A 57671-nucleotide genomic window follows, 5' to 3' on the forward strand; every position below is an offset into this window, starting at 1 on the left:
AGGCCTCGGCCACCTCGAAATAACCGGCAGGCGTGGTGATGAACACGCCTTCGATATGCGCTGGCACGCCTGCCACATCGAGCAGGCTCATGGTAATGGATGCGGTAATGGTCTGGAGTGTTGGGATCAGTTCATCGCCTGCGGGAACGAGGAACAACATATAGGCCAGCGGAAAGCCCAATGCTGCCGATGCACGCGGGCCAAGCAACGTCAGCACGCTGGATTGGGCCATCAGGACAACGCCAAGCTGTGTGGCAAGCGACAACCCTGCGAAATGGCCAAGCAGCCAGAAAAAGCCGGCACCGCCAAACAAGACGAGGCCGGGCCACCAGCCTTGCGGGCTGATGCGCAGGACTTCACGCCCCCGCTGCGAGATCAACCACCCGAGAATAAACGGGATCAGCAAGATGTGATTGTAGGTCGAGCTATCCCACCATTGCAGCGCCATGGCGCGCCAATCATCAAAGAACAGCGCGATGTTTCCGGCCCAGACAATGCCCAGCAGCGCAAGCGGGCGTTGCCATTCGCTCGGCAAAGATGCCCATGCCCGTGCGAGCGGTGCTTGAAGCGCGAGGTTATGCGGCTGCACTGGAAGTCTCCGTGCCTTGGAGTCCCAACAGTCCGCCCAGAGGAGCAAGCACATGGTTCCAGCCACATTCGCTGACGACGAACGCCCGAGCAGACTGGCCAATCGCAGCCGCGCGAACCGGATCGTGTAGCAGCGCCAGCGCTTGCCGGGCCAAAGCTTCAGCACCTTGGGCGACGATGAACTCAAAGCCATCACGCGCGGGGATACCGGTTGCGGCTTCGGGCGTGGCGAGGACCGGACGGGCCATTGCCATCGCTTCGAGTACCTTGTTCTGCACGCCGCGCGCGATGGTCAGCGGTGCCACGACAAGATCGGCTCCGGCAATCCACGGGCGCACGTCATCGACTGCGCCGGTCACGCACGTACCGTTAACGCCGTCCAAGGCGCGGACCGATGGCACCGGCGCACGGCCCACGATGTTGAAGCGGGCATCGGAGAGGACGCTGCGGATCGCAGGCATCACATCGCGCGCGAACATTTCCACCGCAGCGATGTTCGGCGGATAGTCCATCTGCCCGGTGAACGTGATTTGCGCCCCCTCACCCGCCATTTCGGGCGACGGCAACACATTGGCAGGATCGAAAAACGCAGTATCGATGCCGTTGCAAAGCGGTTGTAGCGATGGCACCGCCCCCGCAGAGAGCCTTTCGCGGAACAACGCGGTTTCCTCGGGCGTGACCAGCAAGCTGGTGGAAGCGCGGCGCGCAGTGAAGCTCTCGAACCGGCTCAGCAAACGGGCTTCGCGGGCATAAAGCATGCTGACAGGAAAGCGCGCGCCAGCGGCATAGGCTTCGAACTTGGCTGAATCCACATCGACAAAGTCCATCACGACGCGGCCTGCAAATGATGGCGGGACATATTGCGCCATCTGGCCTGAAAACACATAGATCGCACTGATCGGACGCTGGCTGAGCAACCGTGCGATGTAGGCATGCAAAGCTTTGTCAGCAAAGGCGATGAGGCTGACCGGCTTGCCTGTCAGCAGCGCCGCAAACCCCGCCACAGGCAACGAACGCGCGCGACGGACAAGACAATGACTTTGCGCAACGGCGGCCAATTCAGGCTCATGCGCCAGATCGGCGTCATCATCGGCAAAGCACGCGACGTGAACCGGCGCGAGGGATGCGATGTGACGTAGCACATGGCAGGACCGGATCTTGTCACCACGGTCCGGCGGAAAGGGAATGCGATGGGCAAGGAACAGAACCTCGCTCACGCAAGGCCCCGCGCAATGAACGGACCGATGCGGTTGGCAACCGCCAGCGGCAACTTCTGCCACGCCGCGATTTTCGCCTTGTAGCGCGGGCTGAGCGGGTTGACGTCACGCGGAGGCGCACCGTCTGCGGTCCAATTGGCGTAAGACAGCGGCTGCGGTTCAAAACCCCAGTTGCGCTTGAAGTGATAAGCGCCGGTGTTGCTTTTGGAGCGCCCGAAATCAAACCGGTCACAGCCGCGCGCGCGCGCGTGGTTCATCAGCGCATAGTACATCACATCGTTGGCGCGCATGGTGCGGGCCGCAAACACGCCGCCGCCCCAATAAGGCATCACCGCGCCGCGATGATAGAGGCTGAGCACCGAGGCAAGCGGCTGTTCTTCGTGCAGAACGGTGAGGATATCGGCATCGTCGCCAAATCCATCCATCACGGCATCGAACAGCGCCTTGGGAAATACCGGCGTGCCAAGATTGCGCACGGATTCGGCATAGACCGCATAGTGCATCGCGCGCGCTGCGGCATCACGGCCAATGCGCACATCCATGTTGTGCGCCAGCCCGCGCCGCACTTCGGCACGCTGTTTGCGCGGGATGGCGAGCAATTGCTTATCGTCATCGGCGGCAAGAGGATTGACGAAACCGGCGTGGCTATCCTGCTTGATATGCCAATCTGCACCATCCGGCAGTGGTCCGCCGCGCAATTCAAGGCTTGGGCACTGAAGGCGCACCGCCAGTTCCTCGGCAGCGGCAAACAAGGCCGGATCACCCTCACCCACCACGCCACCACCAACGGCAAAGCCGCTGGAGACGAGCGCGCGCCCGAACAACGGGCTGTGTGCTTCATGCAAAGGCAGAACGCTGCGGATTGTGGTGTCCTGTTCGGACAGCAGGATATGCGTGCGATGGCCAGTCGAACGCTCTACCGCATCAAGCCATTCGAGCCGGTGGAACGCAGTCGTATCGGGGTGATCGGCCAGAAAGCGCGCGAGGGCCGGGCGATCGCCCGGATCGGCGAGGCGCACGGCGACGCGCGAGGGCACGAAGGGCGCGTTCATGCCGCCAGCCTTGCAGGCGTGCGCGCCGCTTCAATCGCCGCCACTTCGTCCATCCGCCCCCAACGGAATTCGTGGACCAGCCGCGATAGCTTTGCCGCCATAACATCAAGGTTGGTATAGTGGCGCAGCCGCGATTTCAGCGGGGCGCTGGCAGGGCGCGGCTGATCGGGATCGATTTCCCACGGGTGGAAATAGAACACGGCGGGGCGCTGGTCCCGCAAATTTACCTGCCGGATCGCCCAGCGTGAAACAGAATAGGGCAACAGCCGGAAGAACCCGCCACCGCCCGCTGCCATCCGGCGTCCGGCGACCTCGGCTGTTGTCACCGGAATTTCGATAAAATCGGAACCCTCCACCGGACGGAAGGCAAATCGCGGCGCTTCACGCCAGCCGTAGTGATCGTGCACAATCGGCGCGACCGAGGAGGAGTAAGCATAGCCCTGTTCGGCCAGTACCTCATGCGCCCAAGGCGTGCGCGAATCGATAGAAAAACTGGGCGCGCGATAGCCTGTCACGCGCTGGCCGGTGGTATCTTCCAGAACCTTGCGTGCGCGTTCGATATCGGCAGCAAAGGCATCGCGGCCCAGCGTGAACACGCGGGCGTGATCCCACCCGTGGCTGGCAATTTCGTGCCCTGCATCGGCAATCTGGCGCATCATGGCGGGGTAACGCTGTGCCACCCAACCCAGCGTAAAGAACGTACCTTTCACGTTCGCTGCACCAAACAGCGCAAGGATTTCGGCGCAATTGCGCTCGACCCGGCAATCGAGCCCGTCCCAGTCTTTGCGGTCGATCACCGTTTCAAACGCGCCGACCTGAAACCAGTCCTCGACATCGACCGACAAGCCGTTGAGCACAGGCCCGGACAGCGCGTTCATCCCAAATTCCCCCTATGCGCGGCGTCAAGCAGCAGCGCGCTGGTAATCTTCGTTTTCGATCCACTCGATCAGCATGGTCAGCGTGTGGCGGATCGCCTGCTCCTGCTCAGCCGTGCGCGCTTCGAGAGCAACTATCCGATTGTTGGCTTCGACCAATGCTGCGATAACCTCTTCATCGCCATCGCGCGCTTCCAGCGCGGCAATCCGGCGATGGGCCTCTTCAATCTGCGCCAACAATTCCGGATCAGCCACAGCTTCGGCAACCGGCGCGGGCCGCATATCGGCCAGTTCGATGATCGCTTGTTGCAGCTCGGCAATTTGCTCATCGCGTTCAGCCAAAGCCGCGCGCCATGCAGCATCGTCAAAAACAGGCGCGACTGGTGCGGCAAAAGTCTGCTTGGCAGGCATCTCCACGACCGGTGCTTCACTGGCAGGTACCGGCGTGATGGCAGGCTTGGAGTTGAAACCGCCGTCGCCTGCAAGGTCGGACATCACCGCTTGCAGCAAGGTGGCATCAATGGTCTGGCGCTGCTCAATCGCCGCCATCAACAGCAGACGGTTGACAACCTGGTTGATCCGGCGCGGCACGCCGCCCGTTGCCTTGGCAAGATCCGCGTAAACGCGGGCTTCAAATGCAGGGTTGCCCTTCCAGCCGACACAAGCGAGGCGATGCTCGATGTAAGCGCCGATTTCCGATGGCTCCATCGCATCAAGGTGATGCGAGGCAATGACGCGCTGGCGCAACTGCTCAAGTTCGCTTGAGGTTTGCAAAAGCGTGCGGAATTCAGGCTGGCCAAGCAGCAGTATCTGGAGCAGCGGATGCGCGCCTAGCTGGAAGTTCGACAGCATCCGCAGCTCTTCCAGCGCTTCCACCGAAAGGTTCTGCGATTCATCGACAACCAGCAAACAACGGCGGCCTTCGCGCGCTTCGTGATGCAGGAAAGCCTCGATCTGCGCCAGCGCGGTGGCCTTGTCATGGCCTGCCACTTCAAGCCCGAAAGCGCGCGCCGAAACGTGGATTAGCTCCTCGCCATCCAGCGCCGATGTGACGATCTGCGCTGCTGTCAGGCGTTGCCGGTCAATCGTGGCCATCAAATGCGCGGCCAGCGTGGATTTGCCCGCGCCCACTTCGCCGGTGATGACGATGAAGCCCTCACCCTGCGCCAGACCATAGCCAAGATAGGACAGCGCCTTGCGGTGCGTCCCGCTTTCAAAATAGAAGCGCGGATCAGGGGTTAGCTGGAACGGGCGGCCTGTGAGGCCATAGAATTCATCATACATCGAGGCCGTCTCCGGACATCAGAAAGAATAGCGCAGGCCGACCTGGCCTTGTGCGATTGCTTCGTCTTCAACCACTTTGCGGTTAACAGACACTAAACCGACCGCCGCCGTTGCCACCAAACGGTCGGTCAGGTTGCGGAAGTAGGAGGCATTTGCGCCGATTGTGTTGATGTCCTGATCATCAGACACGCCATTCTGGAACCAAGCGGCATAGGTCGAGAGGGCAAAGCTCGACCGGCGATCGATCGGGCCATTAATGCCTGCGTTAACAAAGTAGCTTTCATCCAGCGTCCCGTTGGCTGCGCCGAGCACCGAATCCTGCCGGGCGATGAAGCTGCGGCGAATGTAACCGCCGCCGACCCCTGCCTGCATCCGGCCAATTTGGTGCGAATAGGTGGCGTTAACGCCGCGCGCACGGAAGACGGATGCTGACACCGATGAGAGCGCATTGTTAATGCAGCCGCCGCTTTGTGAGCCATTGGCGCAGCCGCCGATCTGGCCATTGAACGGATCACGGTTCACTTCAAAATCGGTTGGCAAATCACGCAAGGCGCGGCCCACCTGTCCGCCAAAGCCTGAGATGTTGTCAAATGCGGCAATGCTTAAAGCGCTGCGATCATTGGGCGTATAAGAGAAGCTGCCGTAATAGGTCGTGCTGTCATAACGTCGCCCGATGAAGGCCGAGAGCGCGGTGCGACGGCTGGGCCGCCACATGACACCTGCATCCCATGTCAGGCCTTCGGTTTCATAAGCAATCTGGCGGTCGCGGCTTTTGTCAGTGACGAAGCGGCCATCCGATCCGATCACGCCATTGCCATTGATATCGCGCACAGCATCGCGCGAAGAAACCGTGACGTCCTCATACCCAACCGCGCCGATTACCGCGACAGTTGAAGTGACGGGATAATTCGCCTGAACGCTGGCGCGCATATCACGCACGCGCTGGTCAAGGTTCGAAATATCTTCTTGGAAGAACGAGCCTGTTGCGGTGAGGCCAATCGGCAGCACGGTGCCTGCGGCAATCCCGGCAGAGACTTGTGCCGATTGGGCAAAGGAATCGTCGAAGACTTGGGTGAACGCGTTTGCGGGCGGCGTTTGCGGCGTGGCGCTCTGTTCAATGCGGGTGTACCCCAGCATGTACGAACCGGCCAAAGCCACATCGCCCACGTTGGTTGATACTGCTGGTCCTGCGTAAAGCGAATAGACCTGATTGGAGGCATCGCCATTGGCCACAGGGTTCAGCGACGAGGCACCGTTGCCTTCAAAGCGCGTCCGCACGGCAAGTGCGCCTGCCTCAATGGCCAGTTGGCGCGGAACAAGATCGTGCTTCACACGCGCCAGGCCCGATACCGTATCGCCATTAATGCCGCGATTGTTATTGCCTTGGGCAATCCGGCGCTCATACCTGAACGAAACCGCGCCCTGCGTGCGACGACCATTGAGCGCCATGTCTACCCCTGCCGCAATCGCGGTGTAGGTCAGCACGTCATCGCCGGGGGAGAGTTCATAAAGGACGTTCTGGTTCAGCTCGATATAAGGCTGGATCGTGGTGCGCGCACCGCCCCCTGCACTGCGCGAGGACAAGCCGCCACGCGTTTGCGCACGCCCGGATGAAGCCCCGCTCCCCTCCATCGGTTCATAGGGCATGGACTGCGCGTGCAACGGTTGCGCGCACAAAGCAGCAAGGGCAGCACTGGCAACAAGCGCGTGACGCGCCAGAATCAACGGACGGTTCATTCCTTGTATCCGTAATAAGTGCCGAAGCGGCGGCCCGTGGTGGAAAACCGGGTGCCGTTGAGCAGGAGCTTGATGTCATCACAGGCAGAAAGCAGGTGGACCGCATCGCGCAGCGCAGCCTCACCGGTCATATCGGCGCGCACGATCATCACGGTCTGGCCGACATGATTGGCGAGCACTGATGCGGGCGATGCGGCAAGCGCGGGAGGCGAATCGAAAATGACGATGCGATTGGGCGCATGTGCCGTCAGCCGCGCCAGCACTTCGCCGGTGCGCGATGAGGCGAGATATTCGGTGTCAGAGCCCGTCGCGTTACCAGCGGGCAGCACATAAAGCCCTGCAATATCTGTGCCGATGATGCAGTCTTCGACCGCCATCGACGGATCAGCCAGCGCATCCATCAGACCCGGACCACCGGGCAGCCCGAGCGTTGACAGGACCGATGGCTTGGCAAAATCAGCGTCTACCAACAGAACTTCGTTGTCTTTTTCAGCGGCTATCGAAAGCGCAAGATTCGCTGCACAAAACGTCTTGCCCTCGCCCGGATGGGCGGAACACACGAGGATGCGTTCCCCATGGACAGCCCCCCTGCCCCCACGCGATTCCGCCGCCGTGCGCAGCAATTGCCGCTTCACAATGCGAAATTCTTCAAGCAGGCCAGTGACCGCGCTTTCGGGTTCGATCAGGCACTGTTCGCGCAAATGGGCGCGGTCAATCTTGTGGTAAACGCCATGAAACGGCTTGGCTTCAGGCTGGGTGACAACCGGTTGAACGAGCGTTGGCTGTGTTGCCGGCACCGGCTGTGGCACTGGTTTGACAACCGGTGCAGTCACTGGCCCAGTCACTGGAGGAAGATCCGCAATTGGCGGCCGCGTCAGCGTGCGGAAATCAAAGCTGCCCGATGCCCGCTCGATCAACGAAGGGCCTGAAGGCGGCAGCGGGATTCTGGTCTGGTCGGTCATCGGCCGTTCTCCCTCATGCCACCATGCCGCGCTTCAGCATCTCAATGCCGAGCAAGACGAACAGGACAACGAACAATCCGGCAAAGCCCCCGGCGAACCATTTGAGGCGGCGCGCCCGTTCGCTGCGGGTTTTGCGCGTGATCGCTTCAGATATCGAACCGATCACGGTCAGCCCGGTGGCGCGCTCAAGCTGGCCGGTGGTGGAATAGGCCGATTTGAGCTGGCCGAGCGCGAATGCACCGCCGCAACCTGCGCCAATGCCAACGACCAGCACCAGCGTCAGCAACATCGGACGGTCAGGCGCAGCGGGGCCAGCCGGCATCGTTGGCGGATCGATCACTTCAAACTTCACCGCATCGCGCTCGGTTTCCACTTGCCCGCGCAGGCGCAGTACCTCACGGTCACGCAGCAGTTTGTCGTATTGCTCTTTGAGCACATCATAATCGCGGCCAATGCGTGACGCTTCGGCAGCGATGGCCGGTTCGCCATATTGCTGCGCTGAAAGCCGCGCGACTTCGGTCATAAGCGAAGCCTTGCGCGATTGCAGCGCAACGAGGCTGGCTTCGCGATCCGCCTTGATCGAGATCAGCGAGCTATAGGCAGGATTGGGTGCTCCGCCTCCGGGGCCTTCGACGCTGGCAGAGCGCTGAAGCGCGGCGACTTGTGCCTTTGCCGAGATCACATCGGGGTGGCTATCGGTCAACCCGCGTGCGCGCATTGAGCCAAGATCGGACAGAGCCTGCTGCAAAGCGCCCTTGGCTCCGCCCGCAACACCGGGCATCGCAATGGTTTGCGGGGTGCCCGAAAGCTGCCCGTTGATCGATGCCAGCGCGCTTTGCGCGGCAAGCAGGTTCGATTCAATATCACGCATTTCACCGCGCGCCGATTCGATCTTGGTCGTGACCGAGCCGCTGCCGGGGATCATATCGGCGTTCTTGGCTTCAAATTCCGTACGCTTGAGCTCGGCTGCTTCAAGCGCCTTTTTGCGGTCTGACAACTGCTGGTCAAGGAATGCCAATGTCTCGGTCATTTCCCCGCGACCACCTGCCAGATTTTCCTCGCGGAAGATGTCGATCATCTTCTGCACGATGTCCTGAGCCAGCTTGGCGTTTTCGCCATCATTGCGACCTCCGCCACCCGCCGTGCCGGTGATCTGGAAAAGGTTGTCCTGCTGGCTCACCACCGAAATGCGTTTGCTCAGACCAGCAACCGCCGCCTGCATTTGCTTGTCATCGGTCACGCTGTCGCCAAGCCGCGTTGCGCGGATGACCTTTTCGAGATTGACCGAGCTGGTCAGCGTCTGACGCACACGTTCAATGTCGCGCTTGCGATCACCGCCGATGCCGATCTGGTCTGCCAGCACATCATCGATCTGCACGAAAATGCGCGCTCTGGATTCATAGCTGTTGGGCACCATGGCCACGATCAGCCAGCCAAGCATGCAAACGGCCCAAGCAAGACCCAACGCGATCCAGCGGCGAAGCCAGATGCCGTGGAGCGCAATGCGCACTTCTTCGTAAATGTTGGTCATAGCCGCCGTGTTCCCCGCCCGCTGCTCAGAACGAGCTTTCGGGGATGATGATCACATCGCCCGGCATAAGGAGGACATTGGCCTTGGTATCGCCCTTGCGCAGCAAGTCACCAATGCGCACGGCGTATTCTTTCTGGTTGCCCGATTGCTTGTCGAACCGGACCAGCCGCGCCTTGTTGCCAGCGGCGAATTCCGAAAGACCGCCTACAGCGATCATGGCGTCCAGCAGCGTCATATTGGCGCGGAACGGGATAGAGGCAGGCTTTTCAGTCGCGCCCACGATCCGCACTTGCTGGCTGAAGGTACCGGCAAACTTGTTGACGATGACCGAGACGATGGGTTCCTGAATGTACTGCGACAATTGCAGCTTGATATCTTCCGACAACATCGACGGCGTCTTGCCCACAGCGGGCATGTCGGTGATCAGCGGCGTGGTGATGCGCCCGTCAGGGCGGACCTGCACCGAAGCGCCCAGTTCAGGATTGCGCCAGACGAAAATGGTCAGTTCATCCAGCGGCCCGATCACATATTCTTCGCCTGGACCTTCTTGTAGCGCAACGAACGAGGCAGGCGGCAATTGCTGCCCGCCGCCAACGCCGCCGCAACCCGACAGGGCAAGGCTCAACATAGCCGTGCTGGCGAGAATACGGGTAACGCGCGAATTCAAAGGCATGGCCTATCCTTGTATTTTGCGGCGCCTCGCTCCCCCTGCCGCACACACGTGCAAGGGGCACAACACCGCAATTCATTCTCGGATATCGCCAAAAAGGGTGAATATTGCGTTAGCTTTGATTGCAGATATGGCCGCGACCGGCAGGAATTTGCCGCTGTCCCAAAACGGGACCAGTGGCGCGGAAACCTTTAACGCTAGTGCAGCATTGCTTTGTTAAACAAGGATTTCCCGCGCTGGACCTTGGCCCAGAAACATCGCTGGACTGGCACTGGCACCATAAGCGCCGGCACAAAAAATCGCCACAAGATCGCCCACATCGGCGCGCGGAAAGCCACCTTTATCGGCCAAGCGGTCCAGCGGCGTACACAGGCAGCCAACGATATTGGCCTCTTCTTCTACCGCTGCGTCATAGCGTGTGGCGATGGCGCTGGGGTAATTGCGGCGCACCACCGTGCCGAAATTTCCGCTAGCGGCGAGCTGGTGATGCAAGCCGCCATCGGTGACGAGATAGACCTCGCCGTGGCTTTCCTTGCGATCCACGATTTGCGCAAGATAGACACCCGCCTCGCCAACAAGATAGCGGCCCAGCTCCATTACGAACGCGGTATCTTTCAACACGTCTGGCAGATCGGCGAAACGCTCGGCCAGAGCGGCCCCCACTTTGCCGATATCCACCGGCACATCACCGGGGAAATAGGGAATGCCGATGCCGCCACCCAGATTGCACTTGGGCAATGCAGCCCCGGATTCTTCAGCAAGCCGCGCCGCCAGCGCCAGCGTCTGCCCCTGCGTTTCGATGATCGCATCGGCGGAAAGTGCCTGACTTCCTGCGAAAATATGGAATCCGCGCCAATCGGCTCCTTCAGCAATCAACCGGCGGGCGAGCGCGGGCACGCGGGCTTCGTCTATGCCGAACGGCTTGGCCCCGCCGCCCATCTTCATCCCCGATCCTTTAAGATCGAATTCGGGATTCACCCGGATGGCGAGTTTCGGCGTAATGCCAAGGCGGTTGGCAATGTCCAGCGCGCGGGCAGCCTCCCCTTCGGATTCAAGGTTCAGCGTAGCGCCCGCCGCAATCGCCGCTTCCAGTTCTGTGTCACGTTTGCCCGGCCCGGCAAAGCTGACCCGCGCCGGATCGATCCCCGCCGCCTGCACAATCGCCAGTTCCCCGCCTGAGGCAATATCAAAGCCATCTACCAGACCGGCCATGTGTTCGAGAACCGGCGCAAACGGGTTCGCCTTCACGGCATAATGAAGCGCCAAGCGATCCGGCATGGCCGCGCGAAGTTCCGCAACGCGTCGGGTTAACATCTCACGCGAATAAACAAACAGCGGGGTTCCGCCAGCTTGGGCAACCAGGGCCGTTGCCTTATGTCCGGCAATCGCCAATTCGCCGTCGATGGCAGCAAAGCCTGAAGGGATCGGGCCAAGTGGTTTCATGAAGTGGCATCTCCTGCGGCGAGTTCTGCCGCCAAGGCAACACGGTCCAGCTTGCCGTTGGGGCTGACCGGCATCGCATCGCGCCAATGCACATGGCGCGGAACCATGAAGTTGGGAAGCGCCCGGGTAAGCGCGGGGATCAATTCTGCTCGCGCCGCCGCTTCATCGCCCGAAGCGCGCACAACCAGGTGGATCGCAGCGCCCAATTGCGGGTCAGGCAGGCCCAAAGCCACCGCTTCTGCGACAAACCCGGTCGCAACAGCGGCCTCTTCCACCTCCTGCGGGCTAACGCGGTTTCCGCTAGTCTTGATCATCGCATCACGCCGCCCGACGAAGTGCAGCAACCCTTGCGGATCGCGGCGCACGCGGTCCCCCGACCAGACCGCCATGCCACCCAGTTCAGAGAAGGAAGGCGCAGGCTTAAAGCGTTCAGCGGTGCGCTGCACATCCTGCCAATAGCCTTGCGCCACCAGCGGGCCGGTGTGGACCAGCTCGCCCTCTTCATCAGGCGCGGCGGCTTGGCCTGCATCATTCACCACAAGGATTTCGGCGAAGGGAATGGCTTTGCCGATTGAGGTAGGGTGTTCGTCCACCAACGCGGGATCGAGGTAGGTTGAACGGAAAGCTTCGGTGAGGCCGTACATCGGATAAAGATCGGCTTGCGGAAATTTGCGGCGCAGCGCCCGGACCAGCGACGGAGTGAGCGCGCCGCCACTGTTTGTAAGGCGTGAGAGATGCGCTGCTGTTTCTTGCGGCCAATCGAGTTCGGCCAATTGCAGCCACAGCGGCGGAACAGCCGCAATCGTGGTGACACCATAGCGCGCGACAGATTTCACCACATCGCGCGGCGTCAGGTAATCCAGCGGCACCACCGAGCCACCGGCATACCACGTTGAAAGCAACTGGTTCTGGCCGTAATCGAAGGCCAAGGGCAGCACGGCCAGCACGCGGTCTTGTGGCTGGACTTTGAGATAATGCGCCACACTCACCGCGCCGAGCCACAAGTTGGCCTGGCTGAGCATCACGCCCTTGGGCCGTCCGGTGGAACCGCTGGTATAGAGAATTGCGGCAAGGCTATCGGGCGCGGCATCGGACGGCGGCACGATGGTGCCCAGCGCTTCAGCCTCTGCCCAGACGGTCGGCTCCTCGCGCACCGGGCACAAAGCATCGCCCGTTTCCAGCGTATCAAGCCGCGCTTTGTTGGCGAGCAACAGCGATGCGCCGCTATCACCCAAGATATGCGCCACTTGTGCGCGTTTGAGCAGCGGGTTGACTGGCACATGCACCAGCCCTGCCCGCACCGCCGCCAGAGGCATCAGGCACGCAAGTTCGGTTTTGGGCAACCACGTGGCGATCCGGGCACCCGATTGCGGCACTTGCGATTTTAGCCAACCCGCAAGCAATCCTACACGTGCATTTAACGCTTCGAAGCTAAGCGTGTGGTCCTTGAGCACCAGCGCAGGGGCATTGTCGCTCCCGCGCAAGGCAAGATGATCAAGCGGATACACGGTAGGATCGGGTTCGGCGGGCACGCGGTGAATCTCGAAATTTTGGATCAAAGGACGGTTGCGAATTGGACGTCTATCACGCCAGTCTTAAAGAAGCGCAAGCGGACCTGCGTGCTATGGCGGTGGCGTACGGTTCCCCGTTCGAGCGGCTCGACTGGCTGGCACTGCTTGCCGATACCTGTCTGGATCCCGCAAAAGCCCGCGTATCCATCGCAATCGAGGGGCCTCGCGTTGCCCTGCTGCCCTGGCGCGAAGAGCATGGGCAGATCGAAGCACTGGCCAATTGGTATAGCTTTTTTGTGCGTGCCGCAGGAGATAGTGACCTTCTTTCAGACATTGTGCGAAGCTTGCCCCATGGCCGCGCGTGCTTTGCGCCGATGCCGCAAGCCGATGCGCAGGCGCTGACAACTGCGATGCGTAAAGCCGGATGGGTTGTGCTTTGCGAACCGTGCGATGCGAATCACGTGCTTGAGGTCAAAGGCTGCTCTTTTGCCGAATACTGGGCATCAAGGCCCGGAGCCTTGCGCGAAACCGTGCGTCGCAAGGGCAAAAAGGGTGAAGTCACTTTGCGCATCGCCACTGCATTTTCCCAAGCCGATTGGGACGCTTACGAGACGATCTACAGATTGAGTTGGAAGCCCGGCGAGGGCAGCCCCGATTTCCTGCGCAAATGGGCGCAGATGGATGGCGATGCCGGGAGGCTGCGGCTGGGCATTGCCGAAATCGATGGCCAGCCGGTGGCCGCACAGTTCTGGACCGTTGAGGGCGGAACCGCCTTCATTCACAAGCTGGCGCATGATGAACACTTCCGTAAACAATCGCCCGGAACGCTGCTGACGGCGGCGATGTTTGCCCACGTGATTGACTCAGACTGCGTGGATCTGGTCGACTTCGGGACGGGCGATGATCCCTATAAGCGTGACTGGATGGACACCGTGCGCACACGCTGGCGGGTGCGGGCATGGCGGCTCGGTTCTGTCCAGCACTGGCCTTCGCTGGTGCGCGCTTTTGGGCGGCGATTGCTCCAAGGTCTTGTTTCTGCGAACCGGCGTGGTTAAGGGCGCAACGAAACGTCCTCTTTCATGTTCAGGACCCCGATGACCAGTACCGACAGTACCCTGCGCGCGATCCTGCAAGACGTGCTTGGCCTCTCGGCTGAGCGTGTGGCCGCATTCGATGCCTCAACCGGCCTGTTCGGCGATCTGCCCGAGCTTGATTCCATGGCTGTCGCAGGCTTGCTCACGGAAATCGAGGACCGGCTAGACATTGTGATTGAAGACGATGAAGTTGATGGCGAATTGCTAGAAACCTATGGCAATTTGCTGGCGTTTCTGGAAGCCAAAGTGGTCGCGTGATTGCGGCGTGGCCCTGCTCTGGCCCTTCTGGCCTATGCGAGGAATATGCACTGGCATTTGATCAGGGGCGTGGTCGCCGCGTTCTGATCGTCCCAGCCCTGTTCGATGAAGCCAACCGCATGCGGGGCATGCTGGTCGATACCATGCGCCTGCTCGATGAGGCAGGGATCGACACATTCCTGCCCGATCTGCCGGGCTGCAATGAAAGCCTGCAGAGCTTCACCGCGCAGAGCCTGCATAGCTGGCGCGCGGCGATGGGGCAGGCGGCGCAGCACTTTGGCGCAAGCGATGTTCTGGCCGTGCGCGGCGGCGCGCTGGTCTATCCCGGAACGCTACCGGGATGGGTTCTGGAACCTGCCAAGGGACCATCGATCCTGCGCCAGTTGATCCGCGCCCGCACAATTGCCGCGCGCGAAGCGGGACATCACGAGGACAGTGCGGCGCTGCTGGAACAAGGCCGCGATACGGGCTTGGAACTGGCAGGCTATCGCTGCGGGGCTTCGCTGATCGCGGGCTTGCAGGACGCTTTGCCGCAGATCGAAGGCCAGCGGATCGTCATGCAGGCCGAACTTGGCGGCGGCGGATTATGGCTGCGCGCGGAACCTGCCGCGGCGCCGGAGCAATCGGCAGCGTTGGCGCGGTTGATCGCAGCGGATCTTGACGCATGACGACGCGGCGGCATCTGACTTTTGCCTGCGAAGGCGCGACGCTGGTCGGCACACTCGACATTGCTGAAGCGAGCGGGTCTGTAGGGCTGCTGCTGGTTTCTGGCGGGAATGAACTGCGCGGCGGCGCTTGGGGTGGTCAGGCACAACTCGCGGCACGATTGGCGCAGCAGGGCTTTCCGGTGTTCCGCTATGACCGGCGCGGGGTGGGCGATAGCGAGGGCGACAACCCCACGTTCCGCCATTCCGGGCCGGATATTGCAGCCGCCATCGCCGCCTTTCGCAACCATGCACCGCATGTTTCGCGCGTGATCGCCTTCGGAAATTGTGATGCGGCGGCGGCCTTGATGCTGTTTGCGCATGGGCTGGCGATTGGCGGTCTGGTGCTGGCCAATCCATGGACAATTGATGGCGAAGAAGCGCCGCAAGCCATGCCAGCCGCTGCAATCCGAAGTCGCTATTTGGCCAAGCTCACCAACCCGCGCGAGGTTTTGCGCTTGCTGACGGGCGGGGTCAACCTTGCCAAACTGGCCAAGGGATTGCGCGGAGCTGCGGCTACAAAAGCCACGCCTTCCGGCTTGATGGCAGAAATGCAGGCGGGCTTGGCCGCATTTGCCGGTCCGGTCGCGATCTTGCTGGCGAGAGGGGACCGGACGGCGCAGATGTTTGAAGCGGCATGGAACACGACTGACCCACGCATCCAACGGATCGACAGCGCATCGCACAGCTTTTCGGATGACGCAGCGCGCGAATGGTTGTTCGCGCGCCTGGTTGAAATGCTGGAAGGCTGACTACTCCCATTCGTTACTGCGAGCGGAGCGAAGCAGTCCAAAGGTTGCTACCTGACGCTCTGGACTGCTTCGCTGCGCTCGCAGTGACGAACGAAATCCGGGACGAAGTGACGATATCAGGCCGGAACTGCCTGCGTCGCTTTGAAATCCAGATCGGCAAGAAAGCGTTCGGAATCGAGCGCGGCCATGCATCCGGTGCCTGCTGCGGTTACGGCTTGGCGATAGACATGGTCCATCACATCGCCGCAGGCAAACACGCCGGGGATCGCGGTCTTTGGCGTGCCGGGCTCGACGATGATGTAGCCGTTTTCATCGAGTTCGAGCTTGCCCTTGAACAATTCGGTTGCGGGCGCGTGGCCGATGGCAACGAAGGCACCATCGGTCTCGACCACCGATTCCGCGCCGGTCACCGTGTCGATCACCTTCACGCCGGTCAGGCCCTTGCCCGTCTCACCGACGAAGCTATCGACCTTGGCATTCCACAGCACTTTGACATTGGGGTGCGCAAACAGCCGGTCTTGCAGGATTTTTTCGGCGCGCAATGAATCGCGACGGTGGATCAGCGTGACGTCCGGCGAATGGTTGGTAAGGTACAAGGCTTCTTCAACAGCCGTGTTTCCGCCACCGATCACCACAACCTTCTTGCCGCGATAGAAGAACCCGTCGCACGTGGCGCAAGCCGACACGCCCTTGCCCGAAAACTCCTGCTCACCCGGAGCGCCGAGCCATTTGGCCTGCGCGCCGGTGGCGATCACCAGCACATCGCCTTCATAGATATCGCCGCTATCGCCGATCGCGCGGAAAGGAGAGCCATCCATACTGACTTCGAGCACCGTGTCCCACATCATGCGCGTGCCGACGTGTTCGGCCTGAGCCTGCATTTCCTGCATCAGCCATGGGCCTTGGATCACGTCGCGGAAGCCGGGATAGTTTTCAACGTCGGTGGTAATCGTCAACTGCCCGCCCGGTTGCAGCCCCTGCACCACGATGGGTTCCATGCCCGCACGCGCGCCATAAATCGCGGCGGAAAGGCCAGCGGGGCCTGAACCGATAATGAGCATGCGGGTCTTGTGCGTCGTCGCCATGAAAATTCCTCCACTGGGCTGGCGAGATAAGGTGTGGCCAGCGCAAAAGCGAGTCTGAGCCCGCCGCTTTTTTGTGCATTGCTTGCGGCCTTAGGCCTCGACCAGCCGCTGCTCCATTGCTTCGACCATCTGCGGGGTGACGCCTAGCACATCGCGGGCATAGGCTTCGACAGAGCCGTGGCGCTCGGTCATCGTGCCAAACGATCGGTCGAGGAACGCGGCGTCCACGCCCATAAGCACCCGCAACGCGGCATCTTCCATGGTTGGCCCGAACCCGGCGCGCACGTGTTGTGCGCCAGCGGCGATCCGCGCTTCGGGATCACCGGCGGTGTTGGTCAGGAGGTAATCGTCGGCAATGTCATCGTGATGCACGCCAAGCAGCTTATGCACCAAGGCCGCGCCAACCCCGGTGCGATCCTTCCCCGCAAGACAGTGCAACAAGCTGGGGCTATCACGCTCGGCCAGAGCCTGCATGTAAAGCCGGTACGTGCCGACGAGAACCGGCTGGAATGGCAGCGTCGTGTAAATGCGCAGCATCGCGCCATGGGCTTCTTGCGCGGTCCTGACGTTAAATGCCGCGTGTTCGTGCACCGCCTTGCCATGCCCACCGGAAGTCTCGCCGGGATGGAACAGCACTTCGCCGCCAAACGCATCGTGGCGCAAGCACGGATAAGACGCGCGTTCGCTATCACCGCGCAGATCGATCACAGTCCTTATGCCCACGCGATGGACCAGCGCCAAATCATCGGGCGAGGCATCGCAATGCTGGCCTGATCGCCACAACATGCCCCGGCGCAACTTCCCGCCCCGCGCGCCATAGCCGCCAAAATCGCGGAAGTTGTGAATGCCCTTCATGGGTAGCAACCGGTCTTGCGGGGAAGCTTGATCCCTTGCGCTGCTCATCAGATTATCCTTTTGCGAAGCGTTTTCGGATGCAGTTTACTTGCGGTCAATCGGGATAACCGCGAGCGTCAACCGCGAGATGCAAACCAGCTTGCCAGCCTCATCCTCGATCCGGATCGACCAGACATGTGTGGTGCGACCCAAGGCCTCCGGTCGCGCTGTGGCATAGACCCAGCCCTCGCGCACCGGGCGGAGATGGTTTGCATTGATTTCAACGCCCACCGTTACAAACCGGTCAGGATCAACCACCATCGCACCACCCATCGAACCGATCGTCTCGGCCAGCGCAACCGATGCGCCGCCATGCAATCTACCAAACGGCTGGTGCGTGCGGTGATCAACCGGCATCCGCGCCTTGACCCAGTCTTCGCCGCAATCGACAAATTCAATGCCGAGATGTGCCGGCATGGAACTGCTGCCAAGCCGCGTAAGCCTTTCTATCGCTGGCTTTTCACCATTCCACCAAATCATATCCAACCTTTCCGGTCATAACTTTTGCGCGCTTGGCTTAGCCCACCGGCTGAGTGGAATTGGTGTTGCCTAGCGCACAACGCCATCCACCGCTGACACGGCGGGATGATCCTGTCGAGCCATTGAAATTCAACTTGCACCTGCCCCATATACTCATTAATCGAACGATTAAATAAACAATACGGAGAGTTTGCGATGCCGGAAGCCTATATCATCGATGCTGTTCGCACCCCGCGCGGCGTGGGCAAGCCCGGCAAGGGCGCGCTTTCACACCTTCACCCGCAGCATCTGGCTGCAACGGTGCTCAAGGCCATCAAGGACCGCAACAACCTTGATACAGCAACGGTTGATGACATCATCTGGTCCACCTCGACCCAGGTACGCGAACAGGGCGGCGACCTTGGCCGCATGGCGGCTTTGGCTGCGGGCTATGATGTGGCCGCCAGCGGCACCACGCTTGACCGGTTCTGCGGTGGCGGCATCACCTCGGTAAACCTGGCGTGCGCTTCGGTAATGTCGGGCATGGAAGACTGCGTAATCGCAGGCGGTACCGAAATGATGAGCTTCACCATCGCACACGGCGCGCAGCAAGCAGCCGCAGGAATCAGCCCACTCGGCATGGGCTCGGGCAATATGGCGCTCGACGCCGTGCATCCGCAATCGCATCAGGGCATTTGCGGCGATGCGATTGCATCGATGGAAGGCATCAGCCGCGAGGCGCTGGACGCGCTGGCACTGGTCAGCCAGCAGCGCGCCGACATGGCGATCAAGGAAGGCCGATTTGCCAAATCGACCGTGCCTGTGCTGAACGATGACGGATCGGTTGCGCTGGATCGCGAAGAATTCCCACGGCCTGAAACCACCGCCGAAGGCCTTGCCGCTTTGAAGCCAAGCTTTGCCGGCATGGCCGATTTCGATCTCGGCGGGACAACATTCCGCAAGCAGATCAACCGCCGCTATCCCGATCTTGAGATCAAGCACTTTCACCACGCGGGCAATTCATCGGGCGTGGTCGATGGCGCAGCGGCTTTGCTGATCGTGTCGCCCGCCTATGCCGAAAAGCACGGCCTGAAGCCACGCGCGCGGATCGTCGCTTATGCCAATCAGGGCGATGATCCTACGCTGATGCTCAACGCGCCAGTCCCTGCGGCCAGCAAGGTTCTGGCCAAAGCTGGCCTTTCCAAAGACGACATCGACGTTTGGGAGATAAACGAGGCTTTCGCCGTCGTCGCTGAAAAGTTCATCCGCGATCTCGATCTGGACCGCGCCAAAGTGAACATCAATGGGGGCTCGATGGCGCTGGGTCATCCCATTGGTGCCACCGGTTCGATCCTGATCGGCACAGCATTGGACGAACTGGAGCGTTCAGGCGGACGTTATGGCCTTGTAACGATGTGCGCAGCAGGCGGCATGGCCCCTGCGATTATCATCGAACGCATCTAACGAATTCAAATTCTGTCTGTTTTTAAATTGAGGCTCCTCTAAAAAGGGGAGCCTTTTTTGCTGATTAAGTTGCACTTGTTACGGCCCAAGTGCATATCGTGCGGCTATGACTTGGCTGCAGCGCGCATTTTTACAGCCAATACGCGGCACTCTACCGCGCTATGGCACGGCAATCCTGTTTGCCGGCTTAGGCGCCGGCGCCCGCTTTCTGGTTGACGCGATGTTGCCCTCGGGCTTTCCGTTCCTCACGTTTTTCCCGGTCGTCATTCTCTGCACGTTTCTGGCGGGGCGTGGCCCAGGCGTCGTCTGCGCTATGCTGAGCGGCCTTGCTGCATGGTTCTGGTTCATCCCGCCATTGGGCAGCTTTGACACCAATGGGCGGGTTCTGACAGCGTTGCTGTTTTATGCAGTGGTTGTGGCCGTGGACATCGCGCTGATCGATGGCCTTTTGCAGCGCCAACAGAAGCTGGTGGAAAGCCAGCGCAAGCTTGGCGAAATGGCCGAGCACCAAACCTTGCTCTTCAAGGAATTGCAGCATCGTGTGGCCAATAACCTTGCCTCGATTGCATCAATGCTGCGCCTGCAACGCCGCAGGATCGAGCGTGATCCCTCATCCGCGCTGGCCGTCGTCGATAGCGCCAACGCCCGGATCGAACTGATGGGGCGCGTGCATCGTCAGCTCTATGATCCTGCCGCGCGTGACCTGTCGCTGCCTGACCAGTTCCGCCACGTTATCCAGCAGGCGCAGGACGTTGCCGGTGCCAGCCATGTACAGGTCACGGTGGACGCCATCGATGCGCGGATCAGTGTGGACCGCATGATGACACTTATGCTTCTGGTTACCGAAGTGTTGACCAACAGCATCAAGCACGCCTTTGCACCGGGCCAGCCCGGCGAAGTGCGATTGGCGCTTGAGCGGACCGCACTGCAAACCCTGCGCCTGACCGTTGCAGACAATGGCTGCGGCATGACCGAAGCGCCAGCACCTGAAACTGGCACCGGCAGGCCACTGGGACTTGGCACCACGATCATCAAAGGTTTTGCCGCGCAGCTAAACGGAACTCTGCACGTCGATGGCCGCCATGGCGTGACAACTGTGGTCGAATTTCCCGAGGAAAGTCCCTGAACTCAGGGCGCAGGCGCAATCACTCCCACTTCATTCGCCACGATTTTCAGCACCTCGGTCCACGCCGCCACGTTTTGCGCCAGCTCCGCCGGGTCTACTTTATCCAATGTGTCATCAGGCGTGTGGTGCAGATCGAAGTAATGCGTGCCATCCTGATCCAGATCGACCACCGCAAGCTTCTGCTTGGCAATCATCGGCACAACATCGGTGCCGCCGCTGGCCTTGCCCGATCCGCGCACAATGCCCATCGGTGATAGCGCCGCTGCAATACGATCGGCCAAAGCTGCATTGGCATCGCCAAAGCTGAAGCTGACCCGCCACACCTTTGCCGCGCCAAAATCGCTTTCCATGGCAAGTGCATAAGGTTCGGTGTGCTTTTCGGCAAAGGCGCGGCCGCCAAAGCCGCCAAGCTCTTCAGAGCCCGCCCACAGCACACGAATGGTGCGCAAGGGCTTGCCGCCGTCTTGTGCCTTTAAAGCGGCAGCGGTGATGATGGCGCAGCCCGCAGCGTCATCAATCGCGCCGGTGCCCAGATCCCAGCTATCAAGATGACATCCGACGAGGATCGGCGGCAGTGTAGGATCGCGCCCGGGCAAATCGGCAAAGACATTGCCCGAAGGCAGGTTGTCGATCGTCTTGCCGGTCAGCGTCAGCGACAGGCGGATCGGCTTGCCGCTGCGGGCAATGCGCGCGATCAGATCGGCATCGGGATTGGAAACAGCGCCCGCCGGGATCGGCTTCACCCCATCGGCAAAAGTCGTGCCGCCGGTGTGCGGGTTGCGGTGGCTGTCTGTGCCGATAGAGCGGATGACCACGCCAATCGCACCCTTGCCCGATGCAATCGCAGGGCCAGCGCGGCGCACCTGGCCATAGGGGCCATAGCCGCTGCCGTCTTGCGCACGCTTCATCGCATGATCGATAAACGCGATCTTGCCCGTCAACGATCCGGCGGGCGCGGCCTTGAGCGCATCGAGCGTTGCAAAATAAACAACCTCGCCCTCAATGCCCTTGTCCGGCGTGGTGCCGCTATAGCCCAGCGCCGTCACCGCCAGTTTGAACGGGATGGGCGCGATCAGGCTGGCCTCGTCACGTCCCCGTACATAACCACGGATCGGAAATGGCTCGACCGTAACGCCGCTGAAGCCCAGCGCTTTCAACCGCGCTTCGGCCCAGACCCGCGCGCGCGCCTCGGCCTCGCTTCCGGGCATGCGCGGGCCAACCTGGCTGGTTAGGTCTGCCAGAATATCCCACGCCACATCGCCCGCAGGCTCTTGCGCGTGGGCGGCAAAAGGAAGGACCAAGGCGGAGAGCGCGACGGCGCGGAATTTGTTTCGCATGCAACCAAGCCTATATATCGGCCAGCGTGCTGCCAAGCCCTCAAGGCCACCGGTCAACACCCTTCTTTGATAACCGCCGCTTGCCCGCACCGACGCGCTCGGATAGAGGCTGCGCAACCGTTTCACGCCATTCCATCAAGGATCCGTTATGGCTGCCCAATATGCCTACGTCATGAAGAACATGACGAAGACCTTCCCCGGCGCGCAAAAGCCGGTGCTTAGCGATATCAGCTTGCAGTTCTATCAGGGCGCCAAGATCGGTATCGTTGGCCCCAACGGCGCCGGTAAATCGACGCTGATCAAGATCATGGCCGGGATCGACAAGGATTATACCGGCGAGGCATGGCCGGGTGAATATATTACGGTCGGCTATCTTGAGCAGGAGCCGCAGCTCGACAATACCAAGACCGTGCTGGAAAACGTCAAGGAAGGCGCGCGCGCAACCGCTGACATGGTTGACCGGTTCAACCAGATCGGCGTGGAAATGGGCGAGGAAGACGCCGATTTCGACGCGCTGGGCGCCGAGATGAGCGAGTTGCAGGACAAGATCGACGCGGTCGATGGCTGGACGCTCGACAACCAGCTTGAAATTGCAATGGAAGCCCTGCGCTGCCCCCCCGGCGATTGGCCGGTAGACAGCCTTTCTGGCGGTGAAAAACGCCGTATCGCCCTGACGCGTCTGCTCATCCAGAAGCCGGACATCCTGCTGCTTGACGAACCGACCAACCACCTTGACGCAGAATCGGTCGAATGGCTGGAAAACCACCTGAAGGACTATGCGGGCGCGGTCTTGATGATCACCCACGACCGCTATTTCCTTGATAACGTGGTGGGCTGGATCCTCGAACTCGACCGTGGAAAGTACTTCCCTTACGAGGGCAATTACTCGACCTACCTTGAAACCAAGGCCAAGCGCATGGCGCAGGAAGAGCGCGAGGAGAGCGGCAAGCAGAAAGCGCTGGCCCGCGAACTCGAATGGATCCGGCAGACGCCGGCCGCCCGCCAAACCAAGTCCAAGGCCCGCGTGCGCAAGTTCGAAGAATTGCAGAACGCACAGGACAACCGTCCCATCGGCAAGGCCCAGATCGTCATCCAGGTGCCAGAGCGGCTTGGCGGCAAGGTTATCGAAGCCAAGGGCATCACCAAGGCGTTTGGCGACAAGCTTCTATTCGAAAACCTGTCGTTCATGCTGCCACCGGGCGGCATTGTTGGCATCATCGGTCCGAACGGCGCTGGTAAATCCACATTGTTCAAGATCCTGACCGGCAAGGAAACGCCAGACAGCGGCACGGTGGAAATCGGTTCGACCGTGCATCTGGGCTTCGTTGACCAGAGCCGTGACGATCTCGACCCCAAGAACAACGTCTGGCAGGAAATCTCGGACGGTCTGGATTACATGACCGTCAACAAGCAGGAAATGTCGACCCGCGCTTATGTCGGCGCGTTCAACTTCAAGGGCGCAGACCAGCAAAAGAACGTTGGCAAGCTTTCGGGCGGTGAGCGCAACCGCGTGCACATGGCCAAGATGCTGAAATTGGGCGGCAACGTGCTGCTGCTTGACGAACCGACCAACGACCTTGACGTGGAAACGCTGGGCGCGCTGGAAGATGCGATTGAAAACTTCGCCGGTTGCGCGGTGGTCATCAGCCATGACCGCTTCTTCCTCGATCGCCTCGCCACGCATATCCTGGCCTTCGAAGGCAACAGCCACGTCGAATGGTTCGAAGGCAACTTTGCAGCCTATGAAGAAGACAAGCGCCGCCGCCTTGGCGATGCGGCTGACCGTCCAACGCGTCTGGCTTACAAGAAGCTGACGCGCTGATCCGTTATCCGGTGTCTGTCATGCACTGACGGACACCGGAACTTCGGCGTTACGGGGCCACCCACGCCGATTGCCATTCGCTGGTAGCACTTTCCCGCTCGAACCGCGCGCGGATGCCGCCGTGGTGCGTCAATTGCAGCCAATCGAGCGCGTGCACTTCCACCAGCAGCACCGCAAAGTTGTCGCGGCCAGCCTCGGCCTCCTCTGCTGTTGGTGAACGGTCAAGCATGTATTCGGGAAGCGCCGCGCCCGGCGCATCAAGCGCCCCGCCCGGCCCGGTTTGCGCCAAATAGCAGCGCTTGCTGGTCAGCGTGGCAGCGCTCCACGCCGCATCGGCAATGGGGCCGTGATGCTCGATCCGTCCCAGCCCTTGCATGCGCAATTGCACCCGCGCCGCAGGATCATAAGCCAGCACCGAAACAGTTGCCCCATCGCCAATCATCGTAGCTTTCGGGCTGCGCCAATCGGTGTGAAAGCGCAGGCGGGACAAGTCTGGCGTGGCTTCCCGCAAGACCATGATCCGCAAATCCCCGTCGGCCGTGCCAATAACCGGCGCATGCATTGGATGGCGCGCGCTTTTAATGGCCTCGCCCAGCCGGGTGGCGACATCGGCCAGAACGCCCGAAAAGGTTAAATCCATTCACAAATTCCTTGCTCAACATGAACAGAAGGCTACCAATCCGGTTCAGCCATCGGACAGCGCGACTCCAGTAGAACGTCGTTAACAGGTCGCAAACGGTTTTGCGGCAGGCATAAACGGGAAAGGCTCGGCAATCATGTCCGGCAATTCAACTTTCGGAAAAAGCGTCCTCAGCGCGCTGGCCGTGGCTCTCGTAACAACCGCAATCCCTGCAACCGCCTTTGCTCAGGACGAACGCCGTGAAGAGCGCGCAGCCCGCCCGTGGAGCGGTGGTGAAGTCCGTCGTGATACGAGCCAGCGCGACGATATGCAGCGCGGCGGCAGCGAGTTTCGCGGGCGTCGCAATGCGGAGGTCCAGACTCCAATCCCGCAGGCACAGCCCGCACCACAACAGCGCCCGGCATGGAGCGGCACTGCGCGGCCTGAACGGGAGGAAAACCCCGGTTGGCGAGGCCGTGGCAATGGCGAAAACGCCCAGCGCTGGGGCGATCAGAATCGCGGAACGGTAGAGCGCCGGGATCCACAGGAACGCGCCACCACGCGCCAACCGGGCTGGAATGGCACACGCTGGAACCCGACCAACCGTTCGCAGGAGCGCGCAGGCGTTGACGGACGCAATTGGGATCGGAATCGTGATCGCAACTGGAACAACAACCGGGATCAGAACCCCGCATGGAACGGCCGCAATCCGACCTATTCAGACCGTGACCGCAACCGAGATTACCGCCGCGATGACAATCGCAACGGTTGGAGCAACCGCGATGGTTGGAGTAACCGCAATGGCTGGAACGGCCGCAATGGCTGGAACAGTCGCGACAATGATCGCCGGTGGAGCAACAATTGGCGGCAGGACCGGCGTTACGATTGGAGTGGCTTCCGCAATTCCAACCGCAACCACTTCCGCATGCCGCGCTATTTTGCGCCATTCCGTGGCTATAACTACAGCCGCCTTTCGGTCGGGATTTTCCTGAATTCAGGCTTCTATGGCAGCAATTACTGGATTAACGATCCATGGTCATACCGCTTGCCGCCCGCCTATGCCGGGTATCGCTGGGTGCGCTATTATAACGACGTCATTCTGGTGGATACTTTCACAGGTGAAGTAGCGGACGTAATTCCCAACTTCTTCTGGTGATATCACCGGCTTAAACTGGCAAGGCCCCGGCACATCGTGTCCGGGGCCTTCGCTGTCTCTTGCATGGCCCCGTGCAATCACGCATGTAACCATCAACATGCTTTCCCTACGCCGCAAATCCAGTTCGCCTGCTGAACAACAAGCATTGAAACACGTGGGCGAGATTGTGCGCAAACGGCTTGCCAATGATCCGGGCGTCTATCGCATTCCGGTGGACGGGCTGGAAATCTTCGGTGTCGCCGATTTCTTCACTGCCGCCGAATGTTCGCGCCTTATGGCAACGGTCGATGCCGTGGCGCGGCCATCGCCGACGTATAAAGGCACGGACGGATCGGGCCGCACCAGCTATACCGGCGATGTGGACCCCGCTGATCCGTTTGTCCTGATGCTGCAACGCCGGATTGATGATCTGATGGGGATCGATCCCGCGTTTGGCGAAACCATTCAGGGCCAGCGCTATGCTCCCGGTCAGCAGTTTCGCGGGCATTACGATCATTTCCTGCCATCGCAGGCATTCTGGGAATCCGAACAAAAGCGCGGCGGACAGCGCAGTTGGACGGCAATGGCCTATCTTAACGCCGTGGAAGAAGGTGGCAGCACCGATTTTACGCAAATCGATCTGTCGATCCCGCCCCAGCCCGGTGCGCTGTTAATCTGGAACAACATGAAACCCGATGGCACTCCCAACCCCAAAGCCATGCATGCCGGAATGCCGGTGGTGCGTGGCATGAAATATGTGCTGACCAAATGGTACAGGTCGCGTCCATGGCACTGAAACGGCTCCCCCGGATAAGTGCTGCCCTGCTGGTAATGGCCGTGGTGCCATCTTCCCCGGCTCTGGCGGCTGAGGCTGCACCGGCACGGATCGATAAAGCCCCCACCGATAGTGCGGCGTTATCGGCCAATGCCACGCTTGACCGGCTGTTTGCCGAAGACGCGCGGCAAAGCATGGCGCTTGATCCGTTGGGCGCGCTGGAACAAGGGCAGCGCATATCGGTCAAACAATTCGCGCTGCTGTTCACCCCCGAACTGGCGCGCAGGCGGCGTGATGCCAATGCCCGCACACTGGCGCAACTGGTGCGGATTGATCGCACCCGGCTCGATCCGGGTCACCGCATTTCCTATGCTGTGTTCGAAGATGCCAAGCGCAAGGAACAGGCGTTTCTGAGGCCTGAAGTGCAGGCGCTAACTGCGGTCCAGCCGTTCAATCACTTTGGCGGATTTCACATCGCCTACCCCGAACTATCCGGCGCGGGTAACGCAAGCACGCTGGCATCGGTTGCCGATTTCGATCAGCTTATCGCTCGCCACCGCATCCTCGATCAGGTGTTCGGACAGGCCATCGCGCGGTTTCGCGAAGGCATGGCCAGCGGCGTGACCGAGCCCACGCTGACAGTGGATAACATGATCGTGCAAATCGATGCGCTGCTGGCGCAACCGATAGATCAATCGCCGTTCATGAACCCGGTCCGCCAGTTTCCCGAAGCAATGTTGGAAACCGAACGCAGCCGGATTAGCCGCGAACTCGCCAGCGTCACCCAACGCCAGGTCTATCCCGCCTATCACACCCTGCGCCGTTTCCTCGCCGAGGAATATCGTCCGGTAGCGCGGCAACAAGTGGGACTGTCCGCACTTGCAGGTGGCGATGGGTTGTACCGCTTGCTCGCACGCTACCACACCACGCTCGATCTTGATCCCGCCGCCGTCCACCAGCTTGGCCTTGATGAAGTGGCGCAGATCAAGGCGCGAATGGAGGCTGTGAAGCGCGAATTGGGCTTTACTGGCCCCCTTCCGGGCTTTTTCGACCACATCCGCACCGATCGGCGCTATCATCCACGCACCGAAGAGGAACTGGCCGAAGGCTTCCGCGCCGTGGGCCGCCGGGTGGACGCTTTGGCACCGCAATACTTCCTCAATCTGCCGCGAACCCCGCTGAATATCCAATCCTATCCCGCCTATCGCGCCAAGTTTGAAGCGGGCGGAAGCTATGCCCAAGGCACGGCAGACGGCACACAGCCGGGGGTGTTCTTCTTCAACGCGTATGATTTGAAAAGCCGTTTTCTGACTGGCGTTTCAACGCTTTACCTGCACGAAGGCGCACCGGGCCACCACTTCCAGATCAGCCTTGCGCAAGAGAACACCGCCCTGCCCGATTTCCAGCGCTTCGGCGGCAACACCGCCTATATCGAAGGCTGGGCGCTCTACGCCGAAACGCTCGGCTACGAGATGGGCTTCTACAAAGACCCGATGCAGCATTGGGGCACGCTCGACGACGAGATGCTGCGCGCCATGCGGCTGGTGGTCGATACCGGCCTCCATACCAAGGGCTGGAACCGCGAACAGGCGGTTGATTACATGCTCGCCAATTCGGGCATGGGCCGCAGCGATGCCGAGGCCGAAGTGGACCGCTATATTGCCAATCCGGGCCAAGCGCTTGCCTATAAAATCGGTGCGCTGACGATTCAGCGCTTGCGCAAAGAGGCTGAGACGGCGCTGGGGGATCGCTTCGACATCCGCCTATTCCACGATCAGGTGCTGGGCAGCGGTGCACTGCCGATGACCGTACTCGAAGCCAAAGTGCGGCGCTGGATCGCGGCGGGCGGGCGCGCGGGATACTTGCGCTGATCGGGCGTTCCTGCTGTAACCGGCGCAGTGCAATTGGTGGGGATATCCATGCTCGGCTATTTTATTGCGGCACTTCCACATTTTCTGGGCTATTTCGCTTCGGCAATGGGCTTGGCCGCGGCGTTTTTATTCCTCTATTCACGCTTCACCCCGCACCATGAATTCGAATTGATCCGGCAGGGGAATTCTGCCGCAGCACTCCAGTTGACTGGCACCTTCATCGGCTTTGCCATTCCCGTGGCAGTGGTGATCGGCCATTCGGTCAGCATCCCTGACATGCTGCTGTGGGGCGCTGTGGCCGCGATTGTGCAACTTGCCGTCTTCGTGGTGATCGCGCGCCTTTTGTTCAAAGAGATTTCTGACAAGATTACCAAGAATTGTGCGGCTTCAGGCCAATTCGTTGGCGGGATCGGCATTGGCGTCGGCATCCTCCAAGCTGCCTGCATGGTGCCCTGATCGATGAAAAAGCAACTTGCCCTGACCACGGCGATGGCCGCCACTTTGGCAGGCCTATCGGGCTGTTCATCGCGCAATAGCTGGGACGACGATGTCGTTGTGGATCGTGATACGCGCGTGTGCGTGGATCAGAACGGCTACCGCGTTGAAGATAATCGGTGCAACCAGCGCAGTTCGAGCGGTAGTTTCGGTAGCGGCGCGCTACTGTGGTACTATGTCAATCGCGGTAACCGCGTGCCCTTTTATGGCGACCGCGTGAACGATCCGCAGCTTGGCCTCAAAGGCAGCTACTTCCCGACCAAGGGCGCGCAATATGCCAGCGCTCCTGCAAAATCGAACCTGGTAAGAACCTCTTCCATGGCGCGCGGAGGGTTCGGGTCACGCGGCAGCTTTTTTGGCAGTGGACTGTCCTGATCGATGCAACGAATTACCCTTGCGCCGCGTCCCGATTGGCAAGCCGCGGTGGAGGAGCATGGGCTACTGTGGCACAGCGATTCTGACGGTCCTTATTGGGACGAGACCGCCTGCTATCAATTCACCCTCGCCCAGATCGAAACCGTTGAGGCCGCGAGCGAGGCGCTGCACCAGCTTTATCTGGAAGCCGCAGAGCGCATTTCGCGCGATGAGCGATTGCTGGCCGCTTGCGGCATTCCGGCAAGCTATCACGCGGCGGTGCGCGATTCATGGCGTAGCAATGCGCCCGCGCTGGATTACGGGCGGTTCGATCTGGCATGGGACGGCACGGGCGAGCCCAAGCTGCTGGAGTATAACTGCGATACGCCAACATCGCTGCTCGAAACCTCGATCATCCAGTGGGACTGGAAGGAAACGGTTTTTCCGCAGGCCGATCAATTGAACAGCCTGCACGAACGCTTGATAGCGCGCTGGCAGATGATCGCGCCTGCGCTGCCTGGCAGGCGGGTGTGGTTCACCCATGTGGGCGATGCGGTTCACGAAGACACGATGACGACGACGTACTTGCGCGATCTGGCCGAGCAGGCCGGGCTTGAAACGCGCGGGCTGTTGATTGACCAGATCGGGATCGATGGCGATGGGCGGATTGCCGATCAGGACGATTACCTGATTTCCGCGCTGTTCAAGCTTTACCCTTGGGAATGGCTGGCGGTGGAAGACTTCGGCCAGCACATTATCCGGCATTTCGATGACACCGTCTGGCTGGAGCCGGTGTGGAAAATGATGTGGAGCAACAAAGCGGTACTGGCGATTTTATGGGACATGTTCCCCGGCCACCCCAACCTGCTGGGTGCGACGCTGGATCCAAAAGCCATCGCGGGACCTTATGTGTCCAAGCCGGTTTTGGCGCGGGAGGGCGCCAATATTGACGTGGTGGCCGACGGCAAGGTGCTTGCCAGCAGCAGCGGCCAATATGCAACGGACCGCTTGGTTTATCAGGAGCTCTATCCGCTCAAGGATTTCGGCCAAGGCTATCCGGTACTGGGAAGCTGGGTTGTGGGTGGAGAGGCTGCCGGACTTGGCATCCGCGAGGATGGCCTAATCACCGGCAACCGCGCCCGCTTTGTGCCGCATATCATCGGCGCTTGAACTTCAGCCCGCCAGGGCCTCGGCGATCAATTTGCGTGTATTGCCAACACCATAGAGCGCGATGAAGCTGCCCATGCGCGGGCCTTGGGCCGATCCTAGCAGCGTTTCGTAAAGGCACTTGAACCAATCGCGCAAGGTTTCGAACGCGAAGTCCGGGTTCTTGCCGATTTCGTAAACGATGTTTTGCAAATCTTCCGCCGTAGCATCGGCAGACATGACTGCCAGTGCAGTGTCGAGTGCCATCAAGGCCTGCGCCTCATTCGCTTCGGGCTTGCGGCGGACCAGTGTGGGCGCGATGAAATCGCGGTTGTAGGCCAGCGCGCGCGTGACCAGACCATCAAGCGCGGGGTGCGCGGCAGGGTCTGCGTTTTCGACGTAGTTGCCAAGATACGACCACACCTGATCGCGGCTAGCCCCGGCACCGAGCACGCCGACAAGGTTGAGCAGCAGGCCATACGTCACCGGCAGTTTGTCACCCTCGCCGCCGGCATAGCCGTTGGCGCGCAACAAATGCCACACAGGATTGCCGAGTTGCTGTTCGACCGGCTGTTCGGGCAGCTTTTCGCGGAACTGCCAGTATTCATCGACCGCGCGCGGAATGATACCAACGTGGAGCGACTTGGCGCTTTTGGGATCGCGGAACAGATAGAAGCTGAGCGATTCATCGCTGCCATATTCCAGCCACTGTTCAATCGTCAGGCCATTGCCCTTGGACTTGGAGATCTTCTCGCCCTTTTCATCGAGGAAAAGTTCGTAGATCAATCCTTCGGGACGCCGCCCGCCGAGCACTTGCGCGATGCGGCCCGATTGGGTGACGCTGTCGGTCAAATCCTTGCCGCACATTTCATAGTCGACACCCAAGGCGACCCAACGCATCGCCCAATCGACTTTCCATTGCAGCTTGGACCAGCCGCCCAGCACGGTGTGTTCGATCACCTCGCCCGTAACGTCTTCGAACCGGACGATCCCGGCATCGGCATCGACCACTTCAACCGGCACTTGCAGCACCTGTCCGTTGGTGGGCGAGACCGGCAGGACGGGCGAATAGGTCTTGCGGCGTTCTTCCCGCAAAGTGGGCAACATGATGTTCATGATCGCCTGCCAGTTGCGCAGGACATTGCGCAAGGCATCGTCAAACTCGCCTGCGTTGTAGCGGTCAGATGCCGAGACGAATTCGTAATCGAAGCCGAACTGGTCAAGGAACGCGCGCAGCATCGCGTTGTTATGGTGCGCAAAGCTTTCGTGCGTGCCGAACGGATCGGGAATGCGGCTGAGCGGGTGGCCGAGGTGCGCCTCGAGAACGGCCTTGTTCTCGATGTTGTCGGGCACTTTGCGAAGCCCGTCCATATCATCGGAGAACGCCACCAGCCGCGTCGGATGGCCGCCGGTTAGCGTTTCGTAGGCGCGGCGGACCAACGTGGTGCGCAAAACCTCTTGAAAAGTGCCGATGTGCGGCAAGCCTGACGGGCCATATCCGGTTTCAAACAGCACTGGCACCAGATTGCCCGCGCCATCACGTTTGCCGCCCGGAAACCGCTTGGCGATTTTGCGGGCTTCCTCGAATGGCCATGCTTTTGAGATTTGGGCGGCAGTGTGAAGGGCATCTGTCATAATGCCCGCCCTTTTGCGCGGGCGTTCAGGTTTCGCAAGCAAAAGCTGAAGAGGTTTACACAGTTTACACTGTCCAGAGGGGAAACAACGTGTCCCGGCAGGGACAGTTTCCGATGGCAGCCATGGAGCACAAAATGGACGGCTTTGATGAACATTCCGCCCGTTTACACGAACGCCTTCCTGTAGGAAAACGCCGAAAGGGCAGAGCCGCGCGCGGCTCTGCCCTTCCGTGGAGGTGCTCTTGAGGGAGGCTTACTTCAAGAGCGAGAGAACGTTTTGCTGTGCCTGGTTGGCCTGTGCAATCATCGCGGTTGATGCCTGCGAAAGGATCTGTGCCTTGGCCATCGCGGTCGTTTCTGCCGAGTAATCGGTATCGCTGATGCGCGAACGGGCATCCGACAGGTTAGTGACGTTGTCGTTGAGGTTGTTCACCACCGATTCAAGGCGATTCTGCCCTGCACCCAATCCGGCGCGGGTGGCGCTGACTGCGGTGAGCGCGGCATCGATGTTATCAATGGTTGCACTGGCATTGGCCGTGCCGCTGCCATCGCCTGCCACTGTATCGTTGACCTTGAGCACTTGGGCGGCGGTCGCATCATAAGCGACTTCACCTGTGCCGAAAAGCACATCGCCATCAAAAGCGATGCTGGTCAGCGTCACGGTATCATTCACTTCACTCCCCGTCTGGATGATGAAGTCCAGATCGTCGGCAGCAACCGGTGCAGTTGCAACCGCGAACAGGTTGTTGCCGTTGAAGGTGGTTTTGGTCAGGACTTCGCTGACCTGGCTGGTCAGGTTCTCGACTTCCGACTGCATCGCATTGCGATCGGATTCCTGATACGTGCCCGACTTGGCCTGAACCGCCAATTCACGGATGCGTTGGAGCATCGCGGTCACTTCGTTCAATGCACCATCGGCGGTCTGGGCAAGGCTGATGCCATCGTTGGCATTGCGCACGCCCTGATTCATGCCCTTGATTTGCGAGGTCATGGTGGTGGTGATCGCAAGGCCCGCCGCATCGTCCTTGGCGCCGTTGATGCGCTTGCCGGTCGAAAGGCGCTCCATCGCCACACCAAGCATCTTGGCGGCAGAATTCGAAGCATTCGTAGCGCGGATAGCGCTGATATTGGTATTGATAACTGCCATGTCCCATTCTCCACTATGGGGCGAAGCCGGGGTGCGCTCCGCGATTGGTCCCGGTTTGAAGGACGGCAGTTGTTGATAGCTATTAAGGGCTTTCATGAATCACCCAGCAAGTTTTTGCCAAGGCCGGTTCGCACTTGCCCCTTGTTCCATTCTTGTTCTATCGTTTCCATGTGACGGATAAGCCCGCCCTTTCGCTTCCGGCGATTCATGCCAGCCATGGCGGGTGCTGGCTGCGCGATGGCGCTGACAGACCTTGGGCCACGCGCGGGGTCGGCAAAGGCGATGCCATAGTCGCCGCTGCCGATACGCCGCTACTGATGCTCAATGCGCCGCTGGTGGCCAGCCGCCTTGGTTATCCCGATCTATCGGGCCTCGATTTGCTCGAGCTTTACGCTTTCATCCATCCCGCGCGCTTTGTCGTGCCAACGCCCAAGGGTCTGGCCCATGCGCTGGGGCTTGATGAACCGCGCGGTGATGACAGCGTGCCCCTGCTGTTGCAGCAAGCCGCCGAAGCCCTGCTGGCGGTGTGTGAGCGTGAAGACTGGGACGAGCGCGAAGGCGCATGGACCGGCCTGCAATCGCTGGTGAAGATGCGCTGGCCTTGGGCACCCTTGCTGACGCAACGCATCAAAAAGCCGCAAAAGGCCGAGCGCTGGCTGTTTGCAAAATTGCCGGAATGGGAAGAAGCGGCAGACCGTCCGCAGCCTGCGCAAGTGGCGCTCGGCGATGCGGCAATTGCGACGCGCTTGGCCGAACTGACTGGCCAAGGAGCCGAAACCCGCCCTGCCCAGCAGGAATTTGCGCGCGAGGCTGCCAAAGCCTTTGCCCCGCGCAGCACGCAGCGCCAGCCGCATATGGTGCTGGCGCAGGCAGGCACCGGCACGGGCAAGACCTTCGGCTACCTCGCGCCAGCATCGCTGTGGGCAGAGCAATCGGGCGGCACGGTGTGGGTCTCGACATATACCAAGGCCTTGCAGCGCCAGTTGCGGCGCGAAAGCCGCCGCGCCTTTCCGGCAGAGCGGAACGGCAAGCCGCCGGTGGTGGTGCGCAAAGGCCGCGAGAATTACTTGTGCCTGCTCAATCTGGAGGACGCGTTACAGGGCGGGTTCGGCGGGCGCGCAGCAATTCTGGCGCAACTGGTGGCGCGCTGGGCGGCCTATAGCCAGGATGGCGACATGATCGGCGGCGATTTGCCGGGCTGGCTGGGCACGCTGTTCCGCAAGCGCGGCATCGCGGCACTAACCGACCAGCGCGGCGAATGCGTTTATGCAGGCTGCCCGCATTACCGCAAATGCTTCATCGAACGCTCCAGCCGCGCTTCGGCAGAGGCCGAACTGGTAATCGCCAATCACGCATTGGTCATGGTCAATGCCGCAAGGGGACGCGATGCAGCGCAGCGCCCGACGCGGATCGTGTTTGACGAAGGCCACCATGTGTTTGAAGCGGCGGATTCAACATTCGCAGCAGCGCTGACCGGGGCCGAAACGATTGAACTGCGCCGCTGGGTGATCGGCCCGGAAGGCAAATCACGCGGGCGCAGGCGCGGGCTTTCGGCGCGGCTGGCTGATGTAGCCAGCTATGACGAAGAGGGCGCGCGCGCGATCACGCAGGCGCGTGAGGCGGCAGAGGCCTTGCCCGGTGACGGCTGGCTGGCGCGGATCGTGGAAAGCACGCCTTCGGGGCCGCTGGAAGAACTGCTGTCTGCCGCACGCGCGCTGACATATGCGCGCGATGAAAGCGGCGGGCAGGATGCGGGCTATGGTCTTGAAACCGAAGTGGCGCAATTGGACGGGCCGTTCATCGAAGTGGCGGGCCGTGCGCAGGAAGCGCTGGAGGCCTTGCGCAAACCGCTGGTCCGGCTGGGGCTGCGGCTCGAAGCGCTGATCGAGGATGGGCCGGATTGGCTGGACGGCCCTGCCCGCGCCCGCATCGAAGGCGCACGCGGTGCAATTGGCTGGCGCACGGACCTGCTGGCGGGATGGATCGCGCTGCTCGCAAGGCTGGGCGGCCCGGGTGATCCCGATTTTGTCGATTGGGTGGCGGTGGAGCGATCCGACGGGCGCGAATGGGATGTGGGGCTGCACCGCCATTACCTTGATCCGATGAAGCCCTTTGCCAATACGGTACTGGCCCCGGCGCACGGCGTGATGATGACATCGGCCACCTTGCGCGATGGCGAGGATTGGGACAGCGCGATCACGCGCAGCGGCGCTCCGCACATCGAAGTGGCGCCGCGCCTGTTTGCTGCGGAAAGCCCGTTCAACTATGCCTCGCAAGCCGAAGTGCTGATTGTGACCGATGTGGCCAAGGGCGATATTCCGGCGCTGGCAGCAGCCTATGGGCGCTTGATCGAGGCATCGGGCGGCGGGGCGCTGGGGCTGTTTACCGCGATCCGGCGCTTGCGCGCGGTCTATGGCCGCATTGCAGACCGGTTGGCGCGCGGTGGCCTGCCGCTGTTTGCGCAGCACGTTGACCCGATTGATACCGGAACGCTGGTCGATATCTTCCGCGATGATCCGCGCGCTTCGCTGCTAGGCACCGATGCCCTGCGTGACGGGGTGGATGTGCCGGGCGATTCGCTGCGGTTGGTGATCATGGAGCAAGTGCCATGGCCCAAACCATCGATCCTGCACCGCGCACGGCGGTTGGCAGGTGGCGGGCAGGCTTATGATGACCGCATTATCCGCGCGCGGCTGGCGCAGGCATTTGGCCGGTTGATCCGCTCGATTGGCGATAAGGGCCATTTCGTGGTGCTGTCATCGGCGTTTCCTTCGCGATTGCTGAGCGCCTTTCCACCGGGCACCCCGATCCGCCGGGTAACACTTGATGTGGCTTTACAAAGCGTGGCGGGCAGTGTTTCTGCGGCGGAGGTTTTGGATCACAGACCCGAGGGAATTTCGTGAAAACACTCGCTCTTTTCCGCCATGCCAAGTCGGACTGGAGCGATGCGCGCGCGCGCGATTTTGACCGCCCGCTCAATGCACGCGGCCAACGCGGGGCGCGGGCAATGGGCGAATATATCAAATCGACCAACCGCAAGTTTGACCGGATGATCGCCTCGCCCGCCGTGCGCGCGGCGGAAACGGTTGAAGAAGCCAGCAAAGCGTGGGGCTGCACCTTCAAGGTAGAGTGGGACCGGCGGATTTATCTAGCAAGCTCTGCCACGCTGATCGATTTGCTGAAAGAGCTGGAGGGCGATCCTGCCAGCGTGCTGATGATGGGCCACAATCCCAGCCTTGAAGACCTGATTTTCGATCTTGTGCCCGATGATGGCGCATCGCCGCTGCGCGATGTGGTGGAACAAAAGTTCCCGACGGCGACGTTTGCCGTGCTGGAACTCGATGTGGATCGCTGGTGCGACATGGCCGAAGGTTGCGGCCGGCTGGTCGAGCTTAAACGGCCGCGCGATCTTGATCCGTCGCTTGGCCCATCGCTGATAGACTAAGGCGCTAATCGATTAATCGTCTAACGCGGCTGCCAACCGGTTGCGCAGCGCGAGCAGCGCCGGGGCAAGTGCGGTATCGGTGAGGAAAGCGGGTGGTATGGGTGCGGGCGTTAATGCTGCATTCTTGACCGCGCGCAAAGCCTGCTTGGCCCCTTTGATCGTATAGCCTTCGCGGTGCAGCAGCCGGTCAATCTCTATGATCAGCGCGATGTCTTCGGGTCGGTAATAACGGCGGCCGCCTGCGCGGACGAGCGGACTCAAGGTTGGAAAATGCTCTTCCCAATAGCGCAGGACGTGCTGGCGAATGCCCAAGGCATTCGCCACCTCGCCAATTGTCCGGAGGGCAGCGGGATCTTTGCCGTCAACCGGACCGGGAATTTTCGCTGCATTCATGCCGGTGTCAGGCTTCTCCGATACGATCCTTCAGCATCTGACTGGCGCGGAAGCTCAACACACGGCGCGGGGTGATGGGCACCTCGATACCGGTCTTGGGATTGCGCCCCACCCGTTCCGCCTTGTCGCGCAACAGGAAAGTGCCGAAGCCCGAAATCTTGACGTTCTGGCCATCTGCCAAAGCGCCGCACATGTGCGTGAGAATAGATTCCACCATCTCAAGCGAATCCGCCCGTGAGAGCCCCACGCGTCGGTTGATACTTTCGGCGAGATCAGCCCGCGTCAGAGTGCCAATGGAACGCATCCCCCTCGTCCTCCTAATCATGTATACTAGACAAGTTCTCAGAATAACGCGGTTTGCGAAGAACGCAATGCAATGGCTTGGAGTTAGACGAAAACCGATCTTTATGGGGATTCAACCAGCGATTACACCCGCGCCAGACACGCGCCCCATGTAAATCCGCCGCCCATGGCTTCGAACATCACAAGATTACCGGGCCTGATACGACCATCGCGGACAGCACTATCATAAGCCAACGGCACCGATGCGGCGCTGGTGTTGGCGTGGTGATCCACCGTGACGATCACTTTTTCGGACGGCAGGCCCAGCTTGCGTGCGGTGGCATCAAGGATGCGCAAGTTCGCCTGATGCGGTACGACCCAGTCGATATCGCCAGATTCATGCCCCGACGCTTCGAGCACTTCCTTGAGAACATTGGAAAGATTGGTGACGGCGTGGCGGAACACTTCGCGTCCGCGCATCCGCAACTTGCCAACAGTGCCCGTGGTGGATGGCCCGCCATCGACATAAAGCAGTTCATTATGCGCACCATCGGCATGAAGCCGCATGGCGATAACGCCAGGAGCCGCCGGATCTGCTTCGTCGACATCTTGTGCCTCAAGCACGATCGCGCCCGCACCATCGCCGAACAGGACGCAAGTTGTGCGGTCTTCCCAATCGAGAATGCGGCTGAAGGTTTCAGCGCCAATCACCAGCGCGCATTTGGCCATGCCGGTACGCAACATCGAATCGGCGGTGCCCATTGCGTAAAGGAAGCCCGAGCAAACCGCGGCAACATCAAACGCGATCCCGCCATTGCAGCCAAGGTTGTGCTGCACGATTGTGGCTGTGGCAGGAAAGGTCTGATCAGGCGTGGCTGTTGCCAGTATGATCAAATCAATCCGCGATGCATCGATTCCGGCAGAGGCCAGCGCCTTGCGCGCAGCCTCTGTGGCAAGGCTCGACGTCGTCTCACCCTCGCCAGCGATATAGCGGTTACGGATGCCGGTGCGTTCGACGATCCATTCATCGGTCGTATCGACCATGGTCGCCATTTCCGCGTTCGATACTGCGCGCTTTGGCAACGCGGAACCGCACCCCTTGATAACAGCGCGCAAGCTCATGCTGCATTCTCACCATTAATCGTCGCAGCGCGGGCACGGCCCGTGGTCCGGATAGCCTCGGTACCCATACGAGCAAGGTCAGCCTGAATCCGCTCCGTCAGATTTTCTTCCAGCAGCCGCGCTGTGACTGCCACGGCATTGGCAACACCAACTGCCGACGCGCTACCGTGGCTTTTCACAACAATACCGTTAAGCCCGAGGAACACTGCCCCGTTGTGATTGTTGGGATCGAGGTGGTGCTTGAGCAGTTCGGTGGCAGGGCGCGAAATCAGGAAGCCGACCTTCGAGCGCAAGGACGACGAGAAACTGCGGCGCAGCAAATCGGCCACAAATCGCGCGGCCCCCTCCATCGATTTCAACGCGATATTGCCGGAAAAACCATCTGTTACAACGACATCAACGTCACCGCGCGAGAGTTTGTCAGCCTCGGTGAAACCGTCAAACGACATTGCCAGATCATCGGCCAAAGCCTTGAGCTGGGTTGCCGCATCGCGCAGCGTATCTGTGCCTTTCGATTCTTCCGAACCGATGTTCAACAGGCGCACGCGCGGTGATGGCAGGTTGTTGACGATCCGCGCGTAAGCGGCACCCATGATTGCGAACTGCACCAGATTACGGGCATCGCAATCAGTATTCGCGCCCAGATCAAGCATAACCAGATCGGTATCGCCAAGCGTGGGGAGCAGGCCAGACAGCGCAGGCCGATCAATCCCCGGCATAGTGCGCAGGGCAAGCTTGGCCATCGCCATAAGTGCGCCGGTATTGCCCGCGCTGACTGCGGCACCTGCATCACCTTGCTTCACCGCATTAATGGTCAAGCCCATCGACGTGGTCTTGGCGCGGCGCAGCGCCTGTGTCGGTTTGTCGTCACCGCTCACGGTGTCGGGGGCGTGGAGAATCTCCGACGCCCCGCGCAAGTTGGGATGGTGTTCGAGCGCTTGTTTGATGCGCTCTTCATCTCCGACGAGGAGGAACTTGAAGCGTTCGTGTTGGCGGCGGGCAATTGCCGCACCCTCAATCATAACGCGCACGCCTTCATCCCCGCCCATCGCATCGACGGCGATACGCGGCAGGCTCATGTTCCCGAATCCCCCCCGTTGATGGGCTTAGAGCCCGACGGCGATGACTTCGCGACCGTTGTAGTGACCGCAAGCATTGCACAGGTTGTGCGGACGCTTGAGTTCACCGCAGTTCGAGCATTCATGGAATGCATCGACGCTGAGCGCATCATGGCTGCGGCGCATGCCCCGGCGTGAAGGTGAAGTTTTTCTTTTGGGGACGGCCATCGCGGCACCTATTCCTGAAATTGTGTACGTTTGTTGCGGGCGCGATAGGGAATACCGGACCATCGCACAAGCCCAATCCCAACAGCAAAAGTTGGAAGATGGACCCGCACGCAGCGCCAAGCGCAGCAGGAACGGGATTCGCCAAACACGGGCGAAGGCGGGCCTATACGGAATTTTTGATGCTTTGCAAGCTTGCGCACGCTAGGGCAGCGTAACAACCAAAGCAGATAATGGCTTAAACCGGGGGAGTTTCCACAATAATGACGATTTTGCCCATTACATTGTGTGCGGCCGCAGCAGCAGCGGCCATCAACACTTGGCTTTCCATCCGCATCGGGATGCTCCGTGGCGCCAAAAAGATCAGTATTGGCGATGGTGACGACATGGACCTGATTGCACGCATGCGCGCGCAGGCCAACTTCATTGAAAATACGCCGATTGTTCTGGTGCTGATCGCCGCAATCGAACTGGCCCGCACCGGCAATCCGTTCCTGATGGGCGTGACGGCGGTCTATATGCTGGGACGCGTTGCGCACGGCATTGGCATGGACGGCGGCCCCTTGGGCTTCCTGCGCGGCCCCGGCACGCTGATCACCATGCTGACACAGCTTGGCCTTGGCATCTGGGCCGTATCCATCGCGCTTGATATGTAATGGTTCCGGCGAGGCTCCATGGCGAAACTTGATCCCGATGTGCCCGCGCCCAATCGCGTCCGCGAATGGCGCAAACGCACCATCAATCCGGTCACCGGCAAAACCTTTACGCTCAAAGATGCAGCGCCCATCATCGGAATTGCATGGTCACACCTTGCCCGGATCGAAGTGGGCGAACGCGATTTGAACATCTATTGGATGAAACGCATTGCGCAGGCATTCCATTGCGCCCCGGCTGATCTCCTGCCCTTGTCTATGGGCGGGCTTACCACGCCCCAGCGCGATATGGTCAATCTCATGGCCGACCTGCCCGAACCGAATCGCCGCATGATCGAAGCCAGCATTGAAAGCCAGCGCGCTTTCCTGCCCCCGCCCTAAAGCTGAGCCTCGCCGCTGCTTTATCCCAATACGTAATCGCTGACGAAACCGTTGGTCTGGCGTTCGCGCCCAAACGTGCTGTTGGGGCCGTGGCCGGGAACAAACGTAACATCGTTGCCCAGCGGCCACAGTTTCTGCGTAATCGAATCGATCAGATCCTGATGATTGCCGAGCGGGAAATCGGTCCGCCCGATAGACCCCTGAAACAGGACATCGCCGACAATCGCAAAACGCGACGGCGCATGGTAAAAAATTACGTGGCCCGGCGTGTGACCGGGGCAATGGATTACATCTAGTACGAGATCGCCAATGGTGACGGTTTCACCATCGTTGAGCCAGCGGTTAGGCTCGAAGACTTCGCCCTGAATGCCCCAGCGCTGACCATCTTCTTTAAGCTGCGCAATCCAGAAGCGATCCGCTTCCTGCGGGCCTTCGATAGGAACGCCAAGCTCTTTGGCCAGGATGCCGGTCATCCCGCAGTGATCGATGTGGCCATGTGTCACCAGAAGCTTTTCGATGGTGACACCCGAACGCTCAACCGCCAGCTTCAGCTTATCAAGATCGCCGCCAGCATCAATGAAAGCGCCCTTCATGGTTTTGGTGCACCACACCAGCGTGCAGTTCTGCTGGAGCGGGGTAACGGGGATAATGGCCACCTTCATCGGCGGTTCGGAAGCTGTCTGTGTCATGGTGCCGAAATGGCGTCTGTTGGCGCGCTTGGCAAGACAGGAGCGATTAAAGCCGCCCTCCTTTCCAGACAACACGGCCAACCAATTCCACATCGCGCGCAGACCGTTCCATGCGCGGATAAGCCGCATTATCCGAAATGACGCGCAAGGTGCCGCCAGCGCCGGTTTCGAGCCGCTTGACCAGCAGAACATCATCCAGCCGGATCACATGAATGCCCGCGCGCAACGGACGCGGTGTGCGATCCACAAGGATTTCGTCGCCATCGCGCAGTGTCGGCTCCATCGAATCGCCTTCTACCTCGATCACCGAGAGCATGGCCGGTTCGAGCCCTTGCGCCTTAAGCCAGCGATTGGAAAAGCGCAGGCGACCGGAGGGAATTTCCTCTGGAGTGAGCGCCCCCGGACCGGCGGATGCGCCCAGCGGCAAGCGCGGAATGTCTGCCCATTCCGCCGTGGCCGCACGTTGCCCCACCGGAGCGGTTACAGCGCCGCCCTTCCCTATCGAAACAACTGATTCGCGATTGCTTGCGCCCAGTTCGGTTTCGGCAACCCCGAAGAACTGCGCCAGCGTGCGCCGGTCATTTTCTTCAAGCTTGCGCGGGCTCCCTTTTCGCACAAATTGCTGAAGATACGTGGTGTTACGCCCGATCAGCGCAGAGAGCGCGGCAAGGCTGACGCCGCGCGCCGACGCCAGCGCCACCAAGCGGCTGCGCGCGCCTGCTTCACTATCTGCATCCACCGGGCCTTGGGTATCCATCGGGCGTCCCTCCAATCTCGAAGGACTTTTCCTAGCAATGTAGGATTTTGCCGTCAACATAGGATTTATCCTATTTCGAGTCGTCTTTCATGCAACACAATACGGAGGGTCAAACAGCCGATGCTCATCCGCAAAGTCGAAAAATTCATCCAGGCCACGGGCATGCCCGTTACCAAATTTGGCCGCCTTGCCGCGCATGATCCACGGCTAGTTGGCGATTTGCGCAATGGCCGCGAACCGCGTTCCGCGATGGTAAAACGCGTGGAACATTTCATGAACACTTTTGGAGAGAATGTCCATGCTGCTTGATCTGAACGCCTTCGAAACCAAGTCTGAAACAACGACCACGCCGCCACCGCGCCGCCTTTCAACAGGGGAACGGCTGCTGCGCGAATTGCGCGAACTGGCGGGGCCTTTGGCAGAAGTCGTCAGCCACGATGAAGCGCCTTGGGCGAGCATCACCTTCACCGGAGCACGCCATACGATCGTGCTGCGCTTTGCCGGAGGCGATGCGGTGAGTGATGGAGAGCGTTTTATCGCAACCCTGCCCGACCATGAGTTTCGCTTGCGCAGCCAGTTGGTCGCAGATGCCAGCGTCACGCGGGTGGATCACGAGGTTTTGCCTGCGCCCCTTATGGAAGTGGAATGCGAATTGCTGCTGCTCGATCACAATTGATCGCCGGGGATTGCCGGGCGCCTGCGTGGACGCCCGGTCTCCTCTCCAACCGGCTTAGCGATCCATTCGCGACAGCAGGGGCGCAGATTTCGCGCCGACCCACAAGCTCATGTCGACCGCGTTCGAAACGCGGAAGACCTCGCCCTTGGCGTTGAGGAATAGCTCTTCCATTTCCTTGCGATTGAACGGGCGCGAACCGAGGCGACCAAACACGGCCATCTGCCCGCCGGTTTCATCCACTCCGCGATCCCGATCCAAGCCCTTTGACAGCGCGATTGCTGGCGTTGGCGTGCGCGCCCATGCGATCAGTTCGGGCTTGGGTTCCGGCGAGAAGCCATAGAAGTTGGGCTGGCTGGACGGCGAGGTGAGTTGGAGGACTTTCATCCCGTTGCGGCCATCGGCGACATAGGCGAACAGCGAGGCGTTGGTGGATGCAACGATCACATCCTCGGCATCGTTCAACTGACCGCCCGCAGTGTAGCTGGCGTAAATCGATGGCCGCGTGGGTGCGGTGATATCAACGATGACAAGCCCCTGCGATTTGGCCGCGACATAGGCATATGTGCGCGAAAGATAGACGCGGCGGGCATCGGCCAGTGGCACAACCACGCCTGCCACAGGCGTTGGCTGGGCCAGATTGGTGATATCGATCAATTCCAGCCCGTTGGCCGTGGTCGCCCACAGATAGCGGAACTGGACAGCCGTAGCGCGCGGATCACGCAGCGGGACGACCGAGGTGACGCGCGGATCGAGGCAGGTTTCGCCACCCTTGGCTGCGCTTACTTCGCAAGGCTTTTCCGGGCTCCAGGGCTTGGTCAGGTGGACCGTGACCAGCGCCTTGTCGGTGACGACATAGGCATAGTCGCCGGCCAGCGTGATGTGCCGCGCGCCTGTCAGGACACCGTCGGGATTGAACGTGACGGCGCGGGTGAAGAAGTTGTTGCGAAATTCGCCATCGGCCAGCGTATCGACGTTGACCGCGATCAGACCTTCGACCGCATCGGTGACGAAGGCATAGCTGTAAACCGGCGAGAACGGCTGTTCCTGATTGATACCGCGCAGTTCGGGCGAATTGCGCGTGGGTGCAATCGCCTGATTGGTGGGCAGCGCCATGCAGGTGGCATTGGTGGTTTTCACGTGCGTATCGTGGCCAAGCGGGGAAAACGGTGCTGTAACGATGCGTTCGGAGAAGCCCTTGTCGCCAATCGCGGCGATATCATAGGCGCGGAAGCCACCCTTGCCTTCGGCCACGAACATGTATTCGCCGCGCATCTGCAAGCAGCGCACCGCGTCCTTCGTGCCTTCGACGACGTTGGCGAATTGCTCTTGGCCCGTGGTTTCGCCCGATAGCTTGCTGTCAAACGGCTTGCCGCGCGTCCAGTTTTTAAGCTCGCGGCCGTTCTTTTCTACGTGCTGTTTCCAGTAATCGGGATAGGCATAGCGGTGCAGATAGGAACCGATCACCGCCTGGGGTTCATCCCATTCGGTAACGCGCACAGCCTCAAACCCGCCGCCAAGCCCGAACCACGCATTCATGCCGACAAAGTTGACGTAATTTGTGCCGAGCAGCAGCAATTGCGCCATCGTGGCGTTGTTGTCCTCGTCCTGACTGACGTGGCAATCGGTGCACTGCTTGGTCTCGTTCTTGCGCACGGTGTGCGGGAAGTGCGGCGCGAAGGCTTGTGATGAATAGCCAATCGAGGAGATCGGCGGCTGCTGCACATAGATGCGTTCGCGGTTGATATTGGTCGATGACAGGATCAGCGCCGAAGTGGAGCGGATCGGCGCAGTGATCGCCTTGCCCGAAACGGGGTTTCCGGCTGCATCGAACTGCACCGGATCGCTGCCCGAGGATTTGTTGCGCTGGTGCTTGCCGAGCTGGAACATGTCATCGCGCGCGACCTGCGGGTTATAGGTCGCATAGTTGCGGGTGTAGTCTTCCTCGTACTTGTGCGTGGCCGATTTCCAGTTCGCCTCGATCGGCAAGTGGCAGCCCGCGCATGACGTTGTCCATGACAAGTGGCAGGTGAAGCAGGCCAAATCGTCATCGCGGTGGGCGCGGGCCTCTTTGGCAATGCCGGTGCCGAATTTGTAGACGCCATCATCAGATGCGGACTTTGCCATCAGCTTGGCGCGGGCGGCCTTGGGATTGAACACCGGCTTGCCGACCGAATCCATCTGGCCCTGATAGCGCGCATCGACCGAGTCTTTCACAAGGCTGACTTGCCACGACAGGTTGGGGTCGATGATCGAGCGCTGGGTCAGAACGCGGCGGCCATCGGCAGCGTTGGTCCATTCAAAGCGGCGCTGGCCATCAGCATTGCGCAGCAGCGCAAGGTTGTTGCCGTTTTCCGGCGCGGCCATGTTCGAGGTGAGCAGCGTGGGATAGGCATCGGGCGTGCCGTGGCAATCCTTGCACCCGATCTCGACCGCGTTGGCGACTTCGCCGTAGATCAGCCCGTTACCGTGGCTGTCTTGCGCAAAGTGGCAATCGGCACACTGCATGCCGATCTGGGCGTGGATGTCCATCATGTGGACCGCCTTGCCGGGGTTGTCCGGCCCGGCATCGACGAACTTGCCCTCGCCCGCCTTGCGGAACTTTTCGGGGTCTGCCGGATCGATGATGTGCGCCTTGTCTGTCCCGTACGTCGCCATGTCACCATCGTCATCAAGCAGATTGCCGCGACGGTCGCGCTTCAGGATCGCGCGGAAATTCCAGCCGTGGCCGTGATAATCGGCAAACTGCGTGTCCTTGGTCTGGCTGTTGAGATCATAGACATTGCGCAGGAATTCGACATCGCGCCACAGCCCGCGCGTCGATGCGCCTTCGGGGTTGCGGTCAAGCACTTCGCGCTGTTCGTCAATGGTCGGCTGGAACTGCTTCTTGAAGTACTTGGAATAGTCGTCGTCCGACATACCGGCAGGGCGCGGAGCCCGGTTTTCCGGCCCCGGCCACATCGAATCGGCATCGGATTCATAATCCCACATCGTGTAGCCGAGGTAGGAATTGAGGAAGATGTTGGGCTGGTGCATGTGGCAGTTCATGCACTGCGCCGTAGGAATGGCACGGGTAAAGGCGTGGACAAGCGGATGGCCGCGTTCACGATCCTGCATGGTAACGGGGCCGGTTGAGGCGTGATCATCGCCGTGATCATCGGCCTTTTTAGCGTGGCCCTTACTATCCAATCCCGCCAGCGCATGCGCCGAGGCCTGGTCCATCTTGTCATGGTCCATCGTGCCGTGCGGGGCTACGCCCTTGGCCGGAGCATAGACGAGCTGCTCGGCTGACGAGATCGCGCGGGCGCAATCGCCTTCCATATCCGCCGATTGTTCGGGGACAGATTTGTCGCCGCCCAGATACGCGCCCTTCCCGCCGAGCACGGTGCCGCGCACCTTGTCGTGATGTTTTTCCTTGGCGGCATCATACGTGCCGTAAGCGCCTTTGCGGTGCTGGCCTTCGCGCAGGCCGTTGATCGTAGGATCAGCGGTGATGGTCTGCCCGTCGCGTCCGCACTTGCCATAGTTCATGCTGTGGCGCGGTTCGCGGTCGTTGGCATAGATAACATGGCAGGCGGCACAGCCAGACGAGCGGTAATCGCCCGGCTGGTCATTGGTGCCCATCTGGAACAGGAACGGATCATTCAGACGCGTCTTGTGAATGTTCAGCACCGGAATCGCCACGCGCAGGCCGGTGGCAGGGCCACGGTTGGACTGTTTCAGGTCAGGCCGTCCCGGTTCATCCAGGCGCTGGATCAGGCCTGTGGAATTGGGCAAGCCAATTTCGGGGAACTGGGGGTTTATCGTACGCCCGCCATCTTCGAACACACGGAACACATCGCCCGGCGGGATCGTGTTCCAGCGCGGCATCGGGTACATCACCGGCAGCGCACCGCGCGCCTTTTCCTTTGGTGTAACAGTGCCCCACATCGGCTTGCCATCGGGGCCGATTTCCTTCGATCCGGACTTTAGCAGCGCCGGTTCACCCGCGCGGGTAAAGCTTTCGCCGAAAATATAATTTTTAAACGGAACAATGCCGTTGTTATAGGCCGCCCCGCCCCACAGCATCGCGCCCGTGGTCATCAGCGAGCGTTCGGATGCCTCGATAATCGACATGTGGCACGCCCCGCAGGAATCGCGCGCCACGCGATAGTCCGATGGGTTTACAAAACGGATGAATTCAGGGCTTTCCTTGGCGAGCAAGGCATAAGACCGCTGCGGATTGGCCGAGGACGGCCAGCCCCATGCGACCGGGTACTTCGGCAGAACGTGGGCATCTTTCAGCGCACCCATGTATTCCATCGAGTTGGCATTCCACGAACGATCCGCTGCAACTTTGGTGTTGCCGCCGTGGCAATCAACACACGTCAGCACGACCGCAGGGCTGGCGTGCATCGTGCTGTGATCGCTTTTGGTGTGGCAGCTTACGCAGCCTGCGTTCTGCTTATCGACATAAGCCCACTGCTCTTCCAACGTATCGCCGGGCTGGCCGCGCGGGGCGGCAGGGGCGCGGGTATGCATGACCTTCTGCGCGATCTCCTCGCCCGAAGCATAGAGCGCGGTGGGCACCGCCAGCGCGGTGAGCGCGGCGATGGCCCAAGCTAAGGGCAGTTTGCGAATGCGGCGCGGGAGTTTCATGGGCTGGGTCATCAGAAGGCCAGAGTCGCGTTGGCGAGGACGGAGTAGAAGCGGCTTGCCTTGCCCTGCTGGGCAAACAGGTTGTCAAAGCCGCGCCCGGGTTCAAGCACGGCTCCGGACAAACGGAACACGAGGTTTTGCGAGGCTTGAGGCCGCCAGATGGCCGAGACCGAGGCATCGAAGCCGATATCGCGCGGGATCGAGCCTTCGTTACGCAGCACTTGCAGCACTTTGGTGTTTTCAAACCACAAGTGATTGACGTTGGTCGATACGCGCAAGTTTGGCGTCAGATCAAAGTCTGTGCCCAGCCCCAAAAGGATCGTGCCGGGATTGGTGAAGTTGGATTGGCCCTGCTCTTTCGAAGAGCGCAGCGAATTGAGAATGCCGTTGCGGCCATTGATCGAGATCGCGCGGCCACCGCCCGCAAACGGGATCGTCTGGCGGATCCAGTAGCTGGTATCGGCCCCTGCAAACTGCGGGTTTTCGAAGATCGCGTCAAAGCCGCCTTCGGTCTGGTCATAGGGGTCTTTGTCGCCACTCGCCCACAAGCCGGACAAGCGGATGCGCGTCCAATCTATGTCATAGCTAAGCTCGGCTGCAGCCATGAAGGCCTTGATATTGGAAGGCGCGCTGGTGAGGAAGTTGTTCCGGTCCTTGCCCAAGGCGGCATAGACCTGCCCCGTCAGGTTGATCCGCCCGATCCGGCCATCAGCCGCATAGCCCAAATAGACCACATCATATTCACGGCCGCGCAAATCGCCCAGCAAGGCCGGACGCACGGGGAAGCCGTTGGTATCGATGTGAACATCGTTGCGTTCGCGGTTGATGTTATAGGTGACCGACACCTGGCTGGTGAGGCCGACGACGGGGAAATCCTGCCGATAGAGGTTGGCCATCAGCACGAAATCATTGCGGGGTGACTGGCTGATATCGTTGAGGCCGGAATTGGTCTCTTTCTCCAACCGCCAGAACGCGGCGAGATTGAACTGGAAGCGGTTGTTATCACGGTTGCCGAACAGGCGGATGCCAAGCTGGTTATCGTTGAACAAAAACCCGCGAAAATCCGATTGCATCGGCTGGATTCCGGCGCGCACGCTGACAAAATCGTAGCGTTTGGAATCATATTTGCCGATGTGATAATCGACGAAAGCTTCCTGCAAACCAATGAACGCATCGGTGCGGCGCGTGCCCTTGGAAGGTTCGACGAACAACACGCGGCGTTCGGGCGCTTGAACATGATTGATATTGGCTGCCACCGCGATGCGGTATTCGATCACCGGCGGCTTGAACGCGGTCAAACCCTTGAGCAGCGAGACGCTTGCGATGAAGGTTTGCGCCAGCACCAGGCTGTTGCTGCGTCCGAAAGTGTCAATCTGGTTGGGGTTGGACGTCGTCTGGTTGCCGACCGGAATGGGGAAGCTGCGCGGTTCGACGATGGTATCCGAAACCAGCCCGCCCACCAAAAACCAGTCCTCGCCTTTCAGGAAGCCGGGACGTTTGCCCTTCGCCAGCGGACGGTCACCCTTCAGCAGATTGTGGTGGAAGGGATCGAGTTGCGAGTGGCAGACGAATTCGAGCTTGGGAAAAAGCGTGTAAAGTGCGCGGTCTTTCTTGCCGGTGGCCTTATCCGTCTTCGGGCAGAGCGAGCCCATGATACGCCAGCGATCCGGCAGACTGACATCAAGGCCGAGATCGCCCATCGGACCTTCGCCATCGTACTTGTCGTAGAAAGCCTCGGGCGGGGGGGCGCCGACTGCACCGGGGTTGTCCTGCTCCACCCGATCCGGCAATTGCTTGTTGAAACCGGGGCGACGGCGGCCATCGATCAGCGCGGCGTCGGCTTCGGTTTCACCACCGGGCAATGCCGTGGTGTTTACCGGCGTTGATTGCGATTGGGCATCGGCTTGTGGTGAAGACGCCGCTTGCGCGACCATCATGCCGGGATCGGCTGCTTCAACCGCCGCCAGAACGCGATAGGGCACAATTACCGGCGTTTGCGCCGGTAGAGCGATGCCGAGCGCAGGTGCAATCAAGGCGAGGACATGCTGCATCACTTGCCCTCGCAAGCTTGCTGTTCGGAAGTATCAAGGAACGGCGCGAACGGGCAGTTTACATAGCGCAAGCGAACGCCCGAGCCGACTGCCACGACAATCGTATCGGACCGCATATCCTTGGGCGCATTGCCGATCCCACCCGCTTTTGCCCCGCCATTATGGAGCCCGAGGAACGAGATCATATCGTCCTGATCGATGCCATCGCCCGAAACGCCAATCGCGCCGACCAAGCGGTTGCCGCGATAGATCGGCACGGCACCGGGGAAAATCTGGATGCCATTGGCGAGCCGCTTTTTGCCGGTAGGCGTATCAGGCACTGCGCTGCACGTTTGCGGCGTATCGGCAACGCCCGGCGCATTCTGGACGAAGCCTGCATGCTGCGCGATGTTCGCTTTGACCAGCGCGATCTGCAAGCCGGTGGCAAAGGGGCTGAAATCGGTGATCGGACGCGACAGCGGGCCGTTGGGACGGCCCAGTTCTCCATCGGGGAAATAGGGCCGGGCAAGATTGCCCACGGCGCGATCCGCAAAGGCTTTGGTGCCGGTAAGCGCCGTTTGATCCCCGAGGAAGTCACGGAAACGCTGGACAAAAGCGGGGATTTCGGCATCGGTATTGCCGGTAAGCTGCTGCGCTGCCAGCGGGTTGGAGAAGAACGCGACCGTGCGCGCTTTTTGCAGAGAAACGTCGATGCCGAAGATAGGCGCATCGGGGCTGCGGACCTGGCCGAGCACTTCGCCGAAAGTATCGACCACTGTAATCGTCACTTGCGCGCGGCTATCGAGCGGGCGGCGGATTTGCGCGCGGGCGCGCGTCATGATCGTGAAGGCTTCTTCAAGCACCGCGCGGGCTTCGGCAGCGCTGAGCGCTTGGCCCACGGTTGCGCCATCGGTTCCGGGCTTTACCGGATAACGCGGAGCGCCTGATCCGTCGGTCAGGAGATAGGCATCTGCAAGACTGAATTCTGCGGCTGTGACGCGGCGGATGCCGCTGCGTTCGGTGCCATAGACCGCGCCCGCGATGACCGCTGTACCATCATAGTAGCCGCGCACCGGGATGAGTGTGCCGCGCGACGTATTGATCGCGGCAAAGCTGGTTTGCAGCGGGCTGAGCCGGTCAACCCGCGCATCGGCAAAGCGCAGAGCGCTGCCATCGGCGGTGATGCGATCGCCCTTAATGTCATCTGCTGGCGAAAAGCCCTGAATTCCCGCAAGCGCGATGTATTCTTCGGCATCGTCATCGAAATCGGAAATGTTGGGATCATAACCGTAATCGCCATCAGCCATCACGCCGACGCCGCCGACGACCACCCCGTTTTTGTAAAGCGGCAGGCCTCCGGCGTCGGCAGCAAGGCCTAGTGGTGAGCGCTTCGGTCCGATGAAGGCGGCTGAACCGGCATTGCCCGGAACGAAGCGCGAGTTCAGATCGGAACAGGGCAACTGGCTGAACTGCACACCGAACAGCGGTCCGGCTTCAAGGCCCGGCGTGTTGGGCGCTGGCGGGAAATGTTCCTGCACGATCGCGCTGGCGGTGCGGGTGGAGAAGGCATTGCCGCTGGAGGACAAATAGGCGGCGGTAACCGCTTTGGTAATCGCGCCCATCGTGGCTTCGACATCAAGGCCTTGCGCATCGACCCCGCGCGGCGAGATTTCGCCGGTGGCGGTGCGGCGGCTCGTGACCATGCGCGTGGGCGCGCCGTTCATGCGGAACACGGCCAGCACATTGCCAACGCGGTCCACCACGCTGATGATCGCGGGCTTGCCCCTCGCCTGCGCCTCACCCACGGCCTGTGCGATCACTTGCTGCACATCTGCCGCGCTGAGCGATTCTTGCGCGGGATCGGCAAAGAAGCGCGCTGTTGCACTGGGTGTGGGTGTTGGCGCAAAAGTATTGCCCGAACCGGAATCGCCACCGCCACAGCCTGCCAGCGCAAGCGAAAGCGAGGCGACCAGCGCGGTCGATTGGCGCATGATGAGCGCAGTCTGCATCAGCGCAGGCTCCGGATCGAACGCACCGCATTGCCCAGCGCGCGGCGGAAGGCGAGCGGCTGGAAGCCGTTGGGATCACGCACCGCGCCATAGGCCTGATTGATCTGGATGCGCAGCGCGTCCGCCGAAGCGTTGGACACCATGCCCTGATTGACCAAGCCGTTGAGCAGCGTATCGACCGCCATGACCGATTGCACCGCGCCTTCATAGTCGGTGTAGCGCTCACCAATCGCTTCGCTGGCGATGCTCTCCATGATCGCAAATGTCTGTTCGCGAGTGAAGGCGGCAGAGGCGAACCTGCTAGAGAGTTGATCCGCAGATTGCCGCAGCGTTTGGGCCGCTATGACGGTTTCAGCGCGGCTTACGCCCATTGCGCGGTGGAACGCCTTGCTTTTCGCATCGAAATTGGCCGCAGCATCGGGCGCAACCGCGCGTGCGGCGGCCAGCAGCATGATCATGTTTTCATCGTTATAGGGCGGTGTGCCGAGGTGGATCGGGCGGCCCGGGTTTGGCACGGCGGTTACCTTGCCTTCATCGCCATCGTAAATGCGGCGGTGGCACGAGTGGCAATCGTAGAATGTGAATTCGGGGAAGATGCCGTCCACCGCGCGCGCGGGCTGGCTGAACAATTCGAGGCTGCGCTTGACCGCTTCGGCCTGGCCCACAGCCCACATCCGCATGCCGTTGGTTTTGCCGCCCTTGCGCTGGACATAATCGGCGTCTTCATCGTGGTGCTGCTGGAGCGTGGTGAAGAGATCGAGTTCGAACGAGATGCGCGGGTGGCCTGCCGCCATGATGCGGTGCGCGATGAATTGGCCTTTTGCATCGCCCGAGAAATGGCAATCGAGGCAGACTTGCGCCTTCACGTGCGGGCGCGTGAGATCAGTCATGCCCTGCGCGACATTGCGCGCGTGGCTGGCACCTACGGTGTAATGACTGGCGAGCCAGCCACCGGACGCACCGTGGCAGGCCTCGCAATCCACGCCATCAGACACGCGGGCGGAACCGGGCGAAGAATGGCATCCGGCGCATTCGCGCTGCACGCCTGCGCCATCAAGGCCCATGCGACGCACGATGGCCTGCCCACGCGGCTCTTGCACAACCCTCCAGGCGCGGCTGTGTGCGCCCGACGGTGAGGATTCTTCCTGCCAGCGCATGACTTCGTCCTGCCGGACGACTGCGCCATCAGCCGCGCTGCGTCCGTGGCAGGTTGACCCTGCACATGACGCCACGCCCATATGGCCACGCAAAGTCTCGCCAGAGCTTTGCGCCTGAACAGAGGCTGGGGACACAAGAGTCGCTGCGCCGAGCGCGGCCCCGACCATGGCCAGACATACGGCCGCTGCCACCGCGCCTGAGCGAGGCACAGCCAGAAGAGCTGCGATCAGCCGCCGGAAAGACACAAATTTGTCGAGCATTGCCCCAAGTCCCCACTGGTCCACCTGCAACCCGGCTTTTGCCTTGTGCTGCACGCTTGCCAGAAGTGCTGCAATGCGACCCCGATGACTGTGACTAGGCTAGACCGCGCCTGCGGTTCAAGTGGCTATTCATGTTTCCGACAGATTTCTGGAAACATTCGCCGCCACAGCTCTCCTTTATTGGCGGCGGATCACCAGATTGCGGATTTCCGACATGTCCTCCATCGCAAAACGAATGCCTTCGCGGCCCAGCCCTGAATCCTTCACGCCGCCATAGGGCATGTTATCAACGCGGTAGCTCGACACATCGTTGACGACGATCCCGCCAACATCCAGTCGGTCCCACGCCTCCATGACCTTGTGTAGATCGGATGTGAACAGGCCTGCCTGAAGGCCGAACTTGCTGTCGTTCACCTCGTCCAGCGCCGCATCCCAGTCGGTGAACTTTGAAAGGATCACGACAGGGCCAAACGCCTCTTCTGTATAGATATCCATATCGCGCGAGCAGCCTTCCAGCAGCGTTGCGGCCAGCATGTTGCCTTCGCATTCGCCGCCCGCGAGCAGGGTCGCGCCCCCGGCGACGGCTGCGTCGATCCACGATTTCAGCCGCTGCGCTTCCTTGGCCGAGATCATCGGGCCGATGAAAGTATCGCGGTGCTTCGGATCGCCGGATTTAAGCGTTTTGACTTTTGCCGCCAGCATATCGCGGAACTGGTCATAGATATCGGCGTGGATGATCACGCGCTGCACGTGGATGCACGATTGGCCCGACTGGTAATACCCGCCAAAGATAATCCGCGCGAGCGCATGCTCCAGATCGGCGTCCTTATCGACGACAACCGCAGCATTGCCGCCCAGTTCGAGTACGACCTTCTTTTTGCCCGCCTTTGCCTTCAACGCCCAGCCCACATCGGGCGATCCGGTGAAGGACAGCAGCTTCAGGCGCTCGTCAGTGGTGAACAGATCGGCACCTGCACGCGCGGCTGGCAGGATCGAGAACGCGCCTTCGGGCAGGACATCGCATTCGGCCAGCACTTCGCCCATGATGATCGCACCAAGCGGCGTCATCGAGGCAGGCTTCATCACGAAGGGGCAGCCCATCGCGATAGCCGGCGCGATCTTGTGCGCAGCAAGGTTCAGCGGGAAATTGAAAGGCGAGATAAAGCTGCACGGGCCAATCGGCACACGCTTCCACATGCCCATATAGCCCTTGGCACGCGGGCTGATGTCGAGCGGCTGGATTTCGCCGTAATTGCGCGTCGATTCTTCGGCAGCGATGCGGAATGTGTCGATCAGACGGCCCACTTCACCTTCGGAATCGGCGATGGGTTTGCCCGCTTCAATGCACAGCGCATAGGCAAGCTCGTCCTTGCGCTCGGCAAAGCGCTTTACGCAATGGTCAAGCACGTCGCGCTTTTCAAAGCTGGCGAGCCGCGCCATCGGTTCGGTTGCTCGGACAGCCCCTGCGATAGCCTCGTCGATCACATCGGGCGTGGCGAGCGCGGTGCGGAATGCCACCTCGCCGGTGAACTTGTCGGTCACCTCAAGATCGGTATTCGGCTGCACGGCCTTGTTGTTAAGATAGAGCGGGTAGACGTCTTTGAGTTTCATTTTCGACCTCTGCGAGGAGCACATCCGCCCCGATTATGTCGTCATTGCGAGCGTAGCGAAGCAATCCAGAGTGTTGCACACGAAGACTCTGGATTGTTTGTCGCTGCGCTCCTCGCAATGACGAAGGTTATGCCTAAAGCGCTTGTGACAGCTCTTTGATATCCTTGTTCAAGATCTGGTCGTTCTCCGAATAGTCGACCGGGCATTCGATCAGATGGACACCCGGCGTGAAGTTGCAGTGATCGAGCAATTCCTTGAGGTGCACGGCACTTTCCACGCGATAGCCGTTGGCGCCATAGCTTTCGGCATATTTAACGAAATCGGGGTTGCCATACGTCAGCCCGAAATCTTCAAAGCCCATGTTGGCCTGCTTCCAGCGGATCATGCCATAGGAATTGTCATTCAGGATCAGCACGGTAAGGTTCAGACCCAAACGAACTGCGGTTTCCATTTCCTGGCTGTTCATCATGAAACCGCCATCGCCGCAAATCGCCATGACTTTGCGATCCGGATAGACCATCGCGCTCATCATCGCCGACGGCAGCCCTGCGCCCATGGTGGCCAGTGCATTATCGAGCAGCACGGTGTTGGGCTGATAGGCGGTATATCCGCGCGCGAACCAGATCTTGTAAACGCCGTTGTCCAAACAAATAATCGCATCTTCGGGTAAAGCATCGCGGACCTGGCTCACCAAGTGCGGCGGAAAGATCGGGAACCGCGTGTCGGCGGCAAGCGGCGCAGTGTGCGCAACTTCAGCCGCGCGATAGGCCAACATGTGGTCAAAATTCCATGCCGGATTGGGCTCGATCGCTTCCTTCATTTGCCAAATCGCGTTGGCGATATCGCCGATCACTTCGATGCTGGGGAAGTACACCGGATCAACCTCGGCGGTCTTGGTCGAAACATGGATAACCGGAGTTCCGCCTTCCCGCATAAAGAACGGCGGCTTTTCGATCACATCATGGCCGACATTGATGATGAGATCGGCATCTTCCACCGCGCGGTGGACGAAGTCTCCGGCGGACAGCGCCGCGCAGCCAAGGAACTTGGGGTGGCGTTCATCGATCACACCTTTGCCAAGCTGGGTGGTGAGGAAGGGAATTCCCGTCTTCTCAACGAATTCGGCGAGCATCTTACCGGTCATCTTGCGGTTTGCGCCTGCGCCGATCACCAGCACCGGAGCCTTTGCCGATTGCAGCGCCTGCACCGCCTGCGCTACAGACTTGGCATCGGCATTGGGGCGACGCACGAGGCTGCGCTTCAGCGGCCGTGTATCGGTGTGTTCATCGGCAATGTCTTCAGGCAGTTCGATGTGCGTTGCGCCGGGCTTTTCTTCCTCGGCCAAGCGATAGGCTTCGCGCACGCGGCTGGGGATGTTGTCTGACGACTGCATCTGGTGCGTGAATTTGGTGATCGGTGCCATCATCGAGACGACATCGAGAATCTGGAAACGCCCCTGCTTTGATTTCTTGATCGGCTTCTGGCCGGTGATCATCAGCATCGGCATACCGCCCAGCGTGGCATAGGCAGCCGCTGTCACGAAATTGGTGGCACCCGGACCCAATGTGGCGATGCAAACGCCGGTCTTGCCGGTGTGACGGCCATACGTTGCCGCCATGAACCCTGCGCCCTGTTCGTGCCGCGTGAGGATCAGCTTGATCTTGGTTGAGCGCGAGAGCGAATCGAGGAAATCGAGATTCTCTTCGCCCGGAACGCCGAAGATGTATTCGCAGCCCTCTTCCTCAAGGCATTCGATGAACAGGTCTGATGCTTTTTTGCCAATACCTTCGGACATTGCTCGGTCGCTCCATGTGCTAAAGAGACACACACAAAGCGGCGTCCCCTTCCCCCAGTTCGGATGCGACCCCAGAGACATACCGCCGAATGCGGGCCGTTAACGACCCCGCACCTGCCCCTTGGTACAGGGCCTAACAAACCATGCGGGCGGTGTCACCCCGCCTTAGACCCGGCTGTGCCTTCAATAGCCCAAAGAAAGGTCAACTTGCGGCTCCAACCGATCGCCGCGATGGAACCGGCCAAGGTTTTCAAGGAAGCGCGTGACAGAGCGCTGGAACATCTTGGTTTGCGCGCGGCCCGATAGGTGCATGGACACGTGTGCATTGGGCAAGGACCATAGTGGATGATCGGCAGGCAGCGGTTCTGGCGTCGTGACATCAAGGAACGCCTGTCCCGGACGTCCGGCCTGAAGCGCCTTTATCAACGCATCCTGATCGATCACCGATCCGCGCGCGATGTTGATAAGCGTGGCCTCTGGCTTCATGGCAGCCAGCTCTGCCGCGCCGATCATGTGATCGGTTTCCGGTGTTGCGGGAACCGACAATATCACCCAATCGAACGTACCGAGCTGTTCACGCCATTGATCAGGCGTCAGCGTGCCCTCACCGCCAGACCGGCGCACTTTGACAACTTCGACATCGAACCCTGCCAGACGCTTTTCAACAAGCTGGCCAATAGCGCCGTAGCCAAGGATCAGCGCGCGGCTGCCGCTGAGTTCGACTTTGCCCGGCGAATCCATCAGCCACTCATGCCGGTCCTGCGCGCGCACAACCTCGCGATAGCCTTTGGCCACGGTCAGCATGGCCATGACGACATATTCGGCGATGGTGATCGCGTTGATGCCCACCCCGTTGGTCAGCACCACGCCCCGTTCGCGCAGCAGATCAAGTGGGAAGAAATCAACGCCGGCATAGACCGAATTCAGCCATTTGAGCTTCGTCGCCTTGCCGATGGCTTCCGCCATCTTGCCGGGTTGGTACAGATCGAACCAGCCGATCTCTGCATGCGGAGCGAGGTCGAGCAGTTCTTCCGTCGTGTTAAAAAAACGCGGTTCGACCCAATCCGGCAGGTGGCTTTGCACCAAAGGCGCGGCCATGGCGTTCATTACGAGGGTGGTTTTCATAGCCGACGATGCTCTATTTCGTTGCGCGCCGCATCGGCCAAAAAGGCGCTGCGGGTGAGATTGCGTTCGGAGGCGGCGCGATCAATCGCTTCGAGCATTCCGCGATCAAGCGAGATATTGGCGCGAACCTGCCGTCCGGTGCGACGGATGTGCGGCACGGCAACAAGGAAGGCACCCTCGGCCAGATCGGCTTCGGCCACCTTGCGCACGTCCTCCAGACTGCTGGGCGCGATACTTTCATCGGCATCTTCGAACCACAGTTCCAGCGCCTCGCAGGCATTGGGCAGCAATTGTTCAACCTCGTCCGCTGCGGAAAAGCAGCCCGG

52 protein-coding genes (2 of these 52 cut by a window edge) are annotated in these 57671 nt (G+C 60.5%); 19 read left to right on the top strand and 33 right to left on the bottom strand.

What is annotated here, in order from left to right:
- The 11 genes from xrtA to IP81_RS02065 all read right to left on the bottom strand — a co-directional run.
- Nucleotides 1-589: the 5' portion of an exosortase A gene (gene xrtA / locus IP81_RS02015; protein WP_231626203.1), read on the bottom strand. The gene continues 980 nt to the left of window position 1, outside the view; only the first 589 of its 1569 coding nucleotides appear in the window; its start codon is at nt 587-589; its stop codon lies beyond the left edge, outside the window.
- Nucleotides 576-1805, bottom strand: a complete 1230-nt coding sequence (locus IP81_RS02020; RefSeq protein WP_054106307.1) for a TIGR03087 family PEP-CTERM/XrtA system glycosyltransferase — start codon at nt 1803-1805, stop codon at nt 576-578. The genes xrtA and IP81_RS02020 overlap by 14 nt, the downstream gene beginning before the upstream one ends.
- Entirely contained in the window at nt 1802-2857 is a 1056-nt protein-coding gene (locus IP81_RS02025) for a FemAB family XrtA/PEP-CTERM system-associated protein (RefSeq protein WP_054106308.1), read from the bottom strand. The genes IP81_RS02020 and IP81_RS02025 overlap by 4 nt, the downstream gene beginning before the upstream one ends.
- Entirely contained in the window at nt 2854-3735 is an 882-nt protein-coding gene (locus IP81_RS02030) for an XrtA system polysaccharide deacetylase (protein WP_054106309.1), read from the bottom strand. The genes IP81_RS02025 and IP81_RS02030 overlap by 4 nt, the downstream gene beginning before the upstream one ends.
- Nucleotides 3736-3759: 24 nt before the next feature.
- The gene (locus tag IP81_RS02035) at nt 3760-5016 is read right to left on the bottom strand and encodes an XrtA/PEP-CTERM system-associated ATPase (RefSeq protein ID WP_054106310.1); all 1257 of its coding nucleotides are present in this window, start codon (nt 5014-5016) and stop codon (nt 3760-3762) included.
- Between the two features lie 18 nt (nt 5017-5034).
- Nucleotides 5035-6753: a hypothetical protein gene (locus tag IP81_RS02040; protein ID WP_054106311.1), complete on the bottom strand. Its 1719-nt coding sequence runs from the start codon at nt 6751-6753 to the stop codon at nt 5035-5037.
- Entirely contained in the window at nt 6750-7715 is a 966-nt protein-coding gene (locus IP81_RS02045) for an AAA family ATPase (protein WP_054106312.1), read from the bottom strand. Before IP81_RS02045 ends, IP81_RS02040 begins: the two co-directional genes overlap by 4 nt.
- Nucleotides 7716-7728: 13 nt before the next feature.
- On the bottom strand, nt 7729-9246 hold the full coding sequence (locus IP81_RS02050) for an XrtA system polysaccharide chain length determinant (RefSeq protein ID WP_054106313.1): 1518 nt from the start codon (nt 9244-9246) through the stop codon (nt 7729-7731).
- A 25-nt stretch (nt 9247-9271) separates the two neighbouring features.
- Nucleotides 9272-9919 carry an XrtA/PEP-CTERM system exopolysaccharide export protein gene (locus tag IP81_RS02055; RefSeq protein ID WP_054106314.1) on the bottom strand — a complete coding sequence of 216 codons (648 nt, stop codon included), beginning with the start codon at nt 9917-9919 and terminating at the stop codon, nt 9272-9274.
- A 213-nt stretch (nt 9920-10132) separates the two neighbouring features.
- Complete coding sequence (locus IP81_RS02060) at nt 10133-11359, bottom strand: pyridoxal-dependent decarboxylase, exosortase A system-associated (RefSeq protein WP_054106315.1); 1227 nt, start codon at nt 11357-11359, stop codon at nt 10133-10135.
- Nucleotides 11356-12891: an acyl-CoA ligase (AMP-forming), exosortase A system-associated gene (locus tag IP81_RS02065; RefSeq protein WP_054106471.1), complete on the bottom strand. Its 1536-nt coding sequence runs from the start codon at nt 12889-12891 to the stop codon at nt 11356-11358. The genes IP81_RS02060 and IP81_RS02065 overlap by 4 nt, the downstream gene beginning before the upstream one ends.
- A 41-nt stretch (nt 12892-12932) precedes the next feature.
- On the opposite strand from IP81_RS02065, the gene IP81_RS02070 reads away from it, so the two are divergent.
- From IP81_RS02070 to IP81_RS02085, 4 genes are read left to right on the top strand one after another with little or no spacing between them, the layout of a single operon-like run.
- Nucleotides 12933-13925, top strand: coding sequence for a GNAT family N-acetyltransferase (locus IP81_RS02070; protein WP_054106316.1), 993 nt, complete (start codon nt 12933-12935; stop codon nt 13923-13925).
- A gap of 39 nt (nt 13926-13964) precedes the next feature.
- A complete protein-coding gene (locus IP81_RS02075; RefSeq protein ID WP_054106317.1) occupies nt 13965-14222 on the top strand; it encodes an acyl carrier protein in 258 nt (85 codons plus the stop codon).
- On the top strand, nt 14219-14890 hold the full coding sequence (locus IP81_RS02080) for a hypothetical protein (RefSeq protein ID WP_054106318.1): 672 nt from the start codon (nt 14219-14221) through the stop codon (nt 14888-14890). The genes IP81_RS02075 and IP81_RS02080 overlap by 4 nt, the downstream gene beginning before the upstream one ends.
- A complete protein-coding gene (locus IP81_RS02085) occupies nt 14887-15678 on the top strand; it encodes a hydrolase 1, exosortase A system-associated (RefSeq protein WP_054106319.1) in 792 nt (263 codons plus the stop codon). Before IP81_RS02080 ends, IP81_RS02085 begins: the two co-directional genes overlap by 4 nt.
- A gap of 116 nt (nt 15679-15794) precedes the next feature.
- Here the strand turns inward: IP81_RS02085 and trxB are convergent, their stop codons facing one another.
- From trxB to IP81_RS02100, 3 genes are all read right to left on the bottom strand, one after another.
- Nucleotides 15795-16763, bottom strand: coding sequence for a thioredoxin-disulfide reductase (gene trxB, locus IP81_RS02090; RefSeq protein ID WP_054106320.1), 969 nt, complete (start codon nt 16761-16763; stop codon nt 15795-15797).
- Between the two features lie 90 nt (nt 16764-16853).
- Entirely contained in the window at nt 16854-17666 is an 813-nt protein-coding gene (locus tag IP81_RS02095; protein WP_054106321.1) for a tyrosine-protein phosphatase, read from the bottom strand.
- A 36-nt stretch (nt 17667-17702) separates the two neighbouring features.
- The gene (locus tag IP81_RS02100) at nt 17703-18074 is read right to left on the bottom strand and encodes a hotdog fold thioesterase (protein WP_231626204.1); all 372 of its coding nucleotides are present in this window, start codon (nt 18072-18074) and stop codon (nt 17703-17705) included.
- Between the two features lie 258 nt (nt 18075-18332).
- Between IP81_RS02100 and IP81_RS02105 the strand changes: the two genes are divergently transcribed.
- Nucleotides 18333-19580 (top strand): acetyl-CoA C-acetyltransferase, encoded by a 1248-nt coding sequence (locus tag IP81_RS02105; RefSeq protein WP_054106323.1) that lies wholly within the window; start codon nt 18333-18335, stop codon nt 19578-19580.
- Between the two features lie 106 nt (nt 19581-19686).
- Nucleotides 19687-20706, top strand: coding sequence for a sensor histidine kinase (locus IP81_RS02110; RefSeq protein ID WP_054106324.1), 1020 nt, complete (start codon nt 19687-19689; stop codon nt 20704-20706).
- A gap of 2 nt (nt 20707-20708) precedes the next feature.
- Here the strand turns inward: IP81_RS02110 and IP81_RS02115 are convergent, their stop codons facing one another.
- Nucleotides 20709-22043, bottom strand: coding sequence for a M28 family peptidase (locus tag IP81_RS02115; protein WP_054106325.1), 1335 nt, complete (start codon nt 22041-22043; stop codon nt 20709-20711).
- Nucleotides 22044-22191: 148 nt separating this feature from the next.
- Here IP81_RS02115 and ettA point away from each other — a divergent pair, with 148 nt between their 5' ends.
- Nucleotides 22192-23865, top strand: coding sequence for an energy-dependent translational throttle protein EttA (ettA, locus tag IP81_RS02120; protein ID WP_054106326.1), 1674 nt, complete (start codon nt 22192-22194; stop codon nt 23863-23865).
- A 49-nt stretch (nt 23866-23914) separates the two neighbouring features.
- On the opposite strand, the gene IP81_RS02125 is transcribed toward ettA, so the two are convergent.
- Nucleotides 23915-24505, bottom strand: coding sequence for a hypothetical protein (locus IP81_RS02125; protein ID WP_054106327.1), 591 nt, complete (start codon nt 24503-24505; stop codon nt 23915-23917).
- A 136-nt stretch (nt 24506-24641) separates the two neighbouring features.
- On the opposite strand from IP81_RS02125, the gene IP81_RS02130 reads away from it, so the two are divergent.
- The 6 genes from IP81_RS02130 (at nt 24642) to IP81_RS02155 (ending at nt 30284) form a co-directional block, all read left to right on the top strand.
- Complete coding sequence (locus IP81_RS02130; RefSeq protein ID WP_054106328.1) at nt 24642-25640, top strand: RcnB family protein; 999 nt, start codon at nt 24642-24644, stop codon at nt 25638-25640.
- A gap of 154 nt (nt 25641-25794) precedes the next feature.
- Complete coding sequence (locus IP81_RS02135; RefSeq protein WP_369800691.1) at nt 25795-26415, top strand: prolyl hydroxylase family protein; 621 nt, start codon at nt 25795-25797, stop codon at nt 26413-26415.
- Nucleotides 26406-28265 carry a DUF885 family protein gene (locus tag IP81_RS02140; protein WP_054106330.1) on the top strand — a complete coding sequence of 620 codons (1860 nt, stop codon included), beginning with the start codon at nt 26406-26408 and terminating at the stop codon, nt 28263-28265. Before IP81_RS02135 ends, IP81_RS02140 begins: the two co-directional genes overlap by 10 nt.
- 48 nt (nt 28266-28313) lie before the next feature.
- Nucleotides 28314-28721, top strand: a complete 408-nt coding sequence (locus tag IP81_RS02145) for a DUF350 domain-containing protein (protein ID WP_054106472.1) — start codon at nt 28314-28316, stop codon at nt 28719-28721.
- Between the two features lie 3 nt (nt 28722-28724).
- Complete coding sequence (locus IP81_RS02150) at nt 28725-29135, top strand: hypothetical protein (RefSeq protein ID WP_054106331.1); 411 nt, start codon at nt 28725-28727, stop codon at nt 29133-29135.
- 3 nt (nt 29136-29138) lie between these two features.
- Nucleotides 29139-30284: a glutathionylspermidine synthase family protein gene (locus tag IP81_RS02155; RefSeq protein ID WP_054106332.1), complete on the top strand. Its 1146-nt coding sequence runs from the start codon at nt 29139-29141 to the stop codon at nt 30282-30284.
- Between the two features lie 3 nt (nt 30285-30287).
- Here the strand turns inward: IP81_RS02155 and IP81_RS02160 are convergent, their stop codons facing one another.
- Both IP81_RS02160 and IP81_RS02165 read right to left on the bottom strand, forming a co-directional pair.
- Nucleotides 30288-31895, bottom strand: coding sequence for a lysine--tRNA ligase (locus IP81_RS02160; protein ID WP_054106333.1), 1608 nt, complete (start codon nt 31893-31895; stop codon nt 30288-30290).
- 252 nt (nt 31896-32147) lie between these two features.
- Complete coding sequence (locus IP81_RS02165; RefSeq protein ID WP_054106334.1) at nt 32148-33041, bottom strand: flagellin; 894 nt, start codon at nt 33039-33041, stop codon at nt 32148-32150.
- Between the two features lie 170 nt (nt 33042-33211).
- On the opposite strand from IP81_RS02165, the gene IP81_RS02170 reads away from it, so the two are divergent.
- A complete protein-coding gene (locus IP81_RS02170; RefSeq protein WP_054106473.1) occupies nt 33212-35944 on the top strand; it encodes an ATP-dependent DNA helicase in 2733 nt (910 codons plus the stop codon).
- Nucleotides 35941-36486, top strand: coding sequence for a histidine phosphatase family protein (locus tag IP81_RS02175; protein WP_054106335.1), 546 nt, complete (start codon nt 35941-35943; stop codon nt 36484-36486). The genes IP81_RS02170 and IP81_RS02175 overlap by 4 nt, the downstream gene beginning before the upstream one ends.
- A gap of 12 nt (nt 36487-36498) precedes the next feature.
- Here IP81_RS02175 and IP81_RS02180 read toward each other — a convergent pair whose 3' ends face one another.
- The 5 genes from IP81_RS02180 to rpmF all read right to left on the bottom strand — a co-directional run bounded on the left by IP81_RS02180 (nt 36499) and on the right by rpmF (nt 39569).
- Complete coding sequence (locus IP81_RS02180; protein ID WP_054106336.1) at nt 36499-36879, bottom strand: MerR family transcriptional regulator; 381 nt, start codon at nt 36877-36879, stop codon at nt 36499-36501.
- A 7-nt stretch (nt 36880-36886) separates the two neighbouring features.
- Nucleotides 36887-37183: an integration host factor subunit alpha gene (locus tag IP81_RS02185; RefSeq protein WP_197274489.1), complete on the bottom strand. Its 297-nt coding sequence runs from the start codon at nt 37181-37183 to the stop codon at nt 36887-36889.
- Nucleotides 37184-37305: 122 nt separating this feature from the next.
- Complete coding sequence (locus IP81_RS02190; protein WP_054106337.1) at nt 37306-38283, bottom strand: beta-ketoacyl-ACP synthase III; 978 nt, start codon at nt 38281-38283, stop codon at nt 37306-37308.
- On the bottom strand, nt 38280-39362 hold the full coding sequence (gene plsX / locus IP81_RS02195; RefSeq protein WP_054106338.1) for a phosphate acyltransferase PlsX: 1083 nt from the start codon (nt 39360-39362) through the stop codon (nt 38280-38282). Before plsX ends, IP81_RS02190 begins: the two co-directional genes overlap by 4 nt.
- Before the next feature lie 27 nt (nt 39363-39389).
- Complete coding sequence (gene rpmF, locus IP81_RS02200; protein ID WP_054106339.1) at nt 39390-39569, bottom strand: 50S ribosomal protein L32; 180 nt, start codon at nt 39567-39569, stop codon at nt 39390-39392.
- A 260-nt stretch (nt 39570-39829) separates the two neighbouring features.
- On the opposite strand from rpmF, the gene IP81_RS02205 reads away from it, so the two are divergent.
- Nucleotides 39830-40222, top strand: a complete 393-nt coding sequence (locus IP81_RS02205; RefSeq protein ID WP_054106340.1) for an MAPEG family protein — start codon at nt 39830-39832, stop codon at nt 40220-40222.
- Nucleotides 40223-40240: 18 nt separating this feature from the next.
- Nucleotides 40241-40600, top strand: coding sequence for a helix-turn-helix domain-containing protein (locus IP81_RS02210; protein WP_054106341.1), 360 nt, complete (start codon nt 40241-40243; stop codon nt 40598-40600).
- Nucleotides 40601-40620: 20 nt separating this feature from the next.
- On the opposite strand, the gene IP81_RS02215 is transcribed toward IP81_RS02210, so the two are convergent.
- Together IP81_RS02215 and IP81_RS02220 are read right to left on the bottom strand one after the other, a co-directional pair.
- Nucleotides 40621-41289 (bottom strand): MBL fold metallo-hydrolase, encoded by a 669-nt coding sequence (locus IP81_RS02215; protein ID WP_054106342.1) that lies wholly within the window; start codon nt 41287-41289, stop codon nt 40621-40623.
- Nucleotides 41290-41335: 46 nt separating this feature from the next.
- A complete protein-coding gene (locus tag IP81_RS02220) occupies nt 41336-42046 on the bottom strand; it encodes a S24 family peptidase (protein ID WP_054106343.1) in 711 nt (236 codons plus the stop codon).
- Between the two features lie 120 nt (nt 42047-42166).
- Between IP81_RS02220 and IP81_RS02225 the strand changes: the two genes are divergently transcribed.
- Both IP81_RS02225 and IP81_RS02230 read left to right on the top strand, forming a co-directional pair.
- Nucleotides 42167-42355: a hypothetical protein gene (locus tag IP81_RS02225; protein ID WP_054106344.1), complete on the top strand. Its 189-nt coding sequence runs from the start codon at nt 42167-42169 to the stop codon at nt 42353-42355.
- Nucleotides 42345-42722 (top strand): hypothetical protein, encoded by a 378-nt coding sequence (locus IP81_RS02230; protein ID WP_082355901.1) that lies wholly within the window; start codon nt 42345-42347, stop codon nt 42720-42722. The genes IP81_RS02225 and IP81_RS02230 overlap by 11 nt, the downstream gene beginning before the upstream one ends.
- Nucleotides 42723-42776: 54 nt before the next feature.
- On the opposite strand, the gene IP81_RS02235 is transcribed toward IP81_RS02230, so the two are convergent.
- From IP81_RS02235 to IP81_RS02270, 8 genes are all read right to left on the bottom strand, one after another.
- On the bottom strand, nt 42777-47357 hold the full coding sequence (locus tag IP81_RS02235; RefSeq protein ID WP_231626205.1) for an LVIVD repeat-containing protein: 4581 nt from the start codon (nt 47355-47357) through the stop codon (nt 42777-42779).
- A gap of 11 nt (nt 47358-47368) precedes the next feature.
- Entirely contained in the window at nt 47369-49408 is a 2040-nt protein-coding gene (locus tag IP81_RS02240; RefSeq protein WP_157573055.1) for a hypothetical protein, read from the bottom strand.
- Nucleotides 49408-51396, bottom strand: coding sequence for a heme-binding protein (locus IP81_RS02245; RefSeq protein WP_054106346.1), 1989 nt, complete (start codon nt 51394-51396; stop codon nt 49408-49410). The genes IP81_RS02240 and IP81_RS02245 overlap by 1 nt, the downstream gene beginning before the upstream one ends.
- On the bottom strand, nt 51396-52814 hold the full coding sequence (locus IP81_RS02250) for a multiheme c-type cytochrome (RefSeq protein ID WP_054106477.1): 1419 nt from the start codon (nt 52812-52814) through the stop codon (nt 51396-51398). The genes IP81_RS02245 and IP81_RS02250 overlap by 1 nt, the downstream gene beginning before the upstream one ends.
- A 177-nt stretch (nt 52815-52991) precedes the next feature.
- Complete coding sequence (locus IP81_RS02255; RefSeq protein WP_157573043.1) at nt 52992-54425, bottom strand: aldehyde dehydrogenase family protein; 1434 nt, start codon at nt 54423-54425, stop codon at nt 52992-52994.
- 133 nt (nt 54426-54558) lie between these two features.
- Nucleotides 54559-56220, bottom strand: coding sequence for an acetolactate synthase large subunit (locus IP81_RS02260; protein WP_054106348.1), 1662 nt, complete (start codon nt 56218-56220; stop codon nt 54559-54561).
- A gap of 183 nt (nt 56221-56403) precedes the next feature.
- Complete coding sequence (locus IP81_RS02265; protein WP_231626206.1) at nt 56404-57345, bottom strand: D-2-hydroxyacid dehydrogenase; 942 nt, start codon at nt 57343-57345, stop codon at nt 56404-56406.
- Nucleotides 57342-57671, bottom strand: the 3' portion of a protein-coding gene (locus tag IP81_RS02270) for a type II toxin-antitoxin system HicB family antitoxin (protein ID WP_054106349.1). It continues 69 nt past the right edge of the window; 330 of the gene's 399 nt are visible here — the last part of the coding sequence; the start codon falls outside the window, past its right edge; the stop codon is at nt 57342-57344. Before IP81_RS02270 ends, IP81_RS02265 begins: the two co-directional genes overlap by 4 nt.

The sequence above is a fragment of the Novosphingobium sp. AAP83 genome (genome assembly GCF_001295795.1).
Taxonomy (GTDB): Bacteria; Pseudomonadota; Alphaproteobacteria; order Sphingomonadales; family Sphingomonadaceae; genus Novosphingobium.

Excerpts from the sequence above, each read along its gene's own strand:
- IP81_RS02025 (WP_054106308.1), bottom strand. The coding sequence starts at position 2,857 with ATGAACGCGCCCTTCGTGCCCTCGCGCGTCGCCGTGCGCCTCGCCGAT.
- IP81_RS02030 (WP_054106309.1), bottom strand. The coding sequence starts at position 3,735 with ATGAACGCGCTGTCCGGGCCTGTGCTCAACGGCTTGTCGGTCGATGTC.
- IP81_RS02035 (WP_054106310.1), bottom strand. The coding sequence starts at position 5,016 with ATGTATGATGAATTCTATGGCCTCACAGGCCGCCCGTTCCAGCTAACC.
- IP81_RS02040 (WP_054106311.1), bottom strand. The coding sequence starts at position 6,753 with ATGAACCGTCCGTTGATTCTGGCGCGTCACGCGCTTGTTGCCAGTGCT.
- IP81_RS02045 (WP_054106312.1), bottom strand. The coding sequence starts at position 7,715 with ATGACCGACCAGACCAGAATCCCGCTGCCGCCTTCAGGCCCTTCGTTG.
- IP81_RS02050 (WP_054106313.1), bottom strand. The coding sequence starts at position 9,246 with ATGACCAACATTTACGAAGAAGTGCGCATTGCGCTCCACGGCATCTGG.
- IP81_RS02055 (WP_054106314.1), bottom strand. The coding sequence starts at position 9,919 with ATGCCTTTGAATTCGCGCGTTACCCGTATTCTCGCCAGCACGGCTATG.
- IP81_RS02060 (WP_054106315.1), bottom strand. The coding sequence starts at position 11,359 with ATGAAACCACTTGGCCCGATCCCTTCAGGCTTTGCTGCCATCGACGGC.
- IP81_RS02075 (WP_054106317.1), top strand. The coding sequence starts at position 13,965 with ATGACCAGTACCGACAGTACCCTGCGCGCGATCCTGCAAGACGTGCTT.
- IP81_RS02085 (WP_054106319.1), top strand. The coding sequence starts at position 14,887 with ATGACGACGCGGCGGCATCTGACTTTTGCCTGCGAAGGCGCGACGCTG.
- trxB (WP_054106320.1), bottom strand. The coding sequence starts at position 16,763 with ATGGCGACGACGCACAAGACCCGCATGCTCATTATCGGTTCAGGCCCC.
- IP81_RS02095 (WP_054106321.1), bottom strand. The coding sequence starts at position 17,666 with ATGAGCAGCGCAAGGGATCAAGCTTCCCCGCAAGACCGGTTGCTACCC.
- IP81_RS02100 (WP_231626204.1), bottom strand. The coding sequence starts at position 18,074 with ATGCCGGCACATCTCGGCATTGAATTTGTCGATTGCGGCGAAGACTGG.
- IP81_RS02105 (WP_054106323.1), top strand. The coding sequence starts at position 18,333 with ATGCCGGAAGCCTATATCATCGATGCTGTTCGCACCCCGCGCGGCGTG.
- IP81_RS02110 (WP_054106324.1), top strand. The coding sequence starts at position 19,687 with ATGACTTGGCTGCAGCGCGCATTTTTACAGCCAATACGCGGCACTCTA.
- IP81_RS02115 (WP_054106325.1), bottom strand. The coding sequence starts at position 22,043 with ATGCGAAACAAATTCCGCGCCGTCGCGCTCTCCGCCTTGGTCCTTCCT.
- ettA (WP_054106326.1), top strand. The coding sequence starts at position 22,192 with ATGGCTGCCCAATATGCCTACGTCATGAAGAACATGACGAAGACCTTC.
- IP81_RS02125 (WP_054106327.1), bottom strand. The coding sequence starts at position 24,505 with ATGGATTTAACCTTTTCGGGCGTTCTGGCCGATGTCGCCACCCGGCTG.
- IP81_RS02130 (WP_054106328.1), top strand. The coding sequence starts at position 24,642 with ATGTCCGGCAATTCAACTTTCGGAAAAAGCGTCCTCAGCGCGCTGGCC.
- IP81_RS02140 (WP_054106330.1), top strand. The coding sequence starts at position 26,406 with ATGGCACTGAAACGGCTCCCCCGGATAAGTGCTGCCCTGCTGGTAATG.
- IP81_RS02145 (WP_054106472.1), top strand. The coding sequence starts at position 28,314 with ATGCTCGGCTATTTTATTGCGGCACTTCCACATTTTCTGGGCTATTTC.
- IP81_RS02150 (WP_054106331.1), top strand. The coding sequence starts at position 28,725 with ATGAAAAAGCAACTTGCCCTGACCACGGCGATGGCCGCCACTTTGGCA.
- IP81_RS02155 (WP_054106332.1), top strand. The coding sequence starts at position 29,139 with ATGCAACGAATTACCCTTGCGCCGCGTCCCGATTGGCAAGCCGCGGTG.
- IP81_RS02160 (WP_054106333.1), bottom strand. The coding sequence starts at position 31,895 with ATGACAGATGCCCTTCACACTGCCGCCCAAATCTCAAAAGCATGGCCA.
- IP81_RS02165 (WP_054106334.1), bottom strand. The coding sequence starts at position 33,041 with ATGGCAGTTATCAATACCAATATCAGCGCTATCCGCGCTACGAATGCT.
- IP81_RS02180 (WP_054106336.1), bottom strand. The coding sequence starts at position 36,879 with ATGAATGCAGCGAAAATTCCCGGTCCGGTTGACGGCAAAGATCCCGCT.
- IP81_RS02185 (WP_197274489.1), bottom strand. The coding sequence starts at position 37,183 with ATGCGTTCCATTGGCACTCTGACGCGGGCTGATCTCGCCGAAAGTATC.
- IP81_RS02190 (WP_054106337.1), bottom strand. The coding sequence starts at position 38,283 with ATGAGCTTGCGCGCTGTTATCAAGGGGTGCGGTTCCGCGTTGCCAAAG.
- plsX (WP_054106338.1), bottom strand. The coding sequence starts at position 39,362 with ATGAGCCTGCCGCGTATCGCCGTCGATGCGATGGGCGGGGATGAAGGC.
- rpmF (WP_054106339.1), bottom strand. The coding sequence starts at position 39,569 with ATGGCCGTCCCCAAAAGAAAAACTTCACCTTCACGCCGGGGCATGCGC.
- IP81_RS02205 (WP_054106340.1), top strand. The coding sequence starts at position 39,830 with ATGACGATTTTGCCCATTACATTGTGTGCGGCCGCAGCAGCAGCGGCC.
- IP81_RS02210 (WP_054106341.1), top strand. The coding sequence starts at position 40,241 with ATGGCGAAACTTGATCCCGATGTGCCCGCGCCCAATCGCGTCCGCGAA.
- IP81_RS02215 (WP_054106342.1), bottom strand. The coding sequence starts at position 41,289 with ATGACACAGACAGCTTCCGAACCGCCGATGAAGGTGGCCATTATCCCC.
- IP81_RS02220 (WP_054106343.1), bottom strand. The coding sequence starts at position 42,046 with ATGGATACCCAAGGCCCGGTGGATGCAGATAGTGAAGCAGGCGCGCGC.
- IP81_RS02225 (WP_054106344.1), top strand. The coding sequence starts at position 42,167 with ATGCTCATCCGCAAAGTCGAAAAATTCATCCAGGCCACGGGCATGCCC.
- IP81_RS02230 (WP_082355901.1), top strand. The coding sequence starts at position 42,345 with ATGCTGCTTGATCTGAACGCCTTCGAAACCAAGTCTGAAACAACGACC.
- IP81_RS02235 (WP_231626205.1), bottom strand. The coding sequence starts at position 47,357 with ATGAAACTCCCGCGCCGCATTCGCAAACTGCCCTTAGCTTGGGCCATC.
- IP81_RS02240 (WP_157573055.1), bottom strand. The coding sequence starts at position 49,408 with ATGCAGCATGTCCTCGCCTTGATTGCACCTGCGCTCGGCATCGCTCTA.
- IP81_RS02245 (WP_054106346.1), bottom strand. The coding sequence starts at position 51,396 with ATGCAGACTGCGCTCATCATGCGCCAATCGACCGCGCTGGTCGCCTCG.
- IP81_RS02250 (WP_054106477.1), bottom strand. The coding sequence starts at position 52,814 with ATGCTCGACAAATTTGTGTCTTTCCGGCGGCTGATCGCAGCTCTTCTG.
- IP81_RS02255 (WP_157573043.1), bottom strand. The coding sequence starts at position 54,425 with ATGAAACTCAAAGACGTCTACCCGCTCTATCTTAACAACAAGGCCGTG.
- IP81_RS02260 (WP_054106348.1), bottom strand. The coding sequence starts at position 56,220 with ATGTCCGAAGGTATTGGCAAAAAAGCATCAGACCTGTTCATCGAATGC.
- IP81_RS02265 (WP_231626206.1), bottom strand. The coding sequence starts at position 57,345 with ATGAAAACCACCCTCGTAATGAACGCCATGGCCGCGCCTTTGGTGCAA.